This is a genomic window from Pseudomonas sp. GW822-FHT06B12 (assembly GCF_058799675.1).
In genome coordinates this window covers 1-56,356 of sequence record NZ_JBXALR010000013.1, presented here as the reverse complement: position 1 = coordinate 56,356, position 56,356 = coordinate 1, and the positions used below count along the sequence as shown (strand labels likewise).

The following is a 56,356-nucleotide window of genomic DNA, read 5'->3' as shown; positions in this document are numbered from 1 at the left end:
GGTGTGGTCGGTATTCATGTCGATACCGAAGCGCATGCGCAGAACCTTGGCTTCACGGGCAGTGAGGCCGGAGAGAACTTCGCGAGTCGCTTCTTTAAGGCTCTCAACGGTAGCAACATCGATTGGCGACTGCATGGTCGAGTCTTCGATGAAGTCACCCAGATGGGAGTCTTCGTCATCACCGATCGGGGTTTCCATGGAGATCGGCTCTTTAGCGATCTTCAATACCTTGCGGATCTTGTCCTCAGGCATTTCCATGCGTTCGCCCAGCTCTTCCGGGGTCGGTTCACGACCCATTTCCTGCAACATCTGGCGGGAAATACGGTTGAGCTTGTTGATCGTCTCGATCATGTGCACCGGAATACGGATGGTGCGGGCCTGGTCGGCGATCGAGCGAGTGATCGCCTGACGGATCCACCAGGTGGCATAAGTCGAGAATTTGTAGCCGCGGCGGTATTCAAACTTGTCTACCGCTTTCATCAAACCAATGTTGCCTTCCTGGATCAGATCGAGGAATTGCAGGCCACGGTTGGTGTACTTCTTGGCGATGGAGATCACCAGACGCAAGTTCGCTTCGACCATCTCTTTCTTCGCACGGCGGGCCTTGGCCTCACCGATCGACATGCGACGGTTGATGTCCTTGATCTCGGCAATCTTCAAGCCGGTTTCGGCTTCAAGTGCGGTCAGCTTCTGCTGGCAACGAACGATGTCGGCCTGCAGGCGACCAATGGCTTCAGCGTATTTGCTTTTGCCTTTGGCCAGTGCTTCGGTCCAGCTTTCGTCAACTTCGTTGCCCGGGAACTGGCGCAGGAAGTCGGCACGCGGCATGCGTGCATCACGAACGCAGAGCTGCATGATCGCGCGCTCTTGCTGACGCAGACGATCCAGGGCGCTACGCACACGCTCAACCAGGCCTTCGAATTGCTTCGGAACCAGTTTGATCGGCATGAACAGCTCAGCCAGCGCCAACATCTCGGCAATCGCCTGCTTGTTTTCGCGACCGTGCTTTTTCAGCGCCTTGCGGGTGATTTCCATCTGATCGGACACAGCGCCAAAACGCTGCGCTGCGATGACCGGATCCGGACCGCTTTCGGCTTCTTCTTCGTCGTCACTGGCTTCAGCGTCGTCGTCTTCGGCATCGTCGTCCGCTTTCACGGCTTTCGGGTCGACAGGCGGCGGCACTTCTGCAGCAGGTGGCGCAATGCCGTCGTCCGGGTCGATATAACCGCTCAGGACGTCGGACAGGCGGCCACCTTCGGTGGTGACGCGAGTGTACTCGGAGAGAATGTGGTCAACCGTGCCAGGGAAGTGCGCAATTGCGCCCATCACTTCACGGATGCCCTCTTCAATACGTTTGGCGATTTCAATTTCGCCTTCACGTGTGAGGAGCTCTACGGTACCCATTTCACGCATGTACATGCGCACTGGGTCGGTAGTGCGACCAATGTCGGTCTCAACCGCTGCCAACGCTGCAGCCGCTTCTTCCGCGGCAGCCTCGTCGGTATCGGCGTCGGCCAGCATAAGGGCGTCCGCATCCGGAGCACTCTCGTGTACGGGGATCCCCATGTCATTAATCATGCGGATGATGTCTTCCACCTGTTCCGGATCTGAAATATCCTCCGGCAGGTGGTCGTTGACCTCTGCGTAAGTCAGATACTTCTGCTCACGACCAAGGGTGATCAACTCTTTGATACGAGACTGCTGTTGCGCTTTTCCGGACATAACACCCTATCCACTGAAGGTCTTGGCGGGCAAAAAACAAGCCGAGGATTATACCTTAGCTATGACCTCACGCGCCACTTGAGGTCGGGTTTGATGCGGAAACATTGCGACTCAGGAGGTCGCGCAGTTGGTTTTTCTCGTCGCTACTCAATTCACTTTGACGTGCTTTCCTGAGAAGTTGTTCCAGATTTCGCTCGCGTTGACGGGCTGACAAGCTAGTAATGGTGTCGAAAAACTGTTGTTCAAGGTTATCTCCGTCAATCAGCCACTCCTTTTCCGCCAGTGCCTTGAGCAGGCGTCCTTGTTCGGTGCCATGCCAACGCGCAATCAACTGAAATGAGTTTAGCTTAGGATTCTTCTGTACGGCTTCGAGCAGTGCCACCAGCAATTGCGTGTTGGAGTGGTCCTCGGCAGCGAAGTGCCCGGCGTCTTCAACTTTTTCCGCCAGTTGCGGGTGGTGCAGCAAGGTGCGCAGGGCTGCCAGTGTTGGCGGCTCGACCGCGGCCGGGATGCGTGGGGCGCGTGGTTGATCGCGATCACCGCCACGTTTGCCTTTCTTGTCCCACGGCTTGTTTTCCCACTTCTTGCCACCGCTGCCGGGCTTTTTCGGTGTCCACTCCTGCTGGGGCGCGTAGGCCTCCTGCGGTTGGTGGTAGTCGGAATAGTCCGGCATCGCGTCGTAATCAATGCCTGGATCGTAGGCGGGTGGCGCATCCTGCGGCGCGCTGTGTACCAACTGACTAACGGCTTCGCTATTGAGGCCGGTAATTTCGGTCAGGCGCTGACGCATCAGGGTGCGCAGGTTGGCTCCCGGGACTTTGTCGATCAGCGGCGCGGCGAGGGTGGCCATGTGGGCCTTGCCTTCGAGCGAGCGCGGATCGGATTCCTCGGTCAGTTGCTGGAAGAAATAGTCTGCCAATGGCTGGGCGTGCTGATTGATTCGTGCGCGGAAGGCGTCGGTGCCTTCGGAGCGGATCAATGTGTCGGGGTCTTCGCCTTCGGGCAGGAACAGAAAACGTGCGCGCCGTCCGTCCTGCAGGCTCGAAAGCGTTGATTCCAGTGCGCGCCACGCGGCGTTGCGGCCGGCCTGGTCGCCGTCGAAGCAGAACAGCACGTTGGGCACGACGCGAAACAATCGCTTGAGGTGTTCTTCGCTGGTGGCGGTGCCAAGCGTGGCGACGGCATTGCGCAGGCCTTGCTGGGCCAGGGCGATGACGTCCATGTAGCCTTCGACGACGATGATCTCGTCGAGATTGCGGTTGTTCTTGCGTGCTTCATACAGGCCATAAAGCTCTTGGCCTTTATGGAATACCGGGGTTTCCGGTGAGTTCAGGTATTTCGGTTTGTCGTCGCCCAGTACCCTGCCGCCAAACGCGATAATGCGCCCGCGACTGTCGCGAATCGGGAACATTACGCGGTCGCGAAAGCGATCGTAGCGTTTGCCGGTTTCGGCGTTCTCGATCAGCAGACCGGCATCGATCATGGCTTTTTGTTGCAGGGTATCGTTGCTCAAGTGCTTGAACAGGTTATCCCAGCCCGGTGGCGCGAAGCCGAGGCCGAAATCGCGGGCGATTTCGCCGGTCAGGCCGCGACCTTTCAAGTAGTCGACAGCCGCTTTGCGCGCAGGATGGCTTTTCAGTGCCTGGCGGTAAAAGTCTGCGGCGGCGGTCAGCAGCGGGTAAAGCGGCGAGTCGGTTGGCTGTCGCGGTTTGTGCGGGCGACCGCTTTCCTCGCGGGGTATTTCCATGCCGGCGGCTTTGGCCAGTTCTTCGACGGCCTGGGGGAAGTCCAGGTTGTCGTGGTCCATGATGAAGCCGAGGGCGTTGCCACCAGCGCCGCAGCCAAAGCAGTAATAGAACTGTTTGTCCGGGCTGACGCTGAAGGAGGGGGTTTTTTCTTTGTGGAACGGGCAGCAAGCGGTGTAGTTCTTGCCGGCTTTTTTCATTTGCAGGCGCGAGCTGACCACATCGACGATGTCGGTGCGGTTCAGAAGGTCGTCAATAAAGCTCTGGGGAATTAGCCCGGCCATGGCGTTCTCGTCATCACTGCGCTGAAAATTTAACCCGCGCGAAGGGCGGCCTGATGCTGGTCATTGTTTTGAGGCACGGCAGATGTGCGGCTCGACCAGGTATCGTCTGCGTATTCGCTGTCGGGAAGTGTATCTGCCGAAAATCCGCTGACGTTAGTGCTCATCGGTATTCGACTGTTTGAAAGTGTTGCGCTGAGTCCGCAATGGCCAATGAGAGGCCTCGGATAGCTCATAAGCTGGCACGCAAAATCGTGCCTTGGGCTGATCGTCGTGAGAGGAATCAGTAAAAGGTTGTGCTCGTCAGTAGCCTTGGAAGGCTCGTCAGAAGAGACGTGCACCGCTGGCAAAAGAGCCAGGTCTGACGTGTGAAGCAGATTTGTCTCGGTCGCGTCTGCGGCTTTGACGGTGAAGCATCAAGCGATATCCGCAAATGCCATAAGCCCGGCTGAGGGCCGGGCTTGGCAGAAGCTTGCTACGAACGTCTGTGTATTAGTACAGACGAACGGCGCGGCGCTGTTCGCGCTGAACTTTCTTGGCGTGACGCTTAACAGCGGCTGCTGCTTTACGCTTACGCTCAGAAGTTGGCTTCTCGTAGAATTCGCGGCTACGAACTTCAGCCAGTACACCGGCTTTTTCGCAGGAGCGCTTGAAACGACGCAGAGCTACGTCGAAGGGTTCGTTCTCTTTTACTTTGACGGCTGGCATCCAGAGCTACCTTCATTCATTACCGGGGTCAACATCCTCGCGGCAAAAGTGCACTTGAAGACGTCGGTTTTTAAGGGTTGCGGATGTTAACTCCTCATCGCTCGGAATGCAAAGCCTCTGATCGAAAACCGCTAGTCGGGGCATCGCATGGCGACTATTATGCGCGCCTTCGAATTTAGCCTAAACAAGGCGCAAACCCATGCTAGTACTGGGATTAGAAACCTCCTGCGACGAAACCGGTGTCGCACTTTACGACAGTGAAAGAGGCCTGCTGGCCGACGCGCTGTTCAGTCAGATCGACCTGCATCGCGCCTATGGTGGCGTGGTGCCGGAGCTGGCTTCGCGTGACCACGTCAAACGCATGCTGCCCTTGATTCGTCAGGTGTTGGCCGAAGCTGACTGCGTGCCGACCGAGATCGATGCCATCGCCTACACCGCGGGTCCTGGCCTGGTTGGTGCCTTGCTGGTGGGGGCTTCCTGCGCTCAGGCGCTGGCATTTGCCTGGGGCATTCCGGCCTTGGGTGTGCACCACATGGAAGGCCACTTGCTGGCGCCGATGCTGGAGCCGCAACCACCCGAATTCCCGTTCGTCGCTTTGTTGGTGTCCGGTGGTCATACGCAACTGGTTCGGGTCGATGGAATCGGCCAATACGAGTTATTGGGCGAGACGCTCGATGACGCCGCCGGTGAGGCATTCGACAAGACTGCGAAGATGATGGGGCTCAATTACCCTGGTGGTCCGGAAATCGCACGGCTGGCCGCGCAAGGCGTTGCCGGACGTTTCGTGTTCCCGCGTCCGATGTGTGATCGGCCGGGGCTGGATTTCAGCTTCAGCGGCTTGAAAACCTTTGCCTTGAACACGTGGCAGCAGTGCGTCAGCGCTGGGGACGACGGCGAGCAAACCCGCAGCGACATCTCGCTGGCCTTCCAGCAGGCGGTGGTGGAGACTTTGACCATCAAGTGCAAGCGTGCCCTCAAGCAGGCGGGTCTCAAGCGTCTGGTGATCGCTGGCGGCGTCAGCGCCAACAAGGCCTTGCGCGCTTCCCTGGAGAAAATGCTTGGCGACATGAAGGGCGACGTTTACTACGCACGTCCGGAGTTCTGCACCGATAACGGCGCGATGATTGCTTTTGCCGGGTGTCAGCGGCTACAGGCCGGTCAGCAGGAAAGCCTGGCGATCAGTGTGCAGGCGCGCTGGCCGATGGAGCAGTTGTCGCCGTTGTAATGACGGGTGAGCTTGGGTCGTACTCGGTAACAGTATTTAAAAATGCCGTTCGCGCCCGGCAAACAGGTCGCGTAGATTGCCGCGATGGCGCCAGACGATCAGCGCTGTCAGGGCGCTCATGGGCAGCAATGCTCCGGGCTCCTGCCAGGCCAGCAGTGGCAGGGTCAGGGGAGTGGCGATCAGGGCGGCCAGCGAGCTGGTGCGGGTGAGGTAGAAGGTCAGTAGCCAGGCGCCAATGGCCAGAAGCGCTGCCGGAGGATAAAGCCCCAGCAGCATGCCGGCCGCCGTTGCAACACCTTTGCCGCCGCGAAAGCGGAAGTACAGCGGAAACAGATGGCCGATGACGGCATAGACGCCGACCCAGGCCTGTTGCTGTACCGAGAGGCCTGCAAGTCCTGCGACCAGCACGGGCAGCAGACCTTTGCAGAGGTCGCCGAGCAACGTCAGGACGGCGAGTTTTTTGCCGGCCAGGCGTAACATGTTGGTGGCGCCGGCATTACCCGAGCCACTCATTCGCGGATCGGGGCTTCCGGTCAGGCGGCTGAGCAAAATGGCAAAGGACAGAGAGCCAAGCAGGTAGGCGAGGATCGCCAGTAACCAAAACATGCTAACTATTCCGGGCGAGGACGCCCTGATTCTAACGGCGCATTGCGCCCTTGTCGTGCTGCGGAGAAGAGTGCTTGGACAGAGTGTTTATCGAGGGCCTGGAAGTCGACACGGTGATCGGTGCCTACGACTGGGAGCGTGGCATCCGTCAGTGCCTGCGTCTTGATCTGAGCTTCGCCTGGGACAATCGCCCGGCAGCGGCGGGTGATGACCTGACCCTGGCGCTCGACTACGCCAGCGTGACGGCACGTATTCAAGTGTTTGCCGAGCAGGCGCAGTATCAGCTGGTTGAAACCTTTGCCGAGCGTCTGGCGGAAGTCTTGATGAGCGAATTCAAGATTACCTGGCTGCGCCTCAAGCTGACCAAACCGGGGGCTATCCCGGCTGCAACGGGCGTGGGCGTGGAGATCGAGCGCGGATGTCGCTAACTCAGGTATTTCTTGGGCTCGGTAGCAATGTCGAGCGCGAAGTTCATTTGCAGGCAGGGCTGGAAGCGCTTGCCGGCTTTCTGGTGGATTTGCGCTGCTCGGCGGTGTTCGAAAGCCAGCCGGTCGGGATCAAGAGCGGGCCGTTTTTCAATTTTGTGGTGTCGGCGTTCACCGATCTGCCGTTGATGGAGCTGGACCGTCGGTTGAAGTTTATCGAGGCCGACAACGGTCGTTATGCTCCCGATCGCAAAGGCTTGCCGCTGGATATCGACGTGCTGCTGTATGGCGATCTGGTGGGAAATTTCGACGGATTGATCCTGCCGCGAGCGGAAATCCTGAAAAATGCCTTTGTGCTGTGGCCGTTGTCGCTGATTGCGCCGGACAGAGTGCATCCTGGCGTGGGTAAAAGTTTTGCGACGCTGTGGAGCGAGGCACAGATCGATCAGGTTCTGGCGCCGGTCGCGTTTGAGTGGCGCGGCCAATCGTTGACCCCGGTCGACCTGCTGTAAAGCAAAAGATCGCCGCCTTCGGCAGCTCCTACAGGGGTGGTGTACACCCGCAATAACACGGGTTAACCAGGTTCGGCGTAGGAGCTGCCGCAGGCTGCGATCTTTTGATCTTGCTTATGCTTGCTCTTTGTAAGCTTTCAGTGCCTTGAGGCGTTCGCGCTTTAAGGCCTCGCCCAGCTCCGGGCCTTTGAACCCCTGCTCCAGCAACGGCTGAACCGCCACGGTTCGTGCGGCGGTTGCCGCGCCTCGCAAATAATCCGCTTGTGGATAACTTCTCTGCTCAAGGCCCTTGCGGCCACGGGCGTCCATTTCGCAGGCTTTGATGAATTCTTCAAAACGCTGCGGCCGTCGGTAAACGTCGAAGCTTTGTAATAACTCCAGCAATGTCGACGGTTTCAGCTCCAGCGCGCGGTGACCGTGGGTGTGGTATTCGCCTACCAGCAATGCCAGTTCCTGGCAGTCGCGCGGGGCCTTGAAGCGTTCGTTGACCGCTTTGATCAGCTTCAGGCCCTTGCGCTCGTGAGCGATGTGTCTGGGCCACTGGCTCTCGGGTGTCAGGCCTTTGCCCAGATCGTGCAGCAAGCAGGCCCAGCGCACGGTCAGCGGCTGTTTGTGCAGGGCGGCCTGTTCGAGAACGCTCAGGGTGTGCACGCCACTGTCGATTTCCGGGTGGTGGGCTTCGGGTTGCGGCACGCCGAACAGCGCGTCAATTTCAGGGATCAAGACTTTCAGGGCGCCGCAGTCGCGCAGAACCTGGATGAATACTTGTGGCTGATCTTCCATCAGGGCGCGGGAGATTTCTTTCCAGCTGCGTTCTGCTGTCAGTGCCTCAAGCTCACCTGATTCGCTGAGCTGACGCATCAGTTCCAGGGTCTCCAGGGCTACCGTGAAGCCGAGTCCGGCATAGCGCGCGGCGAACCGGGCAACACGCAGGACGCGGAGCGGATCTTCGGCGAACGCGGGGGAAACATGGCGAAGCAGGCGCGCTTCAAGATCGCGCTGGCCGTGATACGGATCGGTCAATTGACCGTGATCGTCTTCGGCCATGGCATTGATCGTCAGGTCGCGACGAATCAGGTCTTCTTCGAGGGTGACTTCCGGGCTGGCATGGAAGGTGAAGCCGCCGTAGCCGCGTCCGCTTTTGCGTTCGGTACGGGCAAGCGCGTACTCCTCACCGCTCTTGGGGTGAAGGAACACCGGAAAGTCGGCGCCTACGGGGCGATAGCCCTTGGCGAGCATTTCTTCGGTGCTGGCGCCCACCACCACCCAGTCGATGTCGGTAACAGGCTTGCCGAGCAGGCGATCACGGACCGCGCCGCCGACTTTATAAATCTGCATAAAAAACCTCCGTTAGCTCGACAGGATAACCTTTGCGTCGAACTTCCGGAGGTCCGGGTGGCATCAAAGATGAATGACGGCCAGGTCCAGCCGACCGTATTCGCCCTCGCTATGCTCGCCTCTGGGCGGGACGTGATGGGTTTTCATGACCTGGTCGCCCTGGAGGGTTTCCAGGTGAATATCGAAGCCCCAGAGGCGGTGCAGGTGCTTGAGCACTTCCTCGGTGGAGTCCCCGAGTGGTTTGCGATCGTGTTGCTGATGACGAAGCGTCAACGAGCGGTCGCCACGACGGTCGATGCTGTAGATCTGTATGTTCGGCTCGCGGTTTCCCAGGTTGTACTGCGCAGCCAGGGTTTCACGAATGGTTCGATAACCTTCCTCGTCATGAATGGCGGGTACCAGCAGGTCGTCCTTCTGGTCGTCATCGAGAATGCTGAACAGTTTCAGGTCGCGGATCACTTTGGGTGACAGATACTGCAGGATGAAGCTTTCGTCCTTGAAGCTGCTCATGGCGAACTTGATACTCGACAGCCAGTCGGTCCCGGCGATTTCCGGGAACCAGCGGTAATCCTCTTCAGTGGGGGATTCGCACATGCGCCGAATGTCTCGGTACATGGAAAAACCCAGGGTATAGGGGTTAATGCCGTTGTAGTAAGGGCTGTCGAACCCAGGCTGGAAGACCACGCTGGTGTGGGAGGCCAGGAACTCCATCATGAAGCCTTCGGTCACCAGGCCCTCGTCGTACAGGTCGTTCATCAGGGTGTAGTGCCAGAACGTTGCCCAGCCTTCGTTCATGACCTGAGTCTGACGCTGTGGATAAAAGTACTGCGCGATCTTGCGTACGATCCGCACGACTTCCCGTTGCCATGGCTCCAGCAGCGGGGCGTGTTTTTCGATGAAGTAGAGGATGTTCTCCTGCGGCTCTGCCGGAAAACGTGCGTTGTCCTTCTCGTTATACTTGTCTGCACCTTTTGGAATGGTGCGCCACAGGTCGTTGATCTGCTTTTGCAGGTGTTCTTCGCGATCCTTTTGCCGGCGCCGCTCTTCTTCCGCGGAAATCGGGTAAGGGCGTTTGTAGCGGTCGACACCGTAGTTCATCAGGGCGTGGCAGGAGTCCAGCAGGTCTTCCACGGCGTCGATGCCGTGGCGCTCCTCGCATTGCATGATGTACTGCTTGGCGAATACCAGGTAATCGATGATCGAGCTGGCGTCGGTCCAGGTGCGGAACAGGTAATTGCCTTTGAAAAAGCTGTTGTGGCCGTAGCAGGCGTGCGCGACCACCAGTGCCTGCATGCAGATGGTGTTTTCTTCCATCAGGTAGGCAATGCACGGGTCCGAGTTGATCACGATCTCGTACGCCAGACCCATCTGGCCGCGACTGTAGGACTTCTCGGTGCTGAGGAAGTGTTTGCCATAGGACCAGTGGTGGTAACCCAGCGGCATGCCGACGGAGGCGTAGGCGTCCATCATCTGCTCGGCGGTGATCACCTCAATCTGGTTTGGGTAAGTATCCAGCGCGTAACGGGCCGCAAGACGGCTGATTTCGCGGTCGTAGGCCTGGATCAGCTCGAACGTCCATTCGGAGCCGGTGGATATGGGGTGGCGCTTCTGCTCTTTGGCGGTCATGTCACTAACCTGCGCTGGAAGAGTTCACGGAAGACCGGATAGATATCCCCGGCCGAAACCAGCTGTTGCTGGGCAAACGTATCGGAAAAGGCTTCGCTGATACGCTCGTATTCGTACCACAGGGCCTGATGTTCGCGAGGGGTAATCTCCACATAAGTGTAGTACTGCACGAATGGCATGATCTGGTTGATCAGGATGTCGCGGCAGATTGGCGAGTCATCGTTCCAGTTGTCGCCGTCGGAAGCCTGCGCGGCGTAAATGTTCCAGTCGTTGCTCGGATAACGCTCGGCCATGATTTCCTGCATCAGCTTCAGGGCGCTGGAAACGATGGTGCCGCCGGTTTCGCGAGAGTAAAAGAACTCTTCCTCGTCGACTTCCCGGGCACTGGTGTGGTGACGGATGAACACCACATCGATCTTCTCGTAGTTACGCTTGAGGAACAGGTACAGCAGGATGAAGAACCGTTTGGCGATGTCCTTGGTGGCCTGGGTCATGGAGCCGGAAACGTCCATCAGGCAGAACATTACCGCCTTGGAGCTGGGGTTGGGTTGCTTGATCAGCAGGTTGTACTTGAGGTCGAAGGTATCGAGAAACGGCACGCGGTTGATGCGCGCACTCAAACGTTCGATTTCTGCCTCGATTTCCTGAATATCGCCGAAGTTGTCTGGTTCTTCCAGTTTAAGTCGTGCCAGTTCCTCTTTCGCTACCCGCAATTTCTCCCGACTGCTGCCCGACAGTGCGATACGCCGCGCATGGGCCGAACGCAGCGTGCGGATGATATTGATCCGCGAAGGGTTGCCTTCATTGCTGATACCGGCACGCACGGTTTTGAAAGTGTCGGTGCCGCTCAGGTTGCGTTTGACCAGGTTCGGCAGCTCCAGGTCCTCGAACATGAACTCGAGAAACTCTTCCTGGGTGATCTGGAAGACAAATTCGTCCATGCCCTCGCCAGAGTTACCAGCCTTGCCAGGGCCTCTGCCGCCGCCACCTCCCGGTGGGCGAGCAATATGCTCACCGCTGGTGAATTCCTTGTTTCCAGGATGCACGATGGTCTGCTTGCCACCGCGACCGTGGTGAAGCACTGGCTCGTCGATATCGCGGCCGGGAATGCTGATTTGCTCGCCGTGTTCCATATCGGTAATGGAGCGCCGGCTGACCGCCTCTTCGACAGCCTTTTTGATGTGGTCACGGTAACGCCGCAGAAACCGCTGACGGTTCACCGTGCTCTTGTTCTTGCCATTGAGACGTCGGTCGATCACATAGCTCATGACTTCTCCTTAGAAGCTGTCTTGAGAAATCGCGAACAAGTCTGGCCGTAATGGGCACAGGGCAGGGGGGAGGGCGCGGTCTTGCGCCCCCGTACCACCTGTGCGTTGCCTGGGCTTCGCTGTCGATTTCCAAACACCTTCCTGAAACCTGTGTAACAGAATTTTATTACGCAGGCCCGGGCTAACGACAACCGGTCTGACCGGCAGCGGGTTACTGCGATTTCCTGACTCGCAGGTACCACTCGGAGAGCAGTCGTACCTGTTTGTCGGTGTAGCCGCGCTCGACCATCCGTGTAACGAAGTCGTTGTGTTTCTGTTGGTCCTCTTTGCTGGCTTTGGCGTTGAAGCTGATGACCGGCAGCAGATCCTCGGTGTTCGAGAACATTTTCTTCTCGATGACCACCCGCAGCTTCTCGTAGCTGAGCCAGGTTGGATTCTTGCCGTTGTTGTTGGCCCGGGCACGCAGGACGAAATTGACGATTTCGTTGCGGAAATCCTTCGGATTGCTGATGCCCGCCGGTTTTTCGATTTTCTCCAGCTCTTCGTTGAGGGCTACGCGGTTGAGGATCTCGCCGGTTTCCGGATCGCGGTATTCCTGATCCTGAATCCAGAAGTCCGCGTAGAGCACATAGCGGTCGAAGATGTTTTGCCCATATTCGCTGTAAGACTCCAGGTAGGCGGTCTGGATCTCCTTGCCGATGAACTCGATATAGCGTGGTGCCAGGTACTCTTTCAGGAAGCGCAGATAGCGTTCGCGGGTTTCCGCCTGGAATTGTTCCTGTTCGATCTGCTGTTCCAGCACGTACAGCAGATGCACCGGGTTGGCGGCGATCTCGTGCGGGTCGAAGTTGAAGACTTTCGACAGGATCTTGAAGGCAAACCGGGTCGAAAGACCGTTCATGCCTTCGTCGACGCCTGCGGTGTCGCGGTATTCCTGGATCGACTTGGCCTTCGGATCGGTGTCCTTGAGGTTTTCGCCGTCATACACGCGCATTTTCGAATAGATGTTCGAGTTTTCCGGCTCTTTGAGGCGTGAGAGCACAGTGAACTGAGCGAGCATCTTCAGGGTGTCGGGTGCGCAGTGGGCCTTGGCCAGGGAGCTGTTGAACAGCAGTTTGTCGTAGATCTTCACTTCGTCGCTGACCCGCAGGCAGTACGGCACTTTGACGATGTAGATCCGGTCGATGAAGGCTTCGTTGTTTTTGTTGTTGCGGAAGGTGTGCCACTCCGATTCGTTGGAGTGCGCCAGCAGGATCCCGGTGAACGGAATCGCGCCCAGACCTTCGGTACTGTTGTAGTTGCCTTCCTGGGTGGCGGTCAGCAATGGGTGCAGCACCTTGATCGGTGCCTTGAACATTTCGACGAATTCCATCAGCCCCTGGTTGGAGCGGCAGAGGGCACCCGAGTAGCTGTAGGCATCGGCGTCGTTCTGCGGGAATTCTTCCAGCTTGCGGATATCGACTTTACCCACCAGCGCCGAGATGTCCTGGTTGTTTTCGTCACCGGGTTCGGTCTTGGCCACGGCGATCTGGTTGAGGATCGACGGGTAGAGTTTGACCACCCGGAACTGGCTGATATCACCACCGAATTCGGCCAGCCGTTTGGTTGCCCAGGGCGACATGATGGTGTTGAGGTAGCGCCGAGGAATGCCGAAATCTTCTTCGAGGATCGCGCCATCTTCCGTGGCGTTGAACAGCCCCAGTGGAGACTCGAACACCGGAGAGCCCTTGATGGCGTAGAAGGGCACTTTTTCGATCAGCTGTTTGAGCTTCTCGGCCAGGGACGATTTACCGCCACCAACGGGGCCGAGCAGGTAGAGGATCTGTTTCTTCTCTTCCAGGCCCTGAGCCGCATGGCGGAAGTAGGAGACGATCTGGTCGATGCATTCTTCCATCCCGTGGAAGTCTTCAAAGGCCGGATACCGACGGATCACCTTGTTGGAAAAGATGCGCGACAATCTCGAATTGGTCGAGGTGTCCAGCAGTTCGGGCTCGCCGATTGCCAGCAGTAGACGCTCGGCGGAGGACGCGTAAGCGCTGCGGTCCTTTTTGCACAGTTCGAGATACTCCTGCAGAGAGAGCTCTTCCTGGCGTGTGGACTCGAAGCGTTGTTGGAAGTGGCTAAAGATACTCATGACGTCACCTCGCTCGATACGTGGAGCCGACGTCGGATCAGTCAGTGGATGCTGGCAAGCAACTGAAAGTGCAGCTGCCTTTTACCCCCCAGAACACCTTCAAAGCTATCAACCCTGAAAGCTACTCCCGATGATCCGTGCGCCGGTGTACCGGCTCTCCCCTGTTTTGGATGGCCTGAGGCTAAGGATAGTTCGGAATCAGGGAGGTAAAGGGGCAATGCGTAATTTGTTATGACTGACCGTTCGTCAGCCCACGGCGGGCGTGGGCTAGAGCGGGTGAAAAAAAATTATTCGGAAGTGCCTTGCGCCGTTTCCGAAGGATAAGTCGTACGCCACAGCTCAAAACCACCGTCCATGCTGTAGACATCGGAAAAGCCCTGGCTGATCAGGTAAGCCGCAGCACTCTGACTGGAATTACCGTGATAGCAGACCACCACGGTCGGTGCGTCGAGGTCGGCAGCGCGGATGAAGTCAGAGATGGAGTGGTTGTCCAGGTGCTTCGAACCGCTGATGTGGTTCAAGGCAAACGTCTGCGGATCGCGGACGTCGACCATCACGGCGCCTTGTTCGCGCAGGGCCTGGGCCTGTTCTGGGGGGATGCGTTTGAATTCGCTCATGGCGGGCTCCTGTGGCCTGGCTGAAAGCGCAGCCTAGCGCTTGGCGCTGGCCGACAATAGTTCGGGGTTGGTTGGGGTGACGTGCGGCCTGGTGTGGCCCTGGGCATCGCATGCGCAATGCAGGCGTTCGCCGGTGTCGACGTTCATCAAGGTCATCGAGCCGCCCCAGACGCAGCCGGTGTCGAGGGCGAAGAGGCCGGGTTCGTTACATTTGCCTTCAAGGGCTGCCCAGTGGCCGAAAATGATTTTCTGGCCGCGGGTCTTGCGTTCCGGGTGTGCAAACCATGGCGCGTAGCCCGGTTGCGCGGTGCCGAGACCTTCCTTGCTCTTGAGATCAAGCTTGCCGTCGCTGGTGCAGAAGCGCATGCGGGTGAAGTAGTTGGTGATCACCCGCAGGCGGGTTACACCTTTAAGGTCGCCGTCCCACTTCACCGGTTCGTTGCCATACATGCCATCGAGGTAGGGCGCGATGCGGTTGTCGTCACGCAATGCTTCTTCGACTTCGGCTGCGCACTTCAAGGCTTTGCGCAGGGACCACTGCGGCGGTATGCCGGCATGGACCAGCGCAATGCCGCGCTGTTCGTCGTAGTGCATGAGCTTTTGCTGGCGCAGCCACTCAAGCAGCTCTTTGCGATCCGGCGCGTCGAGGATCTCGCGCAGGGTGTCGGCTTTCCTCAGGCGCTCGATGTTGTAGCCGGCGGCCAGCAGGTGCAGGTCATGGTTGCCCAGGACACACACCAGCGATTCACGGATGCTATAGAGGAAGCGCAGGGTTTCCAGCGATTGCGGGCCCCGGTTGACCAGGTCGCCAACCAGCCACAGATAATCCTTTGCAGGGTCGAAGGCAACCCGCTTGAGCAGGCATTGCAGTGGTTCGAGGCAGCCTTGCAGGTCGCCGACGGCGTACGTCGCCATCAGTGCAGGGCTCCGGGCACCGCCAGGCGGAAAGGCGCAATGATGGCGTCGAAGTGTTTACCGTCTTCGGCGAGCATTTGATAAGTCCCCTGCATGTTGCCAACGCGGGTGGTCATCACGGTGCCGCTGCTGTAGGTGTGGCTCTGGCCGACACCGATCAGCGGTTGCAGGCCAACCACGCCTGCGCCACGAACCTCTTCGACATGCCCGTCGCCATCGGTGATCACCCAGTGCCGCGAGAGCAACTTGGCCGGTAGCAGGCCGTTGTTCTGTACGGTAATGGTGTAGGCGAAGGCAAAGCGGTCTTGCTCGGGTTGCGATTGTTCTGCCAGATAGCGGGTGACGACGCTGACGTCGACCTGATAACGAGGATCGGACATGCAAGAGGCCTTAAAAGCAAAGCGGGACGCGGGGCGTAACTGATTGAGGTCAGTCTAGGCCAAGTATCGGATAGTAAACCAGACATGGGCGCTGGTGTCCTACCCGATAACGCTTCTGGCCTGTCAGATGTCGGCAGGCTGCTCGGCGACTTGTTCGCTGAGCTTGTCAGCCAGGCGGACGAAGGCTGCCAGATCAAGCTGTTCCGGGCGCAGGCTGCCATCGACGCCAGCGGCTTCGATTTCAGCGTTGCTCAGCAGGGCCTTGAGGGTGTTGCGCAGGGTCTTGCGGCGCTGGTTGAAGGCTTCGCGAACGACGCGCTCCAGCAAGCGATGGTCTTTGGCTGGATGCGGCAGCACGGCGTGCGGCACCAGACGGACGATCGCCGAGTCGACTTTCGGTGGTGGGTTGAACGCACCAGGGCCGACGTTGAACAGATGTTCGACCCGGCAGTGGTACTGAACCATGATCGACAGACGGCCCCAATCGCCACCACCAGGACCTGCCGCCAGACGCTCGACTACTTCCTTTTGCAGCATGAAGTGCATGTCGCGGATGATGCCTGCGTTGTTCAGCAGGTGGAAAATCAGTGGCGTGGAGATGTTGTACGGCAGGTTGCCAACAACGCGTAGGCTGTTTGGCGCGGCATTCAGGCTGTTGAAGTCGAACTTCAGCGCATCGCCCTGGTGCAGGTTGAAATTGCTCTTGCCGGCGAATTGCTGATTGAGGATCGGGATCAGGTCCTTGTCCAGTTCAACCACGTCCAGTTGGGCGCCGCTGTTGAGCAGGCCTTCCGTGAGCGCGCCCTGACCCGGGCCGATTTCCAGCAGGCGGTCTTCTGCTTTGGCGTGAATGGAGCGCAGGATTCGGTCGATAACGCCGGCATCGTGCAGGAAGTTCTGGCCGAAACGCTTGCGCGCCCGGTGTTGGTAATGCTCGGTCATAAACGGGTCTCGGCCATCTGGTAGGCGGTTTCCAGGGCGACTTGCAGGCTGCCGGTGTCGATTTTTCCGCTGCCAGCCAGGTCCAGGGCAGTGCCGTGGTCGACCGAGGTGCGGATGATCGGCAAGCCGAGGGTCACGTTGACTGCCGCGCCGAAGCCTTTGTATTTCAGCACAGGCAGGCCCTGGTCATGGTACATCGCCAGCACCGCGTCGCAGTGCTCCAGATATTTGGGGGTAAACAGAGTGTCGGCGGGCAGGGGACCGCGCAGGTCCATGCCTTCAGCGCGCAGACGCTCCAGGGTTGGTTCAATGATGTCGATTTCTTCGTGGCCCAGGTGTCCGCCTTCGCCGGCATGCGGGTTGAGTCCGCAGACGAGGATGCGTGGCTGGGCGATGCCAAATTTTTGTTGCAGGTCGGTGTGCAGAATTCGCGTGACCCGTTCCAGGCGCTCAGGGGTGATTGCATCGGCAATCTCCCGCAGCGGCAGGTGCGTGGTAACCAGTGCGACCCGCAAACCGTGTGTGGCGAGCATCATCACCACTTGCGGGGTGTGGGTCAGGTCTGCGAGAAACTCGGTGTGGCCGGAGAAGGCAATGCCCGACTCATTGATCACGCCCTTATGCACGGGGGCGGTGATCATTCCGGCGAAATGCCCGTCCAGGCAGCCAAGGCCTGCGCGGGTCAGGGTTTCCAGGACGAAGGCGGCATTGGCCTTGTCCAGTTGCCCGGCGGTGACCGGCGCACTGAGCGGTGTATCCCAGACATACAGGCTGTTGGCCGGCGCAGGAGCGTCCGGCCAGTTGCCCGGCGTCACCGCCAGCAAATCAACGACCACACCCAGCTGCGCGGCCCGCTCAATGAGCAGGTCGCGGCTGGTAATGGCAATCAGGGGGTGTGGCTGGGCTTGCGAGGCGAGTAGCAGGCACAGGTCAGGACCTATGCCGGCCGGCTCGCCGGGTGTCAGCGCAAAACGTTTGGGGTTCACTTCGCCGCCTGGTCGACGCCAGGGAGCTTGATTTCAACGTAGGCTTCGTCACGGATCTGACGCAACCAGGTCTGCAGCTCTTCGTCGTATTTGCGGTTACGCAGTACGGTCATTGCCTGCTGTTCACGAGCCTGGGAGGTGCTGTCAGTGGCGCGGCGGCCAAGGACTTCCAGGACGTGCCAGCCATATTGAGTCTTGAACGGCTTGGACAGCTGACCTTGTTGGGTCTTGGCCATTACTTCGCGGAATTCCGGCACCAGCGCGTTCGGGTCGATCCAGTTGAGGTCGCCGCCGTTAAGGGCAGAACCCGGGTCTTCCGAGTAGCTTTTCGCCAGTTCAGCGAAATCGTCACCCGCGGAAATGCGGTCGTAGAGTTTCTGCGCCAGGCGCTTGGTTTCTTCTTCGCTGCGGATTTCGCTTGGTTTGATCAGGATGTGGCGAACGTGTACTTCGTCACGCACCTGATTACCGCCGCCGCGTTTTTCCAGCACTTTGAGAATGATGAAACCGCCAGGTGTACGTGCCGGTTGACTGATTTCGCCCACCGCCATCGCGCTCAGCTCACGGTCGAACGGAGGTGGCAGTTGAGCGGCTTTACGCCAGCCCATGTCGCCGCCTTCCAGTGCGTTGTCGCTCGCGGATTTGGCGATGGCCAGTTGAGAGAAATCAGCACCCTGTTTGAGTTGCTGATAGATCGCCATGGCCTGACGGGCAGCGTTCTGGATCGCTTCCGAATTGGCACTTTCCGGGGTCGGGATCAGGATGTTGGCCAGGTGCAGTTCTTCAGAGAGCTGCACTTTGCCCAGGTCAGAGGCGAGGAAGTTTTTCACTTCCTGCTCGGACACCTGAATCCGTTCGGCCACACGCCGCTGACGAACACGGCTGATGATCATCTCGCGACGAACCTGGTCGCGGGCGTCGTCATAAGACAGGCCGTCGCGAGTCAGGGCGGCGCGGAACTGCTCCACGCTCATGTTGTTGCGCTGGGCAATGGTGCCGATCGCCTGGTTCAGCTCTTCATCGGTAATGCGAATGCCGGAGCGTTCGCCGATCTGCAGTTGCAGGTTTTCGACGATCAGGCGTTCGAGCACCTGTTGTTCCAGCACGCTGGCTGGCGGTGTGCCGCCGCCGCGCTTGGCGATGGTTTGCTGAACTTCATGAACTCGCCGGTCCAACTGGCTCTGCATGACCACGTCGTTGTCGACGATGGCCACCACTTTGTCGATGGACTGTACGGCGGCGCTAGCCGCAGTACCCAGGAACAGCGCGCCCAGCATCAGCGGGCGCAGACAATCAGAAAGCTTGGTCTTCACGTTCACGATAACCTTGAATGCCTTTGTCGAGGAAGCTCTCTACTTTGGCGCCAGTAACGCCGCCGAGACCCTTCAGAACAATTTGGAGGAAGAGGCCATGGTCGCCTTTTTCGTTTTGCGGGGCTACTTGACTGAACTCGTCATACGACACCCAGTAACGATTGATCAGGCGCAGTTTCCAGCAGCAGTTGTCGTACTCGAAACCACCAAAGGCTTCCAGGGTACGGTTGCGGTTGTAGTCGTACTGCCAGCGACTGATGGCATTCCATTGCGGCACGACAGGCCAGATCACCGAGAAGTCGTGCTGTTTGATCTTGTAGTAATCCTTCACGTAGCCAGGTTGGCCAGGGGTGCCATAGTCACCGCCGCCCACAGCCCATTTACCCGTAGTCTGGTCGTAACGAACCTGGTCATTGCGATAGCGATAACCGGCGTTGATGACCTTGTTCGGATTGTCTTCCGGCTGGTAGTGGAACATCGCGCTGCCCGAACGAGGGTGGCGGCTATCCGGGTCCCAGTTGTAATCGGCCGTGGTGCGCCAATCGCGGTTCCAGCGATATTCGTATTCCAGGGCATATGGCGAAACGTTGGAATGCGCATCGGCGCGGGTTTTTGCATCGATACCCGGCAACTGGACTTCGCGGTCCTTGAAGTACATGGCCTGGCCGACGCTGATGCGTTGACGTTCGAAACCGTTGTCTTCGATCCAGCGGTTGGTCACGCCCAGCGACAGCTTGTTTTCGTCGCCAACCCGGTCTGAACCGATGAAACGGTTGTCGCGAAACAGCGAGGCATAGTTGAACGTAGTTTCGGCGCTGTCGAATACCGGAATGTCGGACTGATCTTTCTCTGGGACATAGAGATAGTACAGGCGCGGTTCCAGGGTTTGGCGGTAGTTCTTGCCAAACCATTGGGTATTGCGGTCGAAGTACAGGCCGCTGTCGATGCTCGCAATAGGCACGCCGCGGCTCTGATTGCGGCTGTAGGTGCCATTCAGGCGATCTGCGTCCGCGCCTTGTGCGGCGATCTGGCTTTTGCCGGTACCGTCGAGGTCCAGGTCATACTGGGTGTACTGATACTTGAGCGACGGCTTCAGGAAACCGTAGGTCCAGTTCAGCGGCAGGCTGACTGCTGGCGCGAGGTTCAGGCGATCACCGGTGGCACGTGCCAGACCTTGAACGTTGGTATCCAGGAAAGGGGACTGGAAACCGTTTTCGTCAGTGAAGTTGCCGGTTCTCAGGTTCCGGTCAAACCGCACCAGCTCGGTTTCGTAGGTCATGTCCAGGCCGCCAGGGTGTTGCGGCAGGAAACCATTGAAAGTGATCTGCGGCAGGCGGTTGTACGGGGTAATGTTGGAGATCGTTGCCAGCTGATACGCCTGTGCATTCACGCGGGCGGTGAAGGTGTCGCCACGGTAGGTGACCGCACCTTGCTGATTCACGAAATCGCGGCTTTGAACACCTATCTGATCGGATTGCAGATCCTGGAAGTAATACGGATCGCTGATTTTGGTGTAGTCGACCTCGGTCATTACCCGCGAATCCAGCCCGCCCTTGTGCTGCCAGTTGTACATGTAGCGGGTTTTTTCGTAGTCGGTCTGCAACTTGCGATCGGTGTTGTCGTCGTTGAGGTACGCGGCGCCGAACTGACCTTCGCTGGACTGGGTCAGGTAACGGAACTCGCCTTCCATCAACAGGCCGCGCTTGCTCATGTAGCGCGGATACAACGTGGCGTCGTAGTTCGGTGCCAGGTTGAAGTAGTACGGTGTGACCAGCATGAAGCCGGTTTTGGTGCTGGTGCCGAAGCTTGGTGGCAGGAAGCCGGACTGGCGACGGTCATCGATCGGGAAATAGATGTACGGGGTGTAGAACACCGGAATGTCCTTGACCCGCAGCGTCACGTTGGTCCCGGTACCGAAACCGGTCGCAGGGTTCAAGGTGATGTTGTTGCCCTTGAGCTGCCAGGCGTTGCTGTTCGGTTCGCACGTGGTGTACGTACCATCCTTGAGACGGATGATCGCGTTCTCGGCGCGTTTGGCATACAGCGCGCTACCGCGGACACGGGATTTGTGCATCACGTATTCGGCGTTGTCGATCTGGGCTTCACCGGTGTCGAGCTGCACCTCAGCGTGGTCGCCGACGATCAGTGCGCCGTTGTCGCGCACGCGAACGTTACCGGTCAGTTCGCCACGGTTTTCGGCTTGATGCAGGCTGGCCTCATCGGCCTCGACCTGCATGCTGCCCTGACGCATGACCACGTCACCGGCGAGGGTCGCCACCTGTTCTTCCTGCTGATAGCGGGAAGCTTTGGCGCCGATAAACGTCGGGGCGTCACTTTTATTCGTCTTGTCATTCATGCCAGGACGAATTGGTTCGATATAGGAACCAGAGCAATAAGGACCTGTTTCGGCCAATTGGGCAGCGGTGAGCTTATCGCGCGGAACCCAGTCGAGGTGACTGTAGTCAGCACTGCGCGACTTCAGGGCGCGACCCTTGGCTTCGGTGACCAGTACCGGCTTGTCGGCGGTTTCGCCACCGGCTGTGCTGCTCTCGGCCGTCGACGCGTTGCCCGAACTGACCGCGCTGCCCTCATGTACAGGGCGCGGTGGCAGTTGGGCTGCGTTGGCTTTCGGCGCGCAGTCCCAGGCTCCCGAAGCAGAGACTGAGCAGTCATACTGTTCCGCGGCGACCACGAACGAAGTGGCTAGAGGTTGCAGGGCCAGCAAACTGCCGGTCACCAACAACGGAAATTTTTTACGAAACGCGGGGGATTTCAATGCCATCTTATTAGTCCGGGCTTCCTGCGTGCCATCTGCCCGCGGTGTGGGCCGCACGCCTCTCGATGGTCTGAAAAAGATGCTGGATAATAAAGCATGACCCGCTTGACGGCTAGCGCCGTCGGAGACCCTTGTAATGCCTGACCAAGATGTACGCTTGCAACACCTGAAAGTTTGGCTTGATGAGCAATTGGCAATGCTGTTTGCCGCGCAAGGATGGGGTGCCATACCCCCGGCCACGTTGACCGCGGCCAGCAGCGACGCGAGTTTTCGCCGTTACTTCCGTTGGGAAGGCGAAGGCAGAAGTTTCATCGTGATGGACGCTCCGCCGCCTCAGGAAAACTGTAAACCCTTCGTGGATATCGCATATTTGCTGGCGAAATCCGGAATTAACGTACCAAAAATCTACGCAGAAGATCTTGAACGCGGCTTTCTTTTGCTCAATGACCTGGGTAATCAGACTTATCTGGACGTGATCGACAGCGAAAATGCTGACGATTTGTTCAAGGATGCCTTGCAAGCGTTGCTGGCTTTTCAGCAGTTGCCGATGGTTGCACCGCTGCCGAGCTATGACGTGGCCCTGTTGCGCCGCGAGCTGGAACTGTTCCCCGAGTGGTATGTAAAGCGCGAGTTGGGTATCGAGTTCGATTCGGCGCAGCAAATGCTCTGGCAGCAAGTCAGCGACAGGTTGATCGACAGCGCCCTGGCCCAGCCCAAAGTGCTGGTTCATCGCGACTATATGCCGCGCAACCTGATGCTCGGCGAGCCAAATCCTGGCGTGCTGGATTTTCAGGATGCGGTTTACGGCCCCGTTACCTATGACGTGACCTGCCTGTTCAAGGACGCCTTCCTCAGCTGGCCCGAGGAGCGCGTGCGCGGTTGGCTGGCGGACTACTGGCAGCAAGCGGGCGCTCTCGGTATTCCGGTTCAGTCCGATTTCGAAGACTTCCTGCGTGCCAGCGACCTGATGGGTGTGCAGCGTCACCTGAAGGTGATCGGCATTTTCGCCCGTATCTGCCACCGCGACGGCAAACCGCGCTACCTCGGCGATGTGCCGCGCTTCTTTGCTTATATAGACGCAGTAGTCGCTCGTCGTCCTGAGCTCGTGGAGTTGGATGTGTTGCTGGCCAGTCTGCGCCAGTCGGTCGGAGTCTCTGCATGAAAGCAATGATTCTGGCAGCCGGTAAAGGTGAGCGCATGCGCCCACTGACGCTGACCACGCCCAAGCCGCTGGTGCGTGTTGGCGGGGTGCCGCTGATCGAGTATCACCTGAAGGCGCTGGCAGCGGCAGGTTTCACCGAGGTGGTGATCAATCACGCCTGGCTAGGGCAACAGATCGAAGATTACCTGGGTGACGGTTCGCGCTATGGCCTGAGCATTCAGTACTCGCCGGAAGGTGAGCCGCTGGAAACGGGCGGCGGGATTTACCGCGCGTTGCCGCTCTTGGGTGATGAAGCCTTTGTAGTGGTCAACGGTGATATCTGGACCGATTACGACTTCACCACTCTGCGTCAACCGATAGCGGGCCTGGCCCACCTGGTGCTTGCCGACAACCCGGTGCACCACCCGGCCGGCGATTTCAGCCTTGTCGATGGCCTGGTACGGGACGGCCAGCCGGGTGCACAGACGCTCACTTACAGTGGCATTGCCGTGCTGCATCCGAAACTCTTCGCGGCCTGCGCGGACGGCGCCTTCAAACTGGCCCCGCTATTACGCGATGCCATGGCGCAAGGGCAGGTGAGCGGCGAGCGACTGCACGGGCACTGGGTCGATGTCGGCACTCACGAACGTCTGGCCGAAGTTGAGCAATTGATAGAAGCGAGCTACTGACATGTTGTGGCCAGGGACTCTGATTGGAGCCGGAGCGGGCTTTGCCATAGCCAGCATTCCGGGGGCCATGCTCGGCGCATTGTTAGGGCAGGCGCTGGACCGGCGCTTGCAGCTGCAAAGCCTCGGGCATTTGCGTGAGCGACTCGGCGGTCGGCCGATGTTGCGTAACGATGAATTGTTGTTTGTATTGCTGGGGCGTCTGGCCAAGAGCGATGGTCGGGTGGTGGACGGTCATATCTATCAGGCGCGTCAGGAAATGCGTGCGCTGGAAATGAGCGAGTCGGCGCAGAAACGCGCGATCGCGGCGTTCAACCGTGGCAAGTCGGGTCATGATCGCTTGCGCGGTTACCTGCGCCGTTTAAGCGCGCAGCCGCATGCCGCCGAAGGTGTCTTGCGCGCCTGTTGGCGGATGGTCTGGGCTGACGGGCGTGCCGCAAGTGCCGAGCGTGAGCTGATTGCACAGTGGGGCAAGTGGCTGGGCTGGACGCCGGAACAAGTGCAGGCACTGGCCAGTGATTACGAACCGCACAAAAAAAACCTGGTTAACAGTGCGGCGGCCTATCAGGAGGCACTGCGAGTACTCGGCGTATCAGCGACCAGTGAGCCGTCGCAGATCAAGCGTGCTTACCGACGCCTGCTCAGTCGCCATCACCCGGACAAGATCGCCGGTACTGGTGCGACACCTTCCCAGGTGCGCGAAGCGACTGACAAAACCCGCGAGCTGCACAACGCCTATACGTTGATTCGCGAGCGGCGGGATTTTCGTTAACGGCTTTGAAGGTCAAAAGATCGCAGCCTGCGGCAGTACGCATAACCCAATGTAGGAGCTGCCGCAGGCTGCGATCTTTTGCTTTTGCTTAGTCCACTTTCTGTGGATTCAACCAACCGCGTACACGCCGGAATAATTGCTCCTGCTCGGCAGCGCTGTTGCCGGGCAATGTCTTCAGTGCAAGCTGGCTGAAGGTTGAAGCTTTCAGGCGTTTGCTGGCCTGCAAGCGTTCCAGCGCAGCACTCTGCACCAACGCCTTGTCCTTGTAGTAGATGTCGAAGGTGGCCAGTTTCAAGGTGGTGGTCAGTTCCGCCAGTCCGGTTTTCACCGTCATGGGAGTCTGCGCGGCGACCATCACGAATTTTGCGACTTGCGAGGGTTGTTTTTCGCTCAGGTAGCGCGCGGCCCAATAGGCCCCTGTGCCGTGACCGAGCAAGACGATGCTGCGAGCACTTTGTTGTTCGGCGAAAGCAATGGCTGCGTCGATTCGTGCGTAGATGCGCTCGGCGTCGGCCTTGGCTTGCTCTTCGCTGGTCTCGGCGATCGCGCGGTCGGCTACGTCCCCTTCACCCCCGGCCACTTGCTCGATCGGTGCGGTGGTGCTGGCGTCTTTGCTGCCAATCGCGGGTTTGGCCGGCACGGGTGCGACTTCGACGACACGCGCTTGCGGGGCATTGCTTTGCAGGTCAGGCAAGGTAAGACTCAGGCTGCTCCAGTCGGCATCGGGCAATTTTTGCCGCAATGGGCTGATTGCTTGAGGCCAGTCAGCAGTTTCACCTGCACCGGGGATGATAATCACCGCACCCTTGGGGTCGCTGGTGTTGGCCGGTTTCCACAGTGCGAGAAAACTGTCACTGCCGGCCTGCAATTGCTGTTGCTCTTGGGCGGGGACTGTCCGTTCAAGGGCAGCGGCTTCTTCCTGACTACGCTCTGGCAGTGGCTGGCGTTCGACCGGTTTTTCTGCGGCGGGCTTTTCCGCGGTGGTGGGTGCCGGGTCGGCGGCCTGGGCTGAAAAGGCACAAGGCAGGATCAGCGACAGGCACAATGCTGGCAGTGCCAAGCGATAGACAGGGGGCATCGGATATTCCAGGCCAGAAGTAATCCCGGCAGCCTAATGGGTTGGTCAGTATTTGTCAGTGTGTGAGACTTCGGATGATGCGTTTTCGCTGCCTGTTGGTTATCGGCTGTTGTTGGCTTCCCTTGATGGCATGGGCGGCGCCCACGTCGTCTGCGCATGCTGCGCAGCTGAGCGTCGCGCAGCGCCAGTGGCTCGCGGAGCACAATGAGCTGCGCGTTGGCGTGGTGCTGCAAGCACCTTTCGCACAGTACGACCGGCGTTTGCAGCGGTTGTCCGGGGCCAATGTCGAATTGATGCAGTGGCTGGCCAGTGCGCTCAACATCGAGGTGACGTGGCGCAACTTTCCCGATGTGGCGCAACTGGAAGAGGCAGTGCGCGAAGGTGAAGTCGACCTCGCTCCGGGCCTGACCCAAACCCCCGCCGGCCTGCGTCTGTGGCAATTCACCGATCCATACATGCGCGTACCGCAACTGGTGGTCGGCGAACAGAAGGGCGCGGGTGTCGTCGAACTGGAAAAACTCGACAGCCAGTCGCGGGTCGCGGTGCGGATGCCCAGCGCGATCGCCGATTATCTGCGCAGCAACTACGGCAATCTCAACTTGCAGGGCGTGCCGATGGAGCGTGAGGCCCTGCAATTGCTGCTGACTCAACAGGCCCGGTACGCGGTCGTGGATGAAGCCCAGCTCAGCCGTTTGTCGTCCGAGCCCGAATTCTCCGGGTTAACAGTGGTAGGGGATATTGGCCTGCCACAGTTGCTACGGGTGGCGACTCGCCGCGACTGGCCGGAGTTGGCCGGCATCGTTGAAAGCGCCTTGCATGCCATTCCGGCCAAGGATCTTGAACAGTTGCACGCGCGCTGGCTGCAACCCAAGTACCCACGTCTGGCCGAATCGCCGGGCTTCTGGCAAAACCTCTGCCTGTTGCTGGTCGTGTTGTTCCTCGGCAGCATGGCCATCGTGCTGTGGCAGCGCCGTCAGCAACATACGCTTGAGCTGCGTTTACTGGCGGCCCGCGAAGACATTGCGCTGCGCGAGGCGAGCGAAGAAGCGTTGCGCCTGACGCAGTTTTCCATCGATCAAAGCACGGTCGGGATCCTCTGGGTCAATTGGGATAGCCATGTGCGTTACGCCAACCGTGCGGCCGAGGACATGCTCGGTTATGCGCCGGGCGGTGTCATTGATCGGCCACTGATCGACTTTGAGCCCGGTCTGCACATGGACCGTTGGTTGAGCCTGTGGAAACGCGCCCGGGCCAGCGAGGACGGGCCACAGAGCTTTGAAACCAACTGCGTGCGCGCCGATGGCAGCATTCTGCCGGCCGACGTGTCGTTGAGTTTCCTGCGTTTTCGCGACGGTGAATATCTGGTGGTTTACCTCAATGACGTTACCGAACGCCGTCGGGCGTTGGCTGCCTTGCAGGAAAGCGAGGCACGGTTGCAGGGGATCGCTGCCAACGTACCGGGACTGGTCTTTCGCCTGGAGCGGGCGCCAGTGACCGGGCAGATCGACTTTGCCTACATCAGCGAGGGTAGCGAGAGTCTGGTGGGGTATTCACCGGCGACCTTGAGCCATCGCGACATGGGCCTGCGCAGTCTGGTGCATCCGGATGACCGGGCGAGTTATCACCAGACTCAGGATCAGGCGCTGGACACTGACAGCGACTGGTCGTGGCAAGGCCGGATTCTCACCCGCCAGGGCGAGCAGCGCTGGGCCGAAATCAAGGCCATCACTCGCCGGCTCGACGATGGTGCATTCGTCTGGGACGGGATTGTCTGGGACATCAGCGAGAGCAAGCGCATCGAGCTGGAACTGGCCAGCTCCCGCGAGCAATTGCGTGAATTGTCCGCGCACCTGGAAAGCGTGCGGGAAGAGGAAAAGGCCCGGATTGCCCGGGAAGTTCACGATGAATTGGGTCAGATGCTGACGGTGCTCAAGCTCGAAACCTCGATGTGCGAATTGGCTTACGCCGAACTCGATCCGGGGTTGAGTGACCGTCTCAACAGCATGAAGCGCCTGATCGCCCAGCTGTTCCAGCTGGTGCGCGACGTGGCCACGGCCTTGCGCCCACCGATTCTCGACGCCGGGATCGCATCAGCCATCGAGTGGCAGGCCCGGCGTTTCGAAGCGCGCACGCAGATCCCGTGCCTGGTGCAAGTACCGGACAACCTGCCGGCCCTCAGCGACGCCAAGGCCATCGGCCTGTTCCGGATCCTTCAGGAGGCGCTGACCAATGTCATGCGTCATGCGCAGGCGCATACTGTTGAACTGACACTGGTGCTGGAAGGCGACGAGTTGTGCCTGACGGTCAGCGATGATGGCGTAGGCTTTGTCGCGTCCACGGGCAGGCCGACATCCTTTGGCGTGGTCGGCATGCGCGAGCGGGTGCTGATCATGGGTGGCCAGTTGTCGCTTGAGAGTGAACCGGGCGAGGGCACGACATTGAGCGTGCGTGTGCCGCTGGATGAAGCCTGAGGGTTTTATGTTGTTTGCACTGACGCCTTCGCGAGCAAGCTCGCTCCCACATTGATCTGTGTTGTCCCTATGTACGCGGAACAGTGTGGGAGCGAGCTTGCTCGCGATTGATCTTGGCTCTGAATAAGAAGAATGGAGAAGAACGTGATCCGTGTACTGGTAGCCGAAGACCACACCATCGTCCGTGAGGGCATCAAACAGTTGATTGGCCTCGCCAAGGATTTGCTGGTGGTGGGGGAGGCGAGCAATGGCGAGCAATTGCTCGAGCAATTGCGCCATATTCCCTGCGAGGTGGTGTTGCTGGATATCTCCATGCCCGGGGTTAACGGGCTGGAGGCGATTCCACGGATTCGCGCACTGAACAATCCACCAGCAATTCTGGTGCTGTCGATGCACGACGAGGCGCAAATGGCTGCGCGGGCGCTGAAGGTAGGCGCTGCCGGTTATGCGACCAAGGACAGCGACCCGGCGTTGCTGCTGACGGCGATTCGCAAAGTCGCGGCGGGCGGGCGTTACATTGATCCGGAGCTGGCGGACCGAATGGTCTTCGAAGTCGGCCTGACGGATTCGCGGCCGCTGCATTCGTTGCTCTCGGAGCGCGAGTTTTCGGTATTCGAGCGCCTGGCCCAGGGCGCCAACGTCAATGACATTGCCCAGCAACTGGCGTTGAGCAGCAAAACCATCAGCACCCACAAGGCGCGGCTGATGCAGAAACTCAACATCACCTCACTGGCTGAGCTGGTGAAGTACGCGATGGAACACAAGTTGCTCTGAAGAACACCGCTATACCCTGTGGGAGCGAGCTTGCTCGCGATGAGGGCATGTCATTCAGTATCGATGTCGACTGACCCACCGCTATCGCGAGCAAGCTCGCTCCCACAGAGATCGCTTACGCATATCCATTTACGACATCTCTCAAGACCGCCTTTGCCGACTCTTGTGGCTTGCAGCTAACAGCATGCCGCTGCATATGCCAAAACGCGCCATCTCTGTAGGGCAATCCCTACCCCCAACCTTCCATACGGCTGAGGCGATTCTCTCCTGCACCCCGATTTGCGTGGTCCCAAGGCTCCACTAGGCTTAGTACTCAGCAGTCCTACATATAAAGAATACAAAGGTGCAGGTATGAGCGAGGTCGATTCAAGCGCTGGAGCGAATGATGTTCTGGTCAGCTTTCGTGGAGTGCAAAAGAGCTACGACGGCGAGAACCTGATCGTCAAAGACCTCAACCTGGAGATTCGCAAAGGCGAATTCCTCACCTTGCTCGGGCCGTCCGGCTCCGGCAAGACCACCAGTCTGATGATGCTCGCCGGTTTCGAAACGCCGACCGCCGGCGAAATCCTGCTGGCCGGACGTGCGATCAACAACGTGCCGCCGCACAAGCGCGACATCGGCATGGTGTTCCAGAACTACGCATTGTTCCCGCACATGACGGTGGCCGAGAACCTGGCGTTCCCGCTGACCGTACGTGGTCTGAACAAAAGCGACGTCAGTGACCGGGTCAAGCGCGTGCTGAGCATGGTTCAGCTCGACGCGTTCGCCCAGCGTTATCCGGCGCAGCTTTCCGGTGGTCAGCAACAGCGTGTGGCACTGGCCCGGGCACTGGTGTTCGAGCCGCAACTGGTGCTGATGGACGAACCGCTGGGCGCTCTGGACAAACAGCTGCGTGAACACATGCAGATGGAAATCAAGCACCTGCACCAGCGCCTCGGCGTGACTGTGGTCTACGTGACCCACGACCAGGGCGAAGCCCTGACCATGTCCGACCGCGTGGCGGTCTTCCATCAAGGCGAAATCCAGCAGATCGCGCCACCGCGCGAGCTCTATGAAAAGCCAAAGAACACCTTCGTCGCCAACTTCATTGGCGAGAACAACCGTCTCAACGGTCGTTTGCACAGCCACACCGGCGACCGCTGCGTGGTTGAGCTGGGGCGTGGTGAAAAGGTCGAAGCGCTGGCAGTGAATGTCGGCAAGACCGGCGAGCCAGTGACGCTGTCCATCCGACCGGAGCGCGTGAGCCTCAACGGGTCCAGCGAGTCGTGCGTCAACCGCTTCTCAGGGCGGGTGGCGGAATTCATCTATCTGGGCGACCACGTCCGTGTTCGCCTGGAAGTCTGTGGCAAGACCGACTTCTTCGTGAAACAGCCGATTGCCGAGCTGGATCCGGCGCTGGCGGTCGGAGACGTGGTACCGCTTGGCTGGCAGGTCGAACACGTTCGCGCGCTCGACCCACTTCTAGAGGCGAACTGATCGCCCTCGCTTCACCAACACCAACCCCGCATGTGGAGAGAATAATAAATGTTGAGATCCCTGAAATTCACAGCCCTCGCACTGGGCATGATGGGCGCAGCGCACGCAATGGCCGGCCCCGACCTGACCGTGGTGTCGTTTGGCGGCGCGAACAAGGCAGCGCAGGTCAAGGCCTTCTACGCACCGTGGGAAGCAGCGGGCAACGGCAAGATCGTCGCCGGTGAATACAACGGTGAAATGGCCAAGGTCAAAGCCATGGTCGACACCAAGAGCGTGTCCTGGGACCTGGTAGAAGTTGAATCGCCAGAACTGTCCCGTGGTTGCGACGAAGACATGTTCGAGCCGCTCGACCCTGCGCTGTTCGGTAAGTCCGAAGACTACGTGAAGGGTGCCATCCAGCCATGCGGCGTTGGCTTCTTCGTGTGGTCGACCGTGTTGGCCTACAACGCCGACAAGCTGGCAAGCGCACCGACCAGTTGGGTGGATTTCTGGGATACCAAGAAATTCCCGGGTAAACGTGGCCTGCGTAAAGGCGCCAAGTACACCTTGGAATTCGCCTTGATGGCCGACGGCGTTGCGCCGAAAGACGTCTATAAAGTGCTGGCCAGCAAGGATGGTCAGGACCGCGCATTCAAGAAACTCGATGAGCTCAAGCCAAGTATTCAATGGTGGGAAGCTGGCGCTCAGCCACCGCAGTATCTGGCTTCCGGTGACGTGGTCATGAGTTCGGCCTACAACGGCCGGATCGCTGCCGTGCAGAAAGAAAGCAATCTGAAAGTGGTATGGAACGGCGGCATCTACGACTTCGACGCCTGGGCAATTCCAAAAGGCCTGGATAAAACCCGCGCTGCAGCCGCGAAGAAATTCATCGCGTACTCGGTCATGCCGCAACAGCAGAAAACCTACTCGGAAAACATCGCCTACGGCCCGGCCAATACCCAAGCCGTACCGCTGTTGTCTAAAGACATTCTGAAAGACATGCCGACCACCCCGGAAAACATCGCCAACCAGGTGCAGATCGATGTCAGCTTCTGGGCTGACAACGGTGAGCAACTGGAACAGCGTTTCAACTCGTGGGCTGCGAAGTAACCACAACCCTGCGATGGTGGGCTAGCCCACCTGTGGGAGCGAGCTTGCTCGCGATTGCGGTGTATCAGTCAACATCAATGTTGAATTTGAAGGCGCCATCGCGAGCAAGCTCGCTCCCACATTATCGATTGATCAAAGAATTTCGGAGTTCGCCATGGCCATCGCCGTTCCCCTGAACGAGGGCACCCATCGCACCTTGAAGCAGCGCCTTGCGCGTGCCGAGCGGGTCAACCGCTGGAAGGCCCAAGCCCTGATCGCGCCGTTGGTGCTGTTTCTGTTGTTGGTGTTTCTGGTGCCGATCGTGGCGCTGCTCTACAAAAGTGTCGGCAACCCGGAAGTGGTCGGCGGGATGCCGCGCACCGTGGCGGCGATTGCCACCTGGGATGGTCGAGGCTTGCCGGCGGATCCGGTCTTCAAGGCTGCCAGCGAAGACCTCCTTGAGGCCCGCAAGAATCAAACCCTGGGCGATCTGTCCAAGCGACTGAACATGGAGTTGGCCGGCTATCGCAGCCTGCTGACCAAAACCGCGCGAGCGCTGCCGTTCACGACGGAACCGGCCTCGTATAAAGACGCGCTCGAAGCGCTGGATGAGCGTTGGGGGGACCCGGCCTATTGGCAAGCGGTGCGCCGCAACACCAGCAGCATCACGCCATATTATTTGTTGGCAGCGGTCGACCATCGAATCGACGACCTCGGCGAAATCGCCCCGGCGACTCCCGATCAGGCGATTTACCTCGAGATCTTTGCCCGGACTTTCTGGATGGGCCTGATCATCACCGCGATCTGCCTGGTGCTGGCCTACCCGTTGGCGTACCTGTTGGCCAACCTGCCGTCGCGTCAAAGCAACCTGCTGATGATTCTGGTGCTGCTGCCGTTCTGGACCTCGATTCTGGTGCGGGTGGCGGCGTGGATTGTCTTGCTGCAATCGGGCGGGCTGATCAACAGCGCGATGATGGCCATGGGCATCATCGATAAGCCGCTGGAACTGGTGTTCAACCGCACCGGGGTGTACATCTCGATGGTGCACATCCTGCTGCCGTTCATGATTCTGCCGATCTACAGCGTGATGAAAGGCATCTCGCCGACCTACATGCGTGCGGCGATCTCGCTGGGCTGCCATCCGTTCGCCAGCTTCTGGCGGGTGTACTTTCCGCAGACCTATGCCGGTGTCGGCGCCGGTTGCCTGTTGGTGTTCATCCTGGCGATTGGTTACTACATCACCCCGGCGCTGCTCGGGAGCCCGAACGATCAGATGGTCAGCTACTTCGTCGCCTTCTACACCAACACCAGCATCAACTGGGGCATGGCGACCGCTCTCGGTGGGCTGCTGCTGATGGCGACCATCGTGCTCTATCTGATTTACAGCTGGCTGGTAGGCGCGAGCCGCCTGCGTCTGAGCTAAGGAGAGAATCGAAATGCTGAGTCCTTATATGTCGCCCGTCGAGCGGGTGTGGTTCTACAGCTTGCGCATTCTCTGCGGGCTGATCCTGTTGTTCCTGATTTTGCCGGTGCTGGTGATTATCCCGCTGTCGTTCAATTCGGGGAGTTTTCTGGTCTACCCGCTGCAAGGTTTCTCGTTGCACTGGTATCAGGACTTCTTTGCCTCGGCCGAATGGATGCGCTCGCTGAAGAACAGCATGATTGTCGCTCCGGCGGCGACGGTGCTGGCGATGGTGTTCGGTACGCTGGCGGCGATTGGCCTGACCCGTGGCGACTTCCCCGGCAAGGCGCTGGTGATGGCGTTGGTGATCTCGCCGATGGTGGTGCCGGTGGTGATCATCGGCGTGGCCAGTTACCTGGCCTTCGCTCCGCTGGGGTTTGGCAACAGCTTTGTTTCGCTGATTGTCGTGCATGCGGTGTTGGGCGTGCCGTTCGTGATCATTACCGTGTCGGCGACGTTGCAAGGTTTTAACCAGAACCTGGTGCGTGCTGCCGCAAGCCTGGGAGCTTCACCGCTGACGGCGTTCCGCCGGGTGACCTTGCCGTTGATCGCGCCGGGGGTCATTTCCGGGGCGCTGTTTGCCTTCGCGACGTCGTTCGATGAGGTGGTGGTCACGTTGTTCCTTGCCGGTCCCCAGCAGGCGACATTGCCGCGGCAGATGTTCAGCGGTATCCGCGAAAACCTGAGCCCGACCATTGCCGCCGCCGCGACGCTGCTGATCGCTTTCTCGGTGTTCCTGCTGTTGACCCTGGAATGGCTGCGTGGCCGCAGCGAGAAACTGCGTACCGCACAGGTTTGAAGGTAAACGCCGATCAACTGTGGGAGCGAGCTTGCTCGCGATGAGGGACTGACATTCACCATTGATGTCGGCTGACAGTCCGCTATCGCGAGCAAGCTCGCTCCCACAGGGTGTTCTCTGTGGACCTTTGCTCATTCACTCGCTGAATAACAGACAAACCCCAATCCCCAGCTACTATTGTGCCCAGCTCCCCTATTTATAAGAGGCTGCGCACATGAGTATTTCCTCTTTCAAAATCGCTCACAAATTGCTCACCGGCACGGCTGCTATCGAGCAACTGGCCGCCGAGCTGACCCGTCTGGATGTCGACTACCCACTGATTGTCACCGATGCCGCGCTGGTCAAGTCCGGTACGGTGGAGCTGGCGCTGGCGCAACTGGGGGGGCGCACGTACGAGATTTTCGATCGGGTGTTGCCCGACCCGGAAATCGCCATCGTTGAGGACTGCATGCGCGTCTACCGCGACGGCGGGCATGACGGTTTGATCGGCCTTGGTGGCGGCAGTGCCATCGACATCGCCAAAAGTGTTGCAGCCTATGCCGGTTATCACGGCGCGCTCGAGGACTTGTTCGGTGTCGATCAGGTGCCGCGCAAAGGTCCGCCGCTGATTGCGATCCCGACCACTGCCGGCACCGGTTCGGAAGTCACCAACGTGGCGATTCTTTCCGACAAGGTCGCGCAGTTGAAAAAAGGCATCATCAGCGATTACCTGCTGCCGGATGTGGCGCTGGTCAGTCCGCAAATGACCCTGACCTGCCCACGTAGCGTGACCGCTGCCAGTGGCGTCGATGCGCTGGTGCACGCTGTCGAATCCTACTTGTCGCTCAACGCCTCACCGATTACCGACGCGCTGGCCATCGGCGCCATCAAGCTGATCGCCACGGCATTGCCCAAAGCCTACGCCAACCCTTCGCACCTGCAGGCCCGTGAAGATATGGCCACCGCCAGCCTGATGGCCGGCATGGCATTCGGTAACGCCGGGGTCGGCGCGGTGCATGCCTTGGCTTATCCGCTGGGTGGGCGTTTCAACATTACGCACGGTGTCAGCAATGCCTTGTTGCTGCCGTATGTCATGAACTGGAACAAGATGGCGTGCGTCGAGCGCATGCGGGATATCGCCGAAGCTCTTGGCGTGAAAACGGCGCAGTTGAGCGCTGACGAGGCGGCGGATAAAGCCGTCGAGGCCATGGCGCGACTCTGTGCCGCAGTGGAAATCCCCCAAGGCCTGCACAGTTTTGGCATACCGGAAGATGCAATCCCGGCGATGGCCGTGGAGGCCGCGGGAATAGAGCGATTGATGCGCAACAACCCGCGCAAATTGAGCACCGCCGATATCGAGAAGATCTATCGAGCAGCCTACTGATCATCGCGGTCACGGTGCGCGCGTCAAAGCATGAGGTATACAATGCGCGCCATCGTGATTTTGCTCAAAAAAGGTGCGTCATGCAGCCCTTCGCTATTGCTCCGTCGATTCTCTCCGCCGACTTCGCCCGCCTGGGCGAGGAAGTGGACAACGTTCTGGCCGCCGGCGCCGACATCGTTCACTTCGATGTCATGGACAACCACTACGTGCCAAACCTGACCATCGGGCCGATGGTCTGCTCGGCATTGCGCAAATACGGCATCACCGCGCCGATCGACGCACACCTGATGGTCAGCCCGGTAGACCGCATCATTGGCGACTTCATCGACGCCGGCGCGACCTACATCACCTTCCACCCGGAAGCCACGCTGCACGTCGACCGTTCCCTGCAAATGATCCGCGAAGGCGGTTGCAAGGCTGGCCTGGTGTTCAACCCGGCGACCCCGCTGGACGTGCTCAAGTACGTGATGGACAAGGTCGACATGATCCTGCTGATGAGCGTCAACCCGGGCTTCGGTGGGCAGAAATTCATTCCCGGCACCCTCGACAAGCTGCGTGAAGCACGCGCGCTGATCGATGCGTCGGGCCGTGACATTCGTCTGGAAATCGACGGTGGCGTGAACGTGAACAACATTCGCGAAATTGCCGCTGCTGGCGCTGACACCTTCGTCGCCGGCTCGGCCATCTTCAACGCCCCGAACTATCAGGAAGTCATTGAGAAGATGCGTTCCGAACTGGCCCTGGCTCGCCCATGAGTGGTTTTGAGCAGTTGTTCCCGGGGCGTCTGCCGCGGCTGGTGATGTTCGATCTGGATGGCACGCTGATCGATTCGGTTCCGGACCTCGCAGTGGCCGTGGATAACATGCTGCTCAAACTCGGGCGTGCACCGGCAGGTCTCGACGCGGTGCGCGAATGGGTTGGCAACGGTGCGCCGGTGCTGGTCCGTCGTGCTCTGGCGGGCAATATCGATCACACGAGTGTCGATGATGTCGAGGCCGAACACGCGCTGGAGATTTTCATGGACGCCTACGCAGGCGGCCATGAACTGACGGTGGTCTACCCCGGCGTACGCGACACCCTGAAGTGGCTGCACAAGCAGGGCGTCGAAATGGCGCTGATCACCAACAAGCCGGAGCGCTTTGTCGCACCGTTGCTGGATCAGTTGAAGATCGGCCGCTACTTCCGCTGGATCATCGGCGGCGACACCTTGCCGCAGAAGAAGCCTGACCCGGCGGCGCTGTTTTTCGTGATGAAAATGGCCAACATACCGGCCTCGCAATCGTTGTTCGTCGGTGACTCGCGTAGCGACGTGCTGGCGGCCAAGGCGGCCGGCGTAAAGTGCGTAGCCCTGAGTTATGGCTATAACCATGGCCGGCCGATTGCTGAAGAGTCGCCGGCGCTGGTGATCGACGATCTGCGCAAGCTAATTCCCGGTTGCCTGGATCCGGCCGCTGAGATAACGTTGCCCGACGCTGTTCAATCCCCTCCTGGAAATTCCATCGTGGTGGTCACTCGCAAACTCTGGATGAAAGTCATCAAGGCCCTGGCCCGCTGGCGTTGGCGCGCCTGACTTGATCCTGGCCGGCTATCCGGCGCGTTTGCACACCTGACCGTTTGACCCTCATGCCACGAGGCACCTCATGATCCGCGAAGAATTCCTGCGTTTGGCCGCTGCCGGCTACAACCGCATCCCGCTTGCCTGCGAAACCCTTGCCGACTTCGACACGCCGCTGTCGATCTACCTGAAACTGGCCGACGAGCCCAACTCCTATCTGCTGGAGTCGGTGCAGGGCGGCGAGAAATGGGGCCGTTACTCGATCATCGGGCTGCCGTGCCGCACGGTGCTGCGAGTGCATGATCACCACGTCAGTGTGACCGTCGATGGCACCGAAGTGGAAAGCCACGATGTCGAAGACCCGCTGGCCTTTGTCGAAGCCTTCAAGGCGCGCTACAACGTGCCGACCATTGCCGGTTTGCCGCGCTTCAACGGCGGGCTGGTGGGCTACTTCGGTTACGACTGCGTGCGTTACGTGGAGAAGCGTCTGGGCAAATGCCCGAACCCGGATCCGCTGGGCGTGCCGGACATTCTGCTGATGGTTTCCGATGCGGTGGTGGTGTTCGACAACCTTGCGGGCAAGATGCACGCCATCGTGCTGGCCGACCCGTCGCAGGAAAATGCCTTTGAGCAAGGTCAGGCGCGTTTGGAAGAGCTGCTGGAAAAGCTCCGCCAGCCGATCACTCCGCGTCGCGGCCTGGACTTCAGCAAGCAGCAAGCGGCTGATCCGGTGTTCCGCTCCAGTTTCACCCAGGACGACTACGAACGGGCGGTGGACACCATCAAGGAGTACATCCTCGCTGGTGACTGCATGCAGGTGGTGCCGTCGCAACGGATGTCCATCGACTTCAAGGCTGCACCGATCGATCTGTACCGGGCGCTGCGTTGCTTCAACCCGACGCCTTATATGTACTTCTTCAACTTCGGCGACTTCCACGTCGTTGGCAGCTCGCCAGAAGTGCTGGTGCGGGTCGAAGACAACCTGATCACCGTACGGCCGATCGCCGGCACCCGCCCACGCGGTGCCACCGAGGAAGCTGACCGGGCACTTGAAGAAGACCTGTTGTCGGACGACAAGGAAATCGCCGAGCACCTGATGCTGATCGACCTTGGCCGCAACGACACCGGCCGGGTCTCGGAGATCGGTTCGGTGAAACTCACCGAGAAAATGGTCATTGAGCGCTATTCCAACGTGATGCACATCGTCTCCAACGTCACCGGCCAGTTGAAGGCCGGCCTGACGGCGATGGACGCACTGCGGGCGATTCTGCCGGCCGGCACGTTGTCGGGCGCGCCGAAGATTCGCGCGATGGAGATCATTGACGAACTGGAGCCAGTCAAACGTGGCGTCTACGGTGGTGCGGTCGGTTACTTCGCCTGGAACGGCAACATGGACACCGCGATTGCGATCCGCACGGCGGTGATCAAGAACGGCGAACTGCATGTGCAAGCCGGTGGCGGTATTGTTGCCGACTCGGTGCCCGCGCTGGAGTGGGAAGAAACCCTGAACAAGCGCCGCGCCATGTTCCGCGCCGTGGCCCTGGCCGAGCAAACCCCAGACGCCTGAGGTCACGCAAAACCTGTGGGAGCGAGCCTGCTCGCGAAGGGAGCATAACAGCCAGCATTGATGTTGCCTGACCCACCGCTTTCGCGAGCAGGCTCGCTCCCACAAGGAATTCACCACCATAAAAAACGCGGCGCCTGTGAGGGCGCCGCGTTTTTATTGCCTGCGGTTTAGAAGTCCAGGCTGACACCCACGTTGATGCCCTGTTGGGTGAAGTCGTCATCCTTGCGAATGTTGTAGCTGGCCCGCAACGCCAGGTCTGGGGTCAGTTTGTGGCTGACACCCAGGTTCAGGCGGTTCAGGTTGGTTTGCGGGGTATACCCTTGCAGCGTGAAACGGTTGTCGGGCAGGCTGTTGAGGTTGATGGTCAGGTCCTGGGTATCGTCCTTATATTCGCGCTCATGAGCGTATTCGCCGAATACCTGAGTCTGCGGGGTGATCTGGTACTTGCCCTGCAAGCCAACACCGAGGCGTTTGGAAGTGCGCGTCTGGTCAGCGAAAGTCAGAGCAGTAGAGTCGTTACCGCTCTCCGAGTAACCATCGACTTTCACCTTGGCGTAATCGGCACTGACGAATGGCGACAGATGCCACGGACTGCTGGCCAGCGGCGCGATGTCGTAGCCGACCCGGCCACTGGCGGCCAGCGTGTAGCCGCTGGTATCGCCTTTTTCTCCGCGCTCGTTGACGCCCAGATCGAATTTTCGCTTGAGGCTGTCGTAGTCCAGGTGTCCGGCAGTCAGAGCGGCATCGGCCCACCAGCGATTTTGCTGATACTGGGCGAACGCCGTGCCCAGGTAAGTGTTGAGCTTGTATTGCGAGTTGTCCTGGCCTGCCTCGAGCTTCTGGTGATAGAACCCTGCCGCTACGCCTACGCGCCAGGCGTCATCGAGGCGGTAACTGCCACCGATGTTCAGGTTGTAGCCGTTTCCGTCAGCACTGGCGCTGCTGCGTTGGTCGTCGAAATCCTGATGCTGGCCACCACCGGCGACAATCGCTCGCCATTGGCCAACGCCTTGCCAGTTTTCCCAGTCGGCCAGCCATTGGTTACGCAGTTCATCCTGGTGTGCGCGTAATGTGCCCTGGGCTATCTCTGGCAACAACGTCAGTTCCCAAGGCGCTGCCAGTATGGAATACGCGTAATCGGCAATCAGCCGTTGCCCGGTTTCGGTCGGGTGGACCGAGTCGTTGTAGATCAACTTGGTCGGATCCGGCGTGGCGCTGTTGATACCGTACCGGGCGTTTTCCGTGCAGCTATCGCCGCTGAAGCAGGTCGCGGTGAGGTTCTGGTCGGTGGCCAGGCCGAACTGCGCCGGGTTGGCGAAAGTCTCTTTGAGCAGCACCGGAATATTGAGCGGGATGACTTCGGCATTGACGTGCTGCAACTGGCTGACCAGTTCGGTGTTGAACTGGGCGCTGAGTTGGGAGGTAAAGGCCTGCAGCGGACTGCCGTTGATCGCCGGGGTCAGGCCAATGTCCGGGAGCAGCCAGACCATGATGTATTTGGCGCCGGCCTGTTGCAGTGTTTGCACGCTGCTGACCAGGCGATCGGCTGCGGCGTTGGCCTGATCGAGACTCGTCACCCGGCCCTGAAGGAAGTCGTTGCCGCCACCGGAGAGGTAGTAGAGCGCATTCGGGTCGGCACGGAAGCCGTTGCTCGGCAGATAACCGGGGCGACTGCGCTCACCGGTGTCTGAGGTGGTGGTAATCGAGTCGAGAATCTGATCGGTGCGATATCCACCTACCGCCCAGTTATTGCCATCTGGCAGGCCTTGGCTGGCGCGGGCCGCCGAGGTCGAGGCGGCTGTTTGGTCAGCCGAAAATCCCAGTTTCCCCCCGAGTAATTGCGTCGAGTTGGCGGCTTTTACCTCGCCGCTGCCATCCATGTAAGTCGGGCCGACACGGTTGGTGAAGCGTAACGTAGAGCCGGCGGGACCCCCGGTATCGGTAAACTGCCCGGCGTCGTTCAGGCTGTCGCCAAAGACAATGAATTTCGAATAGGGGGCGGGCGCCGCAATGGCCTGAGCGCAGGCCATTGCAAGAAGACAACCGGCGAGCGGTACACACAACGTCTGTTTGATCATGAGCAAGTCCGTTTTATTTATTGTTGTAGTAAACGAAACGACAGTACCAAAAACTTTTGCGTTTTAGCTATGGCTAAAGGCCGCGTCGATTGCGTGCGCTGCGCCATATTGCACCCTCTGCTCAGCTAAGTTACTGTGCGGGAACGTATGAATGAGACCTTCCCCGTGTTGATCGCCAGCAAACTCTTGGATCAAGTCATCAAGGCCCACGCCCGTTGGCGTTGGCGCGCCTGAACTTTCTCTGCCGGCCTGGCCGGACCTGTACCTGTTTGCCTTCTTTACCCGTATGAAATGCCGCTTTTGCCGGTTCCATTCCAGCAACTGACTGAGCGCTGCAAGACTGCGGGTAAATCATTCGAAGGCCGTCTCAAAAGTCAGTGAATTCAAGAGGTTTCAAACCATGTTGCTGATGATCGATAACTACGACTCTTTTACTTACAACGTTGTGCAGTACCTTGGTGAGCTAGGCTCCGAGGTCAAGGTTGTGCGCAACGATGAGCTGACCATTGCCGAGATCGAAGCGCTCAAGCCTGAGCGTATCGTCGTGTCCCCCGGTCCATGCACCCCGACCGAAGCCGGCGTGTCCATCGAAGCCATCAAGTATTTCGCCGGCAAACTGCCGATTCTCGGCGTCTGCTTGGGGCATCAATCCATCGGCCAGGCGTTCGGTGGTGATGTAGTGCGCGCCCGCCAGGTTATGCATGGTAAGACTAGCCCGGTATTCCACGAGGACAAGGGCGTGTTCGAGGGTCTGAACCGTCCGCTGACCGTCACCCGCTATCACTCGCTGATTGTGAAGCGTGAAACCTTGCCCGATTGCCTGGAGTTGACCGCCTGGACTCAGCTCGAAGACGGCTCGGTCGATGAAATCATGGGCCTGCGTCACAAGACACTGAACATCGAAGGGGTGCAATTTCACCCCGAGTCGATCCTGACCGAGCAGGGCCACGAGCTGTTCGCCAACTTCCTCAAACAAACCGGCGGCACGCGCTAAGGACTTTCCATGGATATCAAGACTGCCCTGAGCCGTATCGTCGGCCACCTGGACCTGAGTACTGATGAAATGCGCGATGTGATGCGCGAAATCATGACCGGGCAATGCACTGACGCACAGATCGGCGCGTTCATGATGGCCATGCGCATGAAAAGCGAAAGCATCGACGAGATCGTCGGCGCCGTTTCGGTCATGCGTGAACTGGCGGACAAGGTCGAGCTGAAAACCCTCGACGGTGTCGTCGATGTGGTCGGCACCGGCGGTGACGGTGCAAACATCTTCAACGTCTCGACGGCTTCTTCGTTTGTGGTCGCGGCGGCTGGCTGCACCGTGGCCAAGCACGGTAACCGTGCGGTATCTGGCAAGAGCGGCAGCGCCGACTTGCTGGAGGCAGCCGGGATCTACCTGAACCTGACGCCGGTTCAAGTGGCGCGTTGCATCGACAACGTCGGCATCGGCTTCATGTTCGCCCAGGCTCATCATGGTGCAATGAAATACGCCGCCGGCCCGCGCCGCGATCTCGGCCTGCGCACTCTGTTCAACATGCTCGGCCCGCTTACGAATCCGGCCGGCGTGAAGCATCAGGTGGTGGGTGTGTTCAGTCAGGCGTTGTGCCGCCCATTGGCCGAAGTCTTGCAGCGGATGGGCAGCAAACATGTGCTGGTCGTGCATTCGAAGGATGGCCTGGACGAGTTCAGTCTGGCGGCGCCAACCTTTGTTGCGGAATTGAAGGATGACCAGATCAGCGAGTATTGGGTCGAGCCTGAAGACCTCGGCATGAAGAGCCAGAGCCTGCACGGTCTGGCGGTGGAAAGCCCGGCGGCCTCGCTCGAACTGATTCGCGATGCCTTGGGGCGCCGCAAAACCGAAAATGGTCAGAAAGCCGCAGAAATGATTGTGCTCAATGCCGGTGCCGCGCTGTACGCTGCTGATCATGCGAGCAGCCTGAGAGAGGGCGTTGCCCTGGCTCATGACGCACTGCACACCGGCCTTGCGCGTGAAAAGCTTGAAGAGTTGGGTGCGTTTACCGCGGTATTCAGAGTGGAGAATGAGGCATGAGTGTACCGACGGTTCTGGAAAAGATTCTCGCCCGCAAAGTCGAGGAAGTGGCCGAGCGCAGCGCTCGCGTAACGCTTGCCGAGCTGGAAGCGTTGGCCAGGGTGGCCGATGCACCGCGTGGTTTTGCCAAGGCGCTGCTGGCCCAGGCCAAACTCAAGCAGCCGGCGGTGATTGCTGAAATCAAGAAGGCTTCGCCGAGCAAAGGCGTGATTCGTGAGAACTTCGTGCCGGCCGATATCGCCAAGAGCTACGAGAAGGGCGGGGCGACTTGCCTCTCGGTGCTGACGGATATCGATTACTTCCAGGGCGCCGATATCTACCTGCAGCAGGCGCGTGCCGCGTGCAAACTGCCGGTGATCCGCAAGGACTTCATGATTGATCCTTATCAGATCGTCGAAGCCCGGGCGCTGGGTGCCGATTGCGTGCTGTTGATCGTTGCCGCGCTGGATGACGTGAAAATGGCCGAACTGGCAGCCGTCGCCAAAGGTGTTGGCCTCGACGTGTTGGTAGAGGTCCACGACGGTGATGAGCTTGAGCGAGCCTTGAAAACCCTCGACACTCCGCTGGTCGGCGTGAATAACCGCAATCTGCACACCTTCGAAGTCAGCCTGGAAACCACTCTTGATCTGCTGCCGCGTATCCCACGCGATCGCCTGGTCATCACTGAGAGTGGCATCCTTAATCGCGCCGACGTCGAGCTGATGGAAATCAGCGAGGTGTATTCGTTCCTGGTCGGCGAAGCGTTCATGCGCGCCGAGAGTCCGGGTGCTGAACTGCAACGCTTGTTCTTTCCGGAGCGTGGCATTGCGGTCAGCGGTTCTACCCTCGACTGAATATTCGCAGACCGCGTCGCCCCCTTCGCGAGCAGGCTCGCTCCCACAGAAGATTTGTGAACGCCACAGATTCAATGTGTGAGCGAGCCTGCTCGCGAAGGGGCATAAGAAGCACCATAGGCTGAACGTCTTACGGATTACCTTATGATTCCAACCTCACTGACCATCGAAGCCGGTCTGCGTGCCGAGCAGGATTTATTGGCGACGGTATGTGCCGGTGACCAGGAGTTTGGATTGTTGTTCTGGCAGCCGAGCGATCGCGCGCTGGTCATGCCAAGGCGTTTGAGCCGTTTGCCAGGCTTCGAGACTGCTTGCCAGGTATCGGCGGCGAACGGTTGGCCGGTGTTGCTGCGTGAAACCGGCGGTGAGCCGGTGCCGCAGTCTGCCGCGACGATTAATATCGCGCTGGTGTATGCGCCGCCGCGTAGTGAAGGTGATCACGGTCGGATCGAAACCGCCTATCGGCGTCTGTGCGATCCGATTTGCGCGTTGCTGACAGAGCTCGGCGGCAAGCCTTCATTGGGTGAAGTCGAGGGTGCGTTCTGTGACGGGCGTTTCAACGTCAATCTCGACGGCCGCAAGATGGTCGGCACTGCTCAGCGCTGGCGGCAGAGCAAGGGTGGTCAGCGCCCGGTGGGGCTGGTGCACGGTGCGCTGTTGCTGGACGACGAGCGGGAGTCGATGGTTGAGGCGGTAAATCGCTTTAACGAGGCTTGCGGTCTGGAGCAGCGGGTTCGCGCACAGAGCCACATCGCTCTGCATGAACAATTCGCCGCCCCGGACGCCATCGAGCGGCTGGACACGTTGTATCGGCAAATGCTCGCCGAAGTGATGTCGGCTTAACGAGTGCCGAACACCACCATGGTCTTGCCTTTGACGTCGACCAGGTTGCGTTCTTCCAGGTCCTTGAGCACGCGCCCGACCATTTCCCGCGAGCAACCGACGATCCGGCCGATTTCCTGACGGGTGACTTTGATCTGCATGCCGTCCGGATGTGTCATGGCGTCGGGTTGTTTGCACAGCTCCAGCAAACAGCGTGCAACCCGGCCGGTGACGTCGAAGAACGCCAAATCGCCAACCTTGCGTGTGGTATTGCGCAGGCGCTGGGCAATCTGGCCGCTGAGCACATAAAGGATGTCCGGATCCTGCTGGGACAGCTCGCGGAACTTGCAGTAGCTGATCTCGGCCACTTCGCATTCGACCTTGGCGCGAACCCAGGCGCTGCGCTCCTGCTCTTGCCCGGCTTGTTCGAACAGGCCCAACTCGCCGAAGAAGTCACCGGCATTGAGGTAGGCGATGATCATTTCCCGGCCATCGTCGTCCTCGATGAGGATGGTGACCGAGCCTTTGATGATGAAAAACAGCGCATCCGAACGATCGCCAGCACAAATGATGTTGCTCTTGGCCTGATAACGACGGCGCTGGCAATGCATCAATAACTTGTCGAGGTTCTTGATTTTGGGTGTTTGGCTAACAGCAACCATGGTTGTATCCCGAAAAGACTGCACGGTGTGATGTAGTTTTTTTTGTAGGAGCTGGCGAAGCCTGCGATTTTTTTATTCGCTACTGGAACTGGCTATGCGCCATTGAATTGGCGCCAGCTTAACAGACGCATTCCGTCGTTATTCGATAATTTATCAATACTGTAAGTGTGTTGCTTGCGCTGCTGCCAGCCACTGTCAATCGAAGGCCCTGTGCTAAGCTGGCGACCCTTTTTTAACAGTGGAGTCTTGGCGATGAAGGCACGCATCCAATGGGCTGGCGAAGCCATGTTCCTCGGTGAATCCGGCAGCGGTCATGTGGTGGTCATGGACGGTCCGCCTGATGCTGGCGGTCGGAATCTGGGTGTACGCCCGATGGAAATGCTCCTGCTCGGCGTGGGCGGTTGCAGCAATTTTGACGTGGTGAGCATCCTGAAGAAGTCTCGCCAGGCCGTGGAAAGCTGCGAAGCCTTCCTTGAAGCCGAGCGCGCAACTGAAGATCCCAAGGTCTTCACCAAGATTCACATGCACTTCGTGGTCAAGGGTCGGGCGCTGAAAGAGGCTCAGGTGAAGCGGGCCATCGAACTGTCGGCCGAGAAGTATTGCTCGGCGTCGATCATGCTCGGGGCGGCCGGTGTAGCCATCACCCACGACTATGAAATCATCGAACTCGGTTGAATCGACATTCAACTATCATAAATGCAGTGCAGACTCTGGCGATCACTGGCCCAGGTCTGCATAATGCGCCACTTTTTTCAGGGCAGTGATCGGTCAGCCGACAGGTCACCTCCCCCGAACAGACAACCAAAATCGCCATCGCGAAGAGGTGTTAACCGTCCTACGCAGGTGCGTTGTTCGCATTTGACGGGCATGCTTGATCACGCGGCCCGGCCGCATACATAGAGAGTTTTTAAACGGTGAAAAGCAAACTCAAGCTCCATGGGTTCAATAACCTGACAAAGACCTTGAGCTTCAACATCTATGACATCTGCTACGCGGAAACCCCGCAAGACCAGCAGGCTTACGTTGAGTACATCAATAAAGAGTACAACGCCAAGCGCCTGACGCAGATTCTCACAGAAGTTGTCGATATCATTGGTGCCAACATCCTGAACATCGCCAGTCAGGACTATGAACCCCAGGGCGCCAGCGTCACGATTCTGATCTCTGAAGAGCCGGTGACGCCGACCGACAGTCAGATCGAAGAGTCTCCAGGGCCGATACCCGAAATCATCCTGGCCCACCTCGACAAGAGCCACATTACGGTGCACACCTACCCGGAAATCCATCCGGTGGACGGTATCGCAACCTTCCGTGTGGACATCGACGTGTCGACGTGCGGAGTCATTTCACCGCTTAAGGCGCTCAACTTCCTGATTCACCAGTTCGATTCGGATATCGTGACCGTGGATTATCGCGTGCGCGGTTTCACCCGTGACGTTGAAGGCAAAAAGCACTTCATCGACCACGAGATCAACTCGATCCAGAACTACCTGTCCGAAGATACCCGCGACGGTTATCAGATGACCGACGTGAACGTGTACCAGGAAAACCTGTTCCATACCAAAATGCTGTTGAAGAACTTTGAACTGGATAATTACCTGTTCGGCGACGCCACCAGCAACTTGTCCTCTGAGCAACGTGCCCAGGTGACTGAGCGTGTGAAACACGAAATGCTCGAGATCTTCTACGCGCGCAACATGTCGAGCTAAGATTTTCGAGTACAAAAAAAGGCGACTACTTTGCGGTAGTCGCCTTTTTTATTGACCGTGGTATGGCCTTCGCGAGCAAGCTCGCTCCCACATTAGTCCTGCGAACATAGATCCATTGTGGGAGCGAGCTTGCTCGCGATGAGGCCCTGTCTGACGACGCTGAAGTCAGACCCGGTAGGTACTTTTGGTCATGACCTTGGCCATCAGGCTCATGCCGAATTTCACCGGTGCCGGGAAGCGAAAACCCCCGGCATCCAGCGCGCTTTCGGCGTGCTGTTCTTCGTCGATGCGCATTTGCTCGAGAATGGCCCGGGACTTCTCGTCTTCGGCCGGCAGTTGCTCAAGGTGTTCGTTCAAGTGTTTGCAGACTTGATCTTCAGTTGCCGCGACGAAACCCAGACTGACTTTGTCGCTGATCAGCCCGGCGACGGCACCAATGCCGAACGACATGCCGTAGAACAGCGGATTGAGAATGCTGGTGTGGCTGCCCAGTTGGCGGATGCGCTGTTCGCACCAGACCAGGTGATCGATCTCTTCCTCGGCCGCATGTTCCATTGCCTCACGCACTTGCGGCAGCTTGGCGGTCAGGGCCTGGCCCTGGTACAGCGCCTGGGCACAGACTTCGCCGGTATGGTTGATGCGCATCAGGCCGGCGACGTGCCGGGTGTCTTCGTCGCTCATTTTCGCTTCTGGCTGCACGATGGCCGGCGACGGGCGATATGGCTGGCCACTGAAGGGCAGCAAAGTGCGCATGGCGGCGTCGGCTTGCAGCAGAAGACGGTCAATCGGCGAGTAGTGACGTTGGGTAGTCATGCTGACCTCCGGGAAGAATCTCGGCGGCCAGTTTACCGCAATCGGCCGGGTAAGGTTTGCGCTGGGTCATGTAGGCAGTTTGCACCTGAAGCAAAAGATCGCAGCCTGCGGCTGCTCCTACACTATCCGTCTGTAGGAGCTGCCGCAGGCTGCGATCTTTTTGAGCGGAAATACAATCAGCCCGGCGGCCAGTGCATCTGGCGCTGACCCAGCACGTGCATATGAATGTGGTAAACGGTCTGTCCACCCAGCTCATTGCAGTTCATGACCACGCGAAAGCCTTCTTCGCAGCCCAGCTCCAGTGCCAGGCGTTGGGCGGTGAACAGAATGTGTCCGGCCAGTGCCTTATCGTCCTCGGTGAGGTCGTTGAGGGTGCGTACCGGTTTTTTCGGGACTACCAGAAAATGCACGGGCGCCTGTGGGGCGATGTCGTGGAAGGCCAGGACCTGGTCATCCTCGTAAATGATCCTGGCAGGTATTTCTCTGTTGATGATCTTGGTGAACAGAGTATCCACAGCTGTTTCTCCATTGTGTTGGTCCGGGCTGAGTGTACTGAAGGGAGCAGGCCCGAGCCCAGACTTTTACGTGGTTGAGCGCTTAGCGCGGGCAATACGCCTTGTTGACCATGCCCACGATGGTTCGGGTCAGCCAGCGCGAGCCGAAGCGCGGCAACAGCGCGAACCAGCGATTGCGGCGCCCGGGAATGATGATCGCGCGGTTCTTCTCCAGCGCACGCACCGTGTACAGGGCCACTTCCTCGGGGCTCATCAGCAGTTTGCTGTTGGCCAGTTTGTCGGCGTCCAGTTGCGCGGTGCGAAAAAACGCCGTGCGCGTGGGGCCGGGGCAAAGAACCGAAACCTTGACCGCGCATTTTTTCAGCTCTACCCGCAAACCTTCGGAGAAGTGCAGTACATACGCTTTGCTGGCGTAGTAAGTACTCATCCACGGGCCTGGATTGAAGGCCGCCATCGATGCGACGTTCAAAATCTGTCCGCCGCCCTGCAAAGCCATACTGTTGCCAATGGCGTGGCACAGGCGAGTCAGGGCCAGGATATTCACTTCGATCAAGTCTTGTTCGGTCATCCAGTCCTGCGCCAGAAACGGGCCGCAGGTGCCGATGCCGGCGCAATTGACCAGCAGGTCGATCTGTCGGTCACCCTCTTCGAGTTCCAGCAGAAAGCCGGACAGGCGCAGCGGTTCACCCAGATCGCAGGCGCGAAACAGCACCTCGACGCCGAAGCGCTGGGTCAGTTCGATGGCGATACTTTCCAACTGATCACGTTGGCGGGCCACCAGAAGCAGGCTGCGGCCGCGTCGCGCCAGCGCTTCGGCCATGGCCAGGCCGATGCCGCTGGAAGCGCCAGTGATCAGAGCGTAACGGGTCATGCAATTCTCCATCGCAACGGCTCGCGGCCTGTGGACAGAGCTGTCACAGGTGCCGAGCGCGTTTATTGTTTCTCATAGTCTACAGGGGGCTGAGCTGCTTTCGCCGCATCGTCTGCTTCAACCGCGTCAGGCGACTCGCTGCTTTCATAACGGCTGGTCGAGGTGCTTTCGTATTCTTCGGTAATAGTGCTGAGGCCGCCGGCAAGCCCGCCGACAAAGACCACCGCGATCACCACCAGCCACAGCCCGCACAGGACTTTGACGGCCGTGCTGTTAGGCGGCTGCGGCGCGCCATAGCGATTCGCCCCGATGTTTCCTGGCAGCACCGCCAACGCGATCGGAAACAGGCCGCCGATAAAGGGCACCAGGTTCAGAAACCACAGCCAGCCGGACCAGCCAAGATCGTGCAAACGTTGCACGCTGATGGTGATGTTTATGTAGAGGTACGCCACGATCGCCACGACACAAACAATCGCACTAAGCACCATTTGATTGCCGGCCAACAGGCTGAGCCCAAAAACGCCGGCGATAGCACCAATGATCAGTAGCGCGGCCAATGACCAGGCGAGATAACGCAGGCGACCGATTCGACCCTGCACACCAAACACCTTGAGTTCGGAAAACTCTGGCAAGGCTTCGCCAACGGACGCGCGAGGAGGGCTGTAGGGTGATTCGTTGTCGCCGAATGCGGGTGTCGTGTAAGGGGGCGGGGGTGATTCGTGAACGTCGGTCAGATTGAGCTCGATCGACGGTTCGGCTTCGATGCGTGCATCGATACCGGTTTTTGACAGGGCATTCAGATAAGTTTGTGCATCTGTGTGGGACAGGTCGCGTTTAAGTGCGACAGGCTTTCCGCTGAACAGGCGTTCTATGGCCGAGACGTCGCTTTTGAACAGCTGGGCGAGATTGAGTTTTGCAGTGGTGATGTCGACCCCCGGAAGCAGGGCACCCTGGAAGACGATCTTGAAACGATTTTCGCTCATGCCGGGGCATCCTTGTCGCGAGTCTATGTTCGGTACCCAGCAGTTTAAGCCAGCCAGAATCGGCTGGCCAAACCTTGTGTGTCAGCGCGGCCAGCGTTTGGGCAGTTGGGCTGCGAGTTCTTGCGCCTTGCGGTATTCGGCGTCCAGCCGTGCGACCAGTTGATCGACGCTCGGCAGGTCGTCGATTTCACCCACGCCCTGGCCTGCGGACCAGACCGTTTTCCAGGCTTTGGCTTCATCGCTCAAGGGTTTGAGCTTGGAGCCGAAGTTGACTTCACCCTTGCCTTGCAACGCGTCTACGTCAAAACCGGCGTTGATCAGGCTCTGACGCATGAAGCTTGCCGGAACGCCAGACACCACTGGAGTATGGACAATGTCGGCGGCCCTGGAGGTCAGCAACATCTCTTTATACGCTTCAGGCGCGTGGCTTTCGGTGGTGCCGATAAAGCGTGTGCCGAAGTAGGCCAGATCCGCACCAAGCAGTTGCGCAGCGAGAATCTCGTGGCCGTGGTTCAGGCAGCCGGCCAGCAGCAAGGTTTTGTCGAAGAACTGACGAATCTCGGCAATCAGTGAAAAAGGGCTCCAGGTTCCGGCGTGGCCACCGGCGCCGGCGGCAACGGCGATCAAACCATCGACGCCGGCCTCGGCGGCTTTTTCCGCATGACGACGGGTCGTCACGTCATGGAATACCAGGCCGCCGTAGCTGTGTACCGCATCGACCAGCTCTTTCACCGCGCCAAGGCTGGTGATCACGATCGGCACTTTATGCTCGATGCAGATCGCCAGATCCGCTTCCAGCCGCGGGTTGCTGTGGTGAACGATCAGGTTCACTGCATAGGGTGCCGGGCTCTCCAGTAGCGCCAGGCCCGCTTCGATCTCCTCCAGCCAGGCTTTGAAGCCGCTGCTTTCACGCTGGTTCAGCGCTGGAAAGCTGCCGACCACGCCATTGCGGCAGCAGGCGAGCACCAACTGCGGATTGGAAATCAGGAACATCGGCGCCGCCACGACAGGCAGACGCAAACGTTGTTCGAGCAAAGCGGGCAGCGACATTGGAAGTACCCCGATAAGGTGCGACTGATTAAGATTAGAACGGCCGTACGACGACCAGAATTACAATAGCCAGCAATATCAGAACTGGCACTTCATTGAACCAGCGATAAAAGACATGGCTGCGGGTGTTTTCGCCACGGGCAAAACGTTTTACCTGCGCACCGCACATGTGGTGATAGCCGATCAGGATCACCACCAGGGTCAACTTGGCGTGCATCCAGCCGCCTTGACCGAAGTACGCGCTGGGGTTGAGGCTGATCAGCCAGATGCCGAAGGCCAGAGTGGCGATCATCGCCGGGCCCATGATTCCCCGATACAGTTTGCGCTCCATGATGCTGAAGCGTTCCTTACTTATGTTGTCTTCACTTTGCGCGTGGTAGACGAACAGGCGCGGCAGGTAAAACAGGCCGGCAAACCAGCAGACCATGCTGATGATGTGAAGCGCTTTGAGCCACAGATAAAGCATTTTTGGTTATTCCCAGGTTCACGGTAGCCCGAATAGTAGAGGCTTGAGCCTCCGTACGTCACCTTGACGGTTGTCGCAGGGCGGTGCGCGCCCTATTATCGACGGCTTTCCAGTGGGTTCGTTGAGGGCAGGTTTATGGTCAAGGTCGGTATCGTCGGCGGCACGGGTTACACCGGGGTCGAATTGCTGCGTCTGTTGGCACAGCATCCGCAAGCTGAAGTGGTAGTGATCACTTCCCGATCCGAGGCAGGCCTGGCTGTTGCCGACATGTACCCGAACCTGCGAGGCCACTACGACGGCCTGGCGTTCAGCGTTCCGGACATCAAAACCCTCGGTGCCTGCGACGTGGTGTTCTTCGCCACTCCACACGGCGTAGCGCATGCACTGGCCGGTGAATTGCTGGCGGCCGGGACCAAGGTCATCGACCTGTCGGCAGACTTCCGTCTGCAGGACGCTGACGAGTGGGCCAAGTGGTACAACCAGCCGCACGGCGCTCCAGAACTGCTGAAGGAGGCGGTTTACGGCTTGCCGGAAGTCAATCGCGAGCAGATCAAGCAGGCGCGCCTGATTGCGGTTCCGGGTTGCTACCCAACCGCCACGCAACTGGGCTTCCTGCCGTTGCTCGAAGCGGGTCTTGCCGATACTTCGCGTCTGATCGCTGACTGCAAGTCGGGTGTCAGTGGCGCTGGTCGCGGCGCCAGCGTCGGTTCGCTGTACTCCGAAACGTCCGAGAGCATGAAGGCCTATGCCGTCAAAGGGCATCGTCACTTGCCGGAGATTCGCCAGGGGCTGCGCCGCGCTGCCGGCAAGGACGTCGGTCTGACCTTCGTACCGCACCTGACGCCGATGATTCGCGGTATCCACTCCACGCTCTATGCCACCGTGGTCGACCGCTCGGTGGACTTGCAGGCGCTGTTTGAAAAGCGCTACGCCAACGAACCGTTCGTCGATGTCATGCCGGCTGGCAGCCATCCGGAAACCCGTAGTGTGCGTGGCGCCAACGTTTGCCGTATTGCGGTTCATCGTCCACAGGACGGCGATCTGGTGGTGGTGTTGTCGGTGATCGACAATCTGGTCAAGGGTGCGTCGGGTCAGGCGGTGCAGAACCTGAACATCCTGTTTGGTCTGGACGAGCGCCTGGGCCTGTCCCATGCAGGCATGCTGCCTTAAGGCTTTATCCCGCTCAGCAAACAGGCCCGTTGAACGGGCCTGTTTGTATTCTGGGCTGACAATTGTGTTGATTGATATGCCGTAACAATAGTTGACCGATTTTCTGGGAGAAGCGGATAATGCGCGTCATCACGCATTATGGCGGCGTAACGCCGGGAGATAGTCAGCATGAGCGTCGAATCCTTCACCCCCACGGCTTTGCAATTCACCCACGGTGCCGCGCACAAGGTGAAGAGCCTGGTCGATGAAGAGGGTAATGATCGCTTGAAGCTGCGCGTATTCGTTACGGGCGGCGGTTGTTCAGGGTTTCAGTACGGCTTCACGTTCGATGAAGAAGTGGCCGACGACGACACCATCGTCGAGCGCGAAGGCGTGAGCCTGGTCGTCGATCCGATGAGCTTCCAGTACCTGGCAGGTGCCGAGGTGGATTACCAGGAAGGTCTGGAAGGTTCGCGTTTCGTGATCAAGAACCCGAATGCCACCACGACCTGTGGTTGCGGCTCTTCGTTCTCGATCTGATCGCACCTCAAAGCATCACTAAACGCCGCATGGCTTCACGGCTTTGCGGCGTTTTGCTGTCCGGGATTCAGGCGGGGTAGATGGCGCCGAGAACGCGTAAACCACGAGCGCCGGTGACGCTTGGGCGATTGGCCGGGATGTTTTCGAGGCAGCAATGGGCCAGCCAGGCGAAGGCCATGGCTTCGACCCAGTCCGGGTCTACGCCGTAAGCCGCGGTGCTGCTGACCTTGGCGTTTGGTAGCAGGCTGGCGAGGCGGGTCATCAGCGTTGCGTTGTGGGCGCCACCGCCACAGACCAGCAGCTCTTGCGTATCGGCTTGTGCGGCTTGCAGCGACTCGACGATGGTCAGCGCCGTCAACTCAAGCAACGTGGCCTGTACGTCCTGTGCAGCAAATGCGGGCAGGCGAGCCAGGTGTTGTGTCAGCCATTGCAGGTTGAACACTTCGCGGCCGGTGCTTTTGGGGCCTGTGGTCAGGAAGAACGGGTCGCTGAGCAAGGCCTTCAGCAGAACAGGTTCTACGTTGCCGCTTGCGGCCCACAGGCCGTCACGGTCGAAGGTTTCGCCGCGTTGCTGGTGAATCCAGGCGTCCAGCAGGACATTGCCTGGGCCACAGTCAAAGCCCGAGACGGGTTTGCCGGTCTCGATCAGGCTGAGATTGCTGAAGCCGCCGACGTTCAAGACTGCGCGGTTGCCGCTGCGCTCTTCAAACAAAGCTTCATGAAACGCTGGAACCAGCGGTGCGCCTTGCCCGCCGGCAGCCACGTCGCGGCTACGGAAGTCACTGACGACGGTGATTCCGGTCAGTTCGCTCAGCAGCGCGGGGTTGCCGATCTGCACGGTAAAACCGCGTGCAGGCTCGTGGCGAATGGTCTGTCCGTGGCTGCCGATAGCCCGCACGTCGTCCGGTTTCAGCTGTTGATCTGCGAGAAGGGTATTGATGCCCTGGGCGGCCAGTTTCACCCAGTTTTGCTGGGCGATGGCGCTGCGGGCGATCTCGTCAGGCCCGCTGGCGCACAAGCCAAGCAGCTCGGCGCGCAGGGATTCGGGCATGGGAATGTAGTGTGTGGCGATCAGTTTGATCGCCACAGCGTGTTCGATCAGGGCAATGTCCAGGCCATCAAGGCTGGTACCGGACATCACACCTATATAGAGCGCCATGGCTTAGCGCTTTCTCGAAGCCAGCAGGGTGGTTTTCTCTTGCTCCATGCGCGCCATCAGCGGTTGGCTTTGTTGCAGGAAGCGCGCGCGCTCAGCCTTGGCGATCGGATCGGCCATCGGTAGCTTCTGTCCCAGCGGGTCGACGTGAACGCCGTTGACCTGGAACTCGTAGTGCAAGTGTGGACCGGTAGAGAGTCCGGTAGTGCCGATATAACCGATCACCTGGCCCTGCTTGACGTTGCCACCAGTCTTGATGCCTTTGGCGAAGCCCTGCATGTGACCGTACAGCGTGCGGTAGGTGTTGCCGTGCTGAATGATCACCGTGTTGCCGTAACCGCCGCGGCGCCCGGCCAGCAGCACTTTACCGTCACCGGCAGCCTTGATTGGTGTACCGCGAGGCGCTGCGTAGTCGACGCCTTTGTGCGCGCGAATTTTGTTCAGAATTGGATGCTTGCGGCCCATGGAGAAACGCGAGCTAATACGGGCGAAGTCCACTGGCGTACGAATGAACGCCTTGCGCATGCTGTTGCCGTCGGCCGTGTAGTAGCTGCTGTTACCTTGTTTGTTGGTGTAGCGCACGGCGGTGTACGTCTTGCCGCGGTTGGTGAAGCGGGCGGAAAGAATGGGGCCATTACCGACAGCTTTGCCGTTGACGACTTTCTGTTCGTAGATCACGTCGAACTCGTCACCCTGGCGAATATCCTGGGCGAAGTCGACGTCGTAGCCAAACACACTGGCCATGTCCATGGTGAGGCTATGGGACAGGCCGGCACGCGCTGCGGATTGCGAAAGCGAGCTGTTGATCACGCCGTGAACATAGGCGGAGCGCACGGTTGGTTTGGCGGTGATGCGGTTAAAGGTATAGCCCTTGGTGTTTTTGCTCAGGCTGATGCTTTCAACGTCGCTGATCTTGCTGTGCAGATTGGTCAACTGGCCGTCGTGGCCCAGTTCGAACTCGAGTTTCTGACCGTGTTTAAGCTGGGTGAACTGCTTGGCTTGCTTGTCGCTGGCCAATATATCGTGCACTGAAGCGGCCGGGAGCCCGACTTTTTCGAACAGTGTGGAGAGGGTGTCGCCCTTGGCAACGATTACTTCCCGGTGGCCGGGCGCTTTCTTCTCTTCAACGACCGGTGCCGGGGCCGCTTTAGCTGTTTCCTTGGTATCGTCGGTGCTGTCTTCGATCTGGGCGAATGGAGATTCGACCGGCTCGTTTGTGGCTTGAACGGCGTCAGCAGCGTCTTGATCTTGTGTCAGTTGTTCTGCAGGGCGTTCCAGTTCAAGGCTCAGGGTTGTCTTTTTGGCTTCAACGTCGCTGGAAGGGAATACCAGGAGCGCCAGGCTGAGGAGTGCGGCGATGCCGCTCGCCGCGAGCAGATGAGTCTTCGGATAAAGCGGCGGCGCTTTAGACGGTTCTGTGGTCATAGGTAATTTGACTTTGGAAAAGATGAATTGGAAAAGATGAATGACATGATGAAGATGAAATAACTGTATAAAATATAACCAAATCATCTCTTAAGCAAGTCGCGAATGCTCTGTTCGTGGATTGGTGTCCGTGCGCCGGGCAAAACTTGTAATTGGTGCGCGATCTTGTATGGTTGGTTCCCTTTGAATCTGAGCCTTGCGGGTCTGTTATGAAGTCGGTTGAAGAGCAGCTAGCGCTGATCAAACGTGGTGCGGAAGAACTGTTGGTCGAGTCCGAGCTGATCGAGAAGCTCAAGCGCGGCCAGCCGCTGCGTATTAAGGCTGGCTTCGATCCGACTGCGCCGGATTTGCACCTGGGTCACACGGTGCTTATTAATAAGCTGCGTCAGTTCCAGGAACTGGGTCACCAGGTGATCTTCCTGATAGGTGACTTCACCGGGATGATCGGTGATCCGAGCGGCAAGAGTGTTACCCGTCCTCCGTTGACGCGTGAGCAGGTTCTCGAGAATGCCGAGACCTATAAGACTCAGGTGTTCAAGATTCTTGATCCGGCGAAAACCGAAGTGGCTTTCAACTCCACCTGGATGGATCAGATGGGGCCTGCGGACTTCATCCGCCTGACTTCGCAATACACCGTGGCGCGTATGCTTGAGCGCGACGACTTCAATAAGCGCTATTCGACCAATCAGCCAATCGCTATTCACGAGTTTCTGTATCCACTGGTTCAGGGGTATGACTCGGTAGCATTGCGCGCGGATGTCGAGTTGGGCGGTACTGATCAGAAGTTCAACCTGCTGATGGGGCGTGAGCTGCAGCGCAGTTATGGTCAGGAGGCTCAGTGCATTCTGACCATGCCATTGCTCGAAGGGTTGGATGGCGTGAAGAAGATGTCCAAGTCGTTGGGCAACTACGTCGGTATTCAAGAAGCGCCGGGCGTCATGTACGGCAAGCTGGTTTCGATTCCTGATGTGCTGATGTGGCGCTACTTCGAATTGCTCAGCTTCCGCTCCATGGATGAGATCGATGCGTTGCGCGCTGATGTCGAAGCTGGCGCCAATCCGCGAGATATCAAGATCAAGCTGGCTGAAGAGATTGTTGCGCGTTTCCATGGTGAAGAAGCTGCGGCGAATGCTCACCGTGCTGCGGGTAACCGTATGAAGGAAGGCGAGCTGCCGGATGATCTGCCAGAGATCGAGCTGACTGCTGCTGAGGATATGCCGATTGCAGCTGTGCTTAATAAAGCAGGGCTGGTAAAGAACTCGGCGGTCGCGCGCGACCTGCTCGGTTCTGGCGGCGTGCGTATAGATGGTGAAGTGGTTGATCGCACCTTTATATATGCGCTGGGCGCGACCCATGTTTGTCAGGCCGGAAAGAAGGCATTCGCGCGTATTACGCTTAAATCCGAGTAAAGCTGGAATTAGGGGTTGACGGCAGATTCTGGAAGTCTATAATTCGCCCCACTTCCGGCGCAGTCGAAACGGAAAACTCCTTGGTAAACAA

Annotated in this window: 51 protein-coding genes (1 of these 51 cut by a window edge); 25 read left to right on the top strand and 26 right to left on the bottom strand. The window is 58.9% G+C overall.

The features are described 5' to 3' along the window. The 3 genes from rpoD to rpsU all read right to left on the bottom strand — a co-directional run. Positions 1-1,722, bottom strand: the 5' portion of a protein-coding gene (gene rpoD, locus AC1RKH_RS24000) for an RNA polymerase sigma factor RpoD (protein WP_123424083.1). It extends 126 nt beyond the left edge of the window; 1,722 of the gene's 1,848 nt are visible here — the first part of the coding sequence; the start codon lies at positions 1,720-1,722; its stop codon lies beyond the left edge, outside the window. Between the two features lie 67 nt (positions 1,723-1,789). After that, positions 1,790-3,751, bottom strand: coding sequence for a DNA primase (gene dnaG, locus AC1RKH_RS23995; protein WP_493063945.1), 1,962 nt, complete (start codon positions 3,749-3,751; stop codon positions 1,790-1,792). A 489-nt stretch (positions 3,752-4,240) separates the two neighbouring features. Then, positions 4,241-4,456, bottom strand: a complete 216-nt coding sequence (rpsU, locus tag AC1RKH_RS23990; RefSeq protein WP_002551877.1) for a 30S ribosomal protein S21 — start codon at positions 4,454-4,456, stop codon at positions 4,241-4,243. A gap of 199 nt (positions 4,457-4,655) precedes the next feature. Between rpsU and tsaD the strand changes: the two genes are divergently transcribed. Beyond that, positions 4,656-5,681: a tRNA (adenosine(37)-N6)-threonylcarbamoyltransferase complex transferase subunit TsaD gene (gene tsaD / locus AC1RKH_RS23985; RefSeq protein WP_493063946.1), complete on the top strand. Its 1,026-nt coding sequence runs from the start codon at positions 4,656-4,658 to the stop codon at positions 5,679-5,681. A 36-nt stretch (positions 5,682-5,717) separates the two neighbouring features. Here tsaD and plsY read toward each other — a convergent pair whose 3' ends face one another. Next, positions 5,718-6,287 carry a glycerol-3-phosphate 1-O-acyltransferase PlsY gene (gene plsY / locus AC1RKH_RS23980; RefSeq protein ID WP_493063947.1) on the bottom strand — a complete coding sequence of 190 codons (570 nt, stop codon included), beginning with the start codon at positions 6,285-6,287 and terminating at the stop codon, positions 5,718-5,720. A gap of 74 nt (positions 6,288-6,361) precedes the next feature. Here plsY and folB point away from each other — a divergent pair, with 74 nt between their 5' ends. Together folB and folK are read left to right on the top strand one after the other, a co-directional pair. Then, positions 6,362-6,715 carry a dihydroneopterin aldolase gene (gene folB / locus AC1RKH_RS23975; RefSeq protein ID WP_493063948.1) on the top strand — a complete coding sequence of 118 codons (354 nt, stop codon included), beginning with the start codon at positions 6,362-6,364 and terminating at the stop codon, positions 6,713-6,715. Then, positions 6,706-7,224 carry a 2-amino-4-hydroxy-6-hydroxymethyldihydropteridine diphosphokinase gene (gene folK / locus AC1RKH_RS23970; RefSeq protein WP_493063949.1) on the top strand — a complete coding sequence of 173 codons (519 nt, stop codon included), beginning with the start codon at positions 6,706-6,708 and terminating at the stop codon, positions 7,222-7,224. Before folB ends, folK begins: the two co-directional genes overlap by 10 nt. A 114-nt stretch (positions 7,225-7,338) precedes the next feature. Here the strand turns inward: folK and AC1RKH_RS23965 are convergent, their stop codons facing one another. From AC1RKH_RS23965 to AC1RKH_RS23915, 11 genes are all read right to left on the bottom strand, one after another. Further along, positions 7,339-8,562 (bottom strand): multifunctional CCA addition/repair protein, encoded by a 1,224-nt coding sequence (locus AC1RKH_RS23965; RefSeq protein WP_493063950.1) that lies wholly within the window; start codon positions 8,560-8,562, stop codon positions 7,339-7,341. A 63-nt stretch (positions 8,563-8,625) separates the two neighbouring features. Beyond that, the gene (locus AC1RKH_RS23960; RefSeq protein ID WP_123424090.1) at positions 8,626-10,188 is read right to left on the bottom strand and encodes a SpoVR family protein; all 1,563 of its coding nucleotides are present in this window, start codon (positions 10,186-10,188) and stop codon (positions 8,626-8,628) included. Continuing rightward, complete coding sequence (locus AC1RKH_RS23955) at positions 10,185-11,456, bottom strand: YeaH/YhbH family protein (protein ID WP_123424091.1); 1,272 nt, start codon at positions 11,454-11,456, stop codon at positions 10,185-10,187. The genes AC1RKH_RS23960 and AC1RKH_RS23955 overlap by 4 nt, the downstream gene beginning before the upstream one ends. A 211-nt stretch (positions 11,457-11,667) precedes the next feature. Further along, positions 11,668-13,590: a PrkA family serine protein kinase gene (locus AC1RKH_RS23950; protein WP_123424092.1), complete on the bottom strand. Its 1,923-nt coding sequence runs from the start codon at positions 13,588-13,590 to the stop codon at positions 11,668-11,670. A 287-nt stretch (positions 13,591-13,877) separates the two neighbouring features. Continuing rightward, positions 13,878-14,207 (bottom strand): thiosulfate sulfurtransferase GlpE, encoded by a 330-nt coding sequence (gene glpE / locus AC1RKH_RS23945; RefSeq protein WP_493063951.1) that lies wholly within the window; start codon positions 14,205-14,207, stop codon positions 13,878-13,880. Between the two features lie 33 nt (positions 14,208-14,240). Continuing rightward, the gene (locus AC1RKH_RS23940) at positions 14,241-15,122 is read right to left on the bottom strand and encodes a symmetrical bis(5'-nucleosyl)-tetraphosphatase (RefSeq protein WP_493063952.1); all 882 of its coding nucleotides are present in this window, start codon (positions 15,120-15,122) and stop codon (positions 14,241-14,243) included. Further along, on the bottom strand, positions 15,122-15,502 hold the full coding sequence (gene apaG / locus AC1RKH_RS23935; RefSeq protein ID WP_123424095.1) for a Co2+/Mg2+ efflux protein ApaG: 381 nt from the start codon (positions 15,500-15,502) through the stop codon (positions 15,122-15,124). Before apaG ends, AC1RKH_RS23940 begins: the two co-directional genes overlap by 1 nt. Positions 15,503-15,625: 123 nt before the next feature. After that, positions 15,626-16,444 (bottom strand): 16S rRNA (adenine(1518)-N(6)/adenine(1519)-N(6))-dimethyltransferase RsmA, encoded by an 819-nt coding sequence (rsmA, locus tag AC1RKH_RS23930; protein WP_123424096.1) that lies wholly within the window; start codon positions 16,442-16,444, stop codon positions 15,626-15,628. Next, positions 16,441-17,430: a 4-hydroxythreonine-4-phosphate dehydrogenase PdxA gene (gene pdxA / locus AC1RKH_RS23925; protein WP_493063953.1), complete on the bottom strand. Its 990-nt coding sequence runs from the start codon at positions 17,428-17,430 to the stop codon at positions 16,441-16,443. Before pdxA ends, rsmA begins: the two co-directional genes overlap by 4 nt. After that, positions 17,427-18,743: a peptidylprolyl isomerase SurA gene (surA, locus tag AC1RKH_RS23920; RefSeq protein ID WP_493063954.1), complete on the bottom strand. Its 1,317-nt coding sequence runs from the start codon at positions 18,741-18,743 to the stop codon at positions 17,427-17,429. The genes pdxA and surA overlap by 4 nt, the downstream gene beginning before the upstream one ends. Continuing rightward, complete coding sequence (locus AC1RKH_RS23915; RefSeq protein WP_493063955.1) at positions 18,724-21,525, bottom strand: LPS-assembly protein LptD; 2,802 nt, start codon at positions 21,523-21,525, stop codon at positions 18,724-18,726. The genes surA and AC1RKH_RS23915 overlap by 20 nt, the downstream gene beginning before the upstream one ends. Before the next feature lie 130 nt (positions 21,526-21,655). Between AC1RKH_RS23915 and AC1RKH_RS23910 the strand changes: the two genes are divergently transcribed. From AC1RKH_RS23910 to AC1RKH_RS23900, 3 genes are read left to right on the top strand one after another with little or no spacing between them, the layout of a single operon-like run. After that, positions 21,656-22,681, top strand: a complete 1,026-nt coding sequence (locus AC1RKH_RS23910) for an aminoglycoside phosphotransferase family protein (RefSeq protein WP_493063956.1) — start codon at positions 21,656-21,658, stop codon at positions 22,679-22,681. Next, positions 22,678-23,349 carry an N-acetylmuramate alpha-1-phosphate uridylyltransferase MurU gene (gene murU / locus AC1RKH_RS23905; protein ID WP_493063957.1) on the top strand — a complete coding sequence of 224 codons (672 nt, stop codon included), beginning with the start codon at positions 22,678-22,680 and terminating at the stop codon, positions 23,347-23,349. The genes AC1RKH_RS23910 and murU overlap by 4 nt, the downstream gene beginning before the upstream one ends. 1 nt (position 23,350) lies before the next feature. Continuing rightward, a complete protein-coding gene (locus AC1RKH_RS23900; RefSeq protein ID WP_493063958.1) occupies positions 23,351-24,118 on the top strand; it encodes a TerB family tellurite resistance protein in 768 nt (255 codons plus the stop codon). 88 nt (positions 24,119-24,206) lie between these two features. Here AC1RKH_RS23900 and AC1RKH_RS23895 read toward each other — a convergent pair whose 3' ends face one another. Then, positions 24,207-25,196: an alpha/beta hydrolase family protein gene (locus tag AC1RKH_RS23895; RefSeq protein ID WP_493063959.1), complete on the bottom strand. Its 990-nt coding sequence runs from the start codon at positions 25,194-25,196 to the stop codon at positions 24,207-24,209. Positions 25,197-25,270: 74 nt separating this feature from the next. Between AC1RKH_RS23895 and AC1RKH_RS23890 the strand changes: the two genes are divergently transcribed. The 10 genes from AC1RKH_RS23890 to trpE all read left to right on the top strand — a co-directional run bounded on the left by AC1RKH_RS23890 (position 25,271) and on the right by trpE (position 37,731). Continuing rightward, positions 25,271-27,667: a PAS domain-containing sensor histidine kinase gene (locus tag AC1RKH_RS23890; protein WP_493063960.1), complete on the top strand. Its 2,397-nt coding sequence runs from the start codon at positions 25,271-25,273 to the stop codon at positions 27,665-27,667. 144 nt (positions 27,668-27,811) lie between these two features. Next, on the top strand, positions 27,812-28,441 hold the full coding sequence (locus AC1RKH_RS23885) for a response regulator (protein ID WP_123424104.1): 630 nt from the start codon (positions 27,812-27,814) through the stop codon (positions 28,439-28,441). 351 nt (positions 28,442-28,792) lie between these two features. Continuing rightward, positions 28,793-29,917: an ABC transporter ATP-binding protein gene (locus AC1RKH_RS23880; RefSeq protein WP_054594303.1), complete on the top strand. Its 1,125-nt coding sequence runs from the start codon at positions 28,793-28,795 to the stop codon at positions 29,915-29,917. Positions 29,918-29,965: 48 nt separating this feature from the next. After that, positions 29,966-31,006: an ABC transporter substrate-binding protein gene (locus tag AC1RKH_RS23875; protein ID WP_216743864.1), complete on the top strand. Its 1,041-nt coding sequence runs from the start codon at positions 29,966-29,968 to the stop codon at positions 31,004-31,006. A gap of 154 nt (positions 31,007-31,160) precedes the next feature. After that, the gene (locus AC1RKH_RS23870; protein ID WP_123424106.1) at positions 31,161-32,408 is read left to right on the top strand and encodes an ABC transporter permease; all 1,248 of its coding nucleotides are present in this window, start codon (positions 31,161-31,163) and stop codon (positions 32,406-32,408) included. A 13-nt stretch (positions 32,409-32,421) separates the two neighbouring features. Next, complete coding sequence (locus tag AC1RKH_RS23865) at positions 32,422-33,246, top strand: ABC transporter permease (RefSeq protein ID WP_123424107.1); 825 nt, start codon at positions 32,422-32,424, stop codon at positions 33,244-33,246. Between the two features lie 214 nt (positions 33,247-33,460). Next, positions 33,461-34,609 carry an iron-containing alcohol dehydrogenase gene (locus tag AC1RKH_RS23860; protein ID WP_493063962.1) on the top strand — a complete coding sequence of 383 codons (1,149 nt, stop codon included), beginning with the start codon at positions 33,461-33,463 and terminating at the stop codon, positions 34,607-34,609. 80 nt (positions 34,610-34,689) lie between these two features. Further along, positions 34,690-35,364 (top strand): ribulose-phosphate 3-epimerase, encoded by a 675-nt coding sequence (rpe, locus tag AC1RKH_RS23855; protein ID WP_019693907.1) that lies wholly within the window; start codon positions 34,690-34,692, stop codon positions 35,362-35,364. Further along, the gene (locus tag AC1RKH_RS23850; protein WP_493063963.1) at positions 35,361-36,179 is read left to right on the top strand and encodes a phosphoglycolate phosphatase; all 819 of its coding nucleotides are present in this window, start codon (positions 35,361-35,363) and stop codon (positions 36,177-36,179) included. The genes rpe and AC1RKH_RS23850 overlap by 4 nt, the downstream gene beginning before the upstream one ends. 70 nt (positions 36,180-36,249) lie before the next feature. Continuing rightward, a complete protein-coding gene (gene trpE / locus AC1RKH_RS23845; protein ID WP_123424110.1) occupies positions 36,250-37,731 on the top strand; it encodes an anthranilate synthase component I in 1,482 nt (493 codons plus the stop codon). A gap of 167 nt (positions 37,732-37,898) precedes the next feature. On the opposite strand, the gene estP is transcribed toward trpE, so the two are convergent. Then, positions 37,899-39,809 (bottom strand): esterase EstP, encoded by a 1,911-nt coding sequence (gene estP, locus AC1RKH_RS23840; RefSeq protein ID WP_493063964.1) that lies wholly within the window; start codon positions 39,807-39,809, stop codon positions 37,899-37,901. Positions 39,810-40,209: 400 nt separating this feature from the next. On the opposite strand from estP, the gene AC1RKH_RS23835 reads away from it, so the two are divergent. From AC1RKH_RS23835 to AC1RKH_RS23820, 4 genes are all read left to right on the top strand, one after another. After that, a complete protein-coding gene (locus AC1RKH_RS23835; RefSeq protein ID WP_019693903.1) occupies positions 40,210-40,803 on the top strand; it encodes an aminodeoxychorismate/anthranilate synthase component II in 594 nt (197 codons plus the stop codon). Between the two features lie 9 nt (positions 40,804-40,812). Continuing rightward, the gene (trpD, locus tag AC1RKH_RS23830) at positions 40,813-41,862 is read left to right on the top strand and encodes an anthranilate phosphoribosyltransferase (protein WP_123424112.1); all 1,050 of its coding nucleotides are present in this window, start codon (positions 40,813-40,815) and stop codon (positions 41,860-41,862) included. Beyond that, positions 41,859-42,695, top strand: coding sequence for an indole-3-glycerol phosphate synthase TrpC (trpC, locus tag AC1RKH_RS23825; protein ID WP_493063965.1), 837 nt, complete (start codon positions 41,859-41,861; stop codon positions 42,693-42,695). The genes trpD and trpC overlap by 4 nt, the downstream gene beginning before the upstream one ends. Positions 42,696-42,839: 144 nt before the next feature. Further along, positions 42,840-43,538: a lipoate--protein ligase family protein gene (locus AC1RKH_RS23820; protein WP_493063966.1), complete on the top strand. Its 699-nt coding sequence runs from the start codon at positions 42,840-42,842 to the stop codon at positions 43,536-43,538. Here AC1RKH_RS23820 and crp read toward each other — a convergent pair. Further along, entirely contained in the window at positions 43,535-44,179 is a 645-nt protein-coding gene (gene crp / locus AC1RKH_RS23815) for a cAMP-activated global transcriptional regulator CRP (RefSeq protein WP_123424115.1), read from the bottom strand. The genes AC1RKH_RS23820 and crp overlap by 4 nt on opposite strands. Positions 44,180-44,431: 252 nt before the next feature. On the opposite strand from crp, the gene AC1RKH_RS23810 reads away from it, so the two are divergent. Beyond that, positions 44,432-44,854, top strand: coding sequence for an OsmC family protein (locus tag AC1RKH_RS23810; RefSeq protein WP_017138086.1), 423 nt, complete (start codon positions 44,432-44,434; stop codon positions 44,852-44,854). Between the two features lie 239 nt (positions 44,855-45,093). Continuing rightward, positions 45,094-45,888, top strand: a complete 795-nt coding sequence (gene speD, locus AC1RKH_RS23805; protein WP_493063967.1) for an adenosylmethionine decarboxylase — start codon at positions 45,094-45,096, stop codon at positions 45,886-45,888. Between the two features lie 165 nt (positions 45,889-46,053). Here the strand turns inward: speD and coq7 are convergent, their stop codons facing one another. The 6 genes from coq7 to hemJ form a co-directional block, all read right to left on the bottom strand. Further along, on the bottom strand, positions 46,054-46,701 hold the full coding sequence (coq7, locus tag AC1RKH_RS23800; protein WP_123424117.1) for a 2-polyprenyl-3-methyl-6-methoxy-1,4-benzoquinone monooxygenase: 648 nt from the start codon (positions 46,699-46,701) through the stop codon (positions 46,054-46,056). Between the two features lie 176 nt (positions 46,702-46,877). Then, the gene (locus AC1RKH_RS23795) at positions 46,878-47,216 is read right to left on the bottom strand and encodes a histidine triad nucleotide-binding protein (protein ID WP_454187960.1); all 339 of its coding nucleotides are present in this window, start codon (positions 47,214-47,216) and stop codon (positions 46,878-46,880) included. Between the two features lie 82 nt (positions 47,217-47,298). Further along, positions 47,299-48,087 carry an SDR family NAD(P)-dependent oxidoreductase gene (locus tag AC1RKH_RS23790; RefSeq protein WP_493063968.1) on the bottom strand — a complete coding sequence of 263 codons (789 nt, stop codon included), beginning with the start codon at positions 48,085-48,087 and terminating at the stop codon, positions 47,299-47,301. A 62-nt stretch (positions 48,088-48,149) separates the two neighbouring features. After that, complete coding sequence (locus AC1RKH_RS23785; RefSeq protein ID WP_493063969.1) at positions 48,150-49,070, bottom strand: DUF805 domain-containing protein; 921 nt, start codon at positions 49,068-49,070, stop codon at positions 48,150-48,152. Between the two features lie 81 nt (positions 49,071-49,151). Continuing rightward, complete coding sequence (locus tag AC1RKH_RS23780; protein ID WP_493063970.1) at positions 49,152-50,120, bottom strand: NAD(P)H-dependent flavin oxidoreductase; 969 nt, start codon at positions 50,118-50,120, stop codon at positions 49,152-49,154. 34 nt (positions 50,121-50,154) lie between these two features. Further along, positions 50,155-50,586: a protoporphyrinogen oxidase HemJ gene (gene hemJ / locus AC1RKH_RS23775; protein WP_493063971.1), complete on the bottom strand. Its 432-nt coding sequence runs from the start codon at positions 50,584-50,586 to the stop codon at positions 50,155-50,157. A 135-nt stretch (positions 50,587-50,721) separates the two neighbouring features. On the opposite strand from hemJ, the gene argC reads away from it, so the two are divergent. Together argC and erpA are read left to right on the top strand one after the other, a co-directional pair. After that, the gene (gene argC / locus AC1RKH_RS23770; protein WP_493063972.1) at positions 50,722-51,756 is read left to right on the top strand and encodes an N-acetyl-gamma-glutamyl-phosphate reductase; all 1,035 of its coding nucleotides are present in this window, start codon (positions 50,722-50,724) and stop codon (positions 51,754-51,756) included. Between the two features lie 168 nt (positions 51,757-51,924). Then, on the top strand, positions 51,925-52,275 hold the full coding sequence (erpA, locus tag AC1RKH_RS23765; protein WP_007906865.1) for an iron-sulfur cluster insertion protein ErpA: 351 nt from the start codon (positions 51,925-51,927) through the stop codon (positions 52,273-52,275). Between the two features lie 67 nt (positions 52,276-52,342). Here erpA and AC1RKH_RS23760 read toward each other — a convergent pair whose 3' ends face one another. Then, complete coding sequence (locus AC1RKH_RS23760) at positions 52,343-53,434, bottom strand: anhydro-N-acetylmuramic acid kinase (protein ID WP_493063973.1); 1,092 nt, start codon at positions 53,432-53,434, stop codon at positions 52,343-52,345. Positions 53,435-53,437: 3 nt separating this feature from the next. Next, positions 53,438-54,856: a peptidoglycan DD-metalloendopeptidase family protein gene (locus AC1RKH_RS23755; protein ID WP_493063974.1), complete on the bottom strand. Its 1,419-nt coding sequence runs from the start codon at positions 54,854-54,856 to the stop codon at positions 53,438-53,440. Positions 54,857-55,065: 209 nt separating this feature from the next. Here AC1RKH_RS23755 and tyrS point away from each other — a divergent pair, with 209 nt between their 5' ends. Beyond that, positions 55,066-56,265, top strand: a complete 1,200-nt coding sequence (gene tyrS, locus AC1RKH_RS23750; RefSeq protein WP_493063975.1) for a tyrosine--tRNA ligase — start codon at positions 55,066-55,068, stop codon at positions 56,263-56,265. The last annotated feature ends 91 nt before the right edge of the window (positions 56,266-56,356 follow it).

Excerpts from the sequence above, each read along its gene's own strand:
- erpA (WP_007906865.1), top strand. The coding sequence starts at position 51,925 with ATGAGCGTCGAATCCTTCACCCCCACGGCTTTGCAATTCACCCACGGT.
- AC1RKH_RS23890 (WP_493063960.1), top strand. The coding sequence starts at position 25,271 with ATGATGCGTTTTCGCTGCCTGTTGGTTATCGGCTGTTGTTGGCTTCCC.
- AC1RKH_RS23760 (WP_493063973.1), bottom strand. The coding sequence starts at position 53,434 with ATGGCGCTCTATATAGGTGTGATGTCCGGTACCAGCCTTGATGGCCTG.
- trpD (WP_123424112.1), top strand. The coding sequence starts at position 40,813 with ATGGATATCAAGACTGCCCTGAGCCGTATCGTCGGCCACCTGGACCTG.
- AC1RKH_RS23865 (WP_123424107.1), top strand. The coding sequence starts at position 32,422 with ATGCTGAGTCCTTATATGTCGCCCGTCGAGCGGGTGTGGTTCTACAGC.
- folK (WP_493063949.1), top strand. The coding sequence starts at position 6,706 with ATGTCGCTAACTCAGGTATTTCTTGGGCTCGGTAGCAATGTCGAGCGC.
- rpe (WP_019693907.1), top strand. The coding sequence starts at position 34,690 with ATGCAGCCCTTCGCTATTGCTCCGTCGATTCTCTCCGCCGACTTCGCC.
- AC1RKH_RS23950 (WP_123424092.1), bottom strand. The coding sequence starts at position 13,590 with ATGAGTATCTTTAGCCACTTCCAACAACGCTTCGAGTCCACACGCCAG.
- AC1RKH_RS23780 (WP_493063970.1), bottom strand. The coding sequence starts at position 50,120 with ATGTCGCTGCCCGCTTTGCTCGAACAACGTTTGCGTCTGCCTGTCGTG.
- AC1RKH_RS23940 (WP_493063952.1), bottom strand. The coding sequence starts at position 15,122 with ATGGCGACGTACGCCGTCGGCGACCTGCAAGGCTGCCTCGAACCACTG.
- apaG (WP_123424095.1), bottom strand. The coding sequence starts at position 15,502 with ATGTCCGATCCTCGTTATCAGGTCGACGTCAGCGTCGTCACCCGCTAT.
- glpE (WP_493063951.1), bottom strand. The coding sequence starts at position 14,207 with ATGAGCGAATTCAAACGCATCCCCCCAGAACAGGCCCAGGCCCTGCGC.
- AC1RKH_RS23900 (WP_493063958.1), top strand. The coding sequence starts at position 23,351 with ATGTTGTGGCCAGGGACTCTGATTGGAGCCGGAGCGGGCTTTGCCATA.
- argC (WP_493063972.1), top strand. The coding sequence starts at position 50,722 with ATGGTCAAGGTCGGTATCGTCGGCGGCACGGGTTACACCGGGGTCGAA.
- hemJ (WP_493063971.1), bottom strand. The coding sequence starts at position 50,586 with ATGCTTTATCTGTGGCTCAAAGCGCTTCACATCATCAGCATGGTCTGC.
- AC1RKH_RS23895 (WP_493063959.1), bottom strand. The coding sequence starts at position 25,196 with ATGCCCCCTGTCTATCGCTTGGCACTGCCAGCATTGTGCCTGTCGCTG.
- rpsU (WP_002551877.1), bottom strand. The coding sequence starts at position 4,456 with ATGCCAGCCGTCAAAGTAAAAGAGAACGAACCCTTCGACGTAGCTCTG.
- trpC (WP_493063965.1), top strand. The coding sequence starts at position 41,859 with ATGAGTGTACCGACGGTTCTGGAAAAGATTCTCGCCCGCAAAGTCGAG.
- tyrS (WP_493063975.1), top strand. The coding sequence starts at position 55,066 with ATGAAGTCGGTTGAAGAGCAGCTAGCGCTGATCAAACGTGGTGCGGAA.
- AC1RKH_RS23755 (WP_493063974.1), bottom strand. The coding sequence starts at position 54,856 with ATGACCACAGAACCGTCTAAAGCGCCGCCGCTTTATCCGAAGACTCAT.
- AC1RKH_RS23790 (WP_493063968.1), bottom strand. The coding sequence starts at position 48,087 with ATGACCCGTTACGCTCTGATCACTGGCGCTTCCAGCGGCATCGGCCTG.
- AC1RKH_RS23915 (WP_493063955.1), bottom strand. The coding sequence starts at position 21,525 with ATGGCATTGAAATCCCCCGCGTTTCGTAAAAAATTTCCGTTGTTGGTG.
- coq7 (WP_123424117.1), bottom strand. The coding sequence starts at position 46,701 with ATGACTACCCAACGTCACTACTCGCCGATTGACCGTCTTCTGCTGCAA.
- AC1RKH_RS23785 (WP_493063969.1), bottom strand. The coding sequence starts at position 49,070 with ATGAGCGAAAATCGTTTCAAGATCGTCTTCCAGGGTGCCCTGCTTCCG.
- AC1RKH_RS23960 (WP_123424090.1), bottom strand. The coding sequence starts at position 10,188 with ATGACCGCCAAAGAGCAGAAGCGCCACCCCATATCCACCGGCTCCGAA.
- plsY (WP_493063947.1), bottom strand. The coding sequence starts at position 6,287 with ATGTTTTGGTTACTGGCGATCCTCGCCTACCTGCTTGGCTCTCTGTCC.
- crp (WP_123424115.1), bottom strand. The coding sequence starts at position 44,179 with ATGGTTGCTGTTAGCCAAACACCCAAAATCAAGAACCTCGACAAGTTA.
- AC1RKH_RS23820 (WP_493063966.1), top strand. The coding sequence starts at position 42,840 with ATGATTCCAACCTCACTGACCATCGAAGCCGGTCTGCGTGCCGAGCAG.
- AC1RKH_RS23955 (WP_123424091.1), bottom strand. The coding sequence starts at position 11,456 with ATGAGCTATGTGATCGACCGACGTCTCAATGGCAAGAACAAGAGCACG.
- AC1RKH_RS23810 (WP_017138086.1), top strand. The coding sequence starts at position 44,432 with ATGAAGGCACGCATCCAATGGGCTGGCGAAGCCATGTTCCTCGGTGAA.
- AC1RKH_RS23875 (WP_216743864.1), top strand. The coding sequence starts at position 29,966 with ATGTTGAGATCCCTGAAATTCACAGCCCTCGCACTGGGCATGATGGGC.
- trpE (WP_123424110.1), top strand. The coding sequence starts at position 36,250 with ATGATCCGCGAAGAATTCCTGCGTTTGGCCGCTGCCGGCTACAACCGC.
- AC1RKH_RS23965 (WP_493063950.1), bottom strand. The coding sequence starts at position 8,562 with ATGCAGATTTATAAAGTCGGCGGCGCGGTCCGTGATCGCCTGCTCGGC.
- AC1RKH_RS23835 (WP_019693903.1), top strand. The coding sequence starts at position 40,210 with ATGTTGCTGATGATCGATAACTACGACTCTTTTACTTACAACGTTGTG.
- AC1RKH_RS23860 (WP_493063962.1), top strand. The coding sequence starts at position 33,461 with ATGAGTATTTCCTCTTTCAAAATCGCTCACAAATTGCTCACCGGCACG.
- estP (WP_493063964.1), bottom strand. The coding sequence starts at position 39,809 with ATGATCAAACAGACGTTGTGTGTACCGCTCGCCGGTTGTCTTCTTGCA.
- AC1RKH_RS23910 (WP_493063956.1), top strand. The coding sequence starts at position 21,656 with ATGCCTGACCAAGATGTACGCTTGCAACACCTGAAAGTTTGGCTTGAT.
- AC1RKH_RS23870 (WP_123424106.1), top strand. The coding sequence starts at position 31,161 with ATGGCCATCGCCGTTCCCCTGAACGAGGGCACCCATCGCACCTTGAAG.
- rsmA (WP_123424096.1), bottom strand. The coding sequence starts at position 16,444 with ATGACCGAGCATTACCAACACCGGGCGCGCAAGCGTTTCGGCCAGAAC.
- murU (WP_493063957.1), top strand. The coding sequence starts at position 22,678 with ATGAAAGCAATGATTCTGGCAGCCGGTAAAGGTGAGCGCATGCGCCCA.
- AC1RKH_RS23880 (WP_054594303.1), top strand. The coding sequence starts at position 28,793 with ATGAGCGAGGTCGATTCAAGCGCTGGAGCGAATGATGTTCTGGTCAGC.
- AC1RKH_RS23850 (WP_493063963.1), top strand. The coding sequence starts at position 35,361 with ATGAGTGGTTTTGAGCAGTTGTTCCCGGGGCGTCTGCCGCGGCTGGTG.
- dnaG (WP_493063945.1), bottom strand. The coding sequence starts at position 3,751 with ATGGCCGGGCTAATTCCCCAGAGCTTTATTGACGACCTTCTGAACCGC.
- tsaD (WP_493063946.1), top strand. The coding sequence starts at position 4,656 with ATGCTAGTACTGGGATTAGAAACCTCCTGCGACGAAACCGGTGTCGCA.